General features: G+C 52.6%; 52 protein-coding genes and 1 pseudogene (2 of these 53 cut by a window edge). 44 read left to right on the forward strand and 9 right to left on the reverse strand.

The genetic code is table 11. The features are described from left to right. From ibpA to A9B99_RS10535, 6 genes are all read left to right on the forward strand, one after another. A protein-coding gene (gene ibpA, locus A9B99_RS10510; protein ID WP_064597272.1) for a small heat shock chaperone IbpA crosses the window boundary here: on the forward strand, positions 1 to 3 show its 3' portion. It extends 411 nt beyond the left edge of the window; the window shows 3 of its 414 coding nt (coding positions 412-414); its start codon lies beyond the left edge, outside the window; its stop codon occupies positions 1 to 3. A gap of 119 nt (positions 4 to 122) precedes the next feature. After that, a complete protein-coding gene (gene ibpB / locus A9B99_RS10515; RefSeq protein WP_064597274.1) occupies positions 123 to 551 on the forward strand; it encodes a small heat shock chaperone IbpB in 429 nt (142 codons plus the stop codon). Positions 552 to 740: 189 nt separating this feature from the next. Continuing rightward, a complete protein-coding gene (locus A9B99_RS10520; protein WP_064597276.1) occupies positions 741 to 2,399 on the forward strand; it encodes a putative transporter in 1,659 nt (552 codons plus the stop codon). 112 nt (positions 2,400 to 2,511) lie between these two features. Then, a complete protein-coding gene (locus A9B99_RS10525; protein ID WP_064597278.1) occupies positions 2,512 to 2,856 on the forward strand; it encodes a YidH family protein in 345 nt (114 codons plus the stop codon). Further along, the gene (locus A9B99_RS10530; RefSeq protein ID WP_064597280.1) at positions 2,849 to 3,214 is read left to right on the forward strand and encodes a DUF202 domain-containing protein; all 366 of its coding nucleotides are present in this window, start codon (positions 2,849 to 2,851) and stop codon (positions 3,212 to 3,214) included. Before A9B99_RS10525 ends, A9B99_RS10530 begins: the two co-directional genes overlap by 8 nt. 272 nt (positions 3,215 to 3,486) lie before the next feature. After that, positions 3,487 to 4,386: a cellulase family glycosylhydrolase gene (locus A9B99_RS10535; RefSeq protein ID WP_231889177.1), complete on the forward strand. Its 900-nt coding sequence runs from the start codon at positions 3,487 to 3,489 to the stop codon at positions 4,384 to 4,386. A 2-nt stretch (positions 4,387 to 4,388) separates the two neighbouring features. Here the strand turns inward: A9B99_RS10535 and emrD are convergent, their stop codons facing one another. Continuing rightward, positions 4,389 to 5,576, reverse strand: coding sequence for a multidrug efflux MFS transporter EmrD (emrD, locus tag A9B99_RS10540; protein WP_064597284.1), 1,188 nt, complete (start codon positions 5,574 to 5,576; stop codon positions 4,389 to 4,391). Between the two features lie 155 nt (positions 5,577 to 5,731). Then, a complete protein-coding gene (locus A9B99_RS10545; protein WP_064597286.1) occupies positions 5,732 to 6,202 on the reverse strand; it encodes a GNAT family N-acetyltransferase in 471 nt (156 codons plus the stop codon). A gap of 1,048 nt (positions 6,203 to 7,250) precedes the next feature. Between A9B99_RS10545 and A9B99_RS10550 the strand changes: the two genes are divergently transcribed. The 37 genes and pseudogenes from A9B99_RS10550 (at position 7,251) to A9B99_RS10730 (ending at position 48,289) form a co-directional block, all read left to right on the forward strand. Further along, positions 7,251 to 7,745 (forward strand): hypothetical protein, encoded by a 495-nt coding sequence (locus tag A9B99_RS10550; RefSeq protein WP_064597288.1) that lies wholly within the window; start codon positions 7,251 to 7,253, stop codon positions 7,743 to 7,745. A gap of 26 nt (positions 7,746 to 7,771) precedes the next feature. Continuing rightward, the gene (gene tssJ, locus A9B99_RS10555; protein WP_082917870.1) at positions 7,772 to 8,275 is read left to right on the forward strand and encodes a type VI secretion system lipoprotein TssJ; all 504 of its coding nucleotides are present in this window, start codon (positions 7,772 to 7,774) and stop codon (positions 8,273 to 8,275) included. Positions 8,276 to 8,299: 24 nt separating this feature from the next. Continuing rightward, positions 8,300 to 9,643 (forward strand): type VI secretion system baseplate subunit TssK, encoded by a 1,344-nt coding sequence (tssK, locus tag A9B99_RS10560; RefSeq protein WP_064597290.1) that lies wholly within the window; start codon positions 8,300 to 8,302, stop codon positions 9,641 to 9,643. A gap of 20 nt (positions 9,644 to 9,663) precedes the next feature. Then, complete coding sequence (locus A9B99_RS10565; RefSeq protein WP_064597292.1) at positions 9,664 to 10,902, forward strand: DotU family type VI secretion system protein; 1,239 nt, start codon at positions 9,664 to 9,666, stop codon at positions 10,900 to 10,902. Positions 10,903 to 10,905: 3 nt separating this feature from the next. Further along, positions 10,906 to 14,535 carry a type VI secretion system membrane subunit TssM gene (gene tssM / locus A9B99_RS10570; protein WP_064597294.1) on the forward strand — a complete coding sequence of 1,210 codons (3,630 nt, stop codon included), beginning with the start codon at positions 10,906 to 10,908 and terminating at the stop codon, positions 14,533 to 14,535. A gap of 16 nt (positions 14,536 to 14,551) precedes the next feature. Then, entirely contained in the window at positions 14,552 to 15,271 is a 720-nt protein-coding gene (gene tagF, locus A9B99_RS10575) for a type VI secretion system-associated protein TagF (RefSeq protein WP_064597296.1), read from the forward strand. Between the two features lie 10 nt (positions 15,272 to 15,281). Then, on the forward strand, positions 15,282 to 16,310 hold the full coding sequence (tssA, locus tag A9B99_RS10580; protein WP_064597298.1) for a type VI secretion system protein TssA: 1,029 nt from the start codon (positions 15,282 to 15,284) through the stop codon (positions 16,308 to 16,310). Between the two features lie 74 nt (positions 16,311 to 16,384). Next, entirely contained in the window at positions 16,385 to 16,909 is a 525-nt protein-coding gene (tssB, locus tag A9B99_RS10585) for a type VI secretion system contractile sheath small subunit (protein WP_064597300.1), read from the forward strand. A 3-nt stretch (positions 16,910 to 16,912) separates the two neighbouring features. Next, on the forward strand, positions 16,913 to 18,409 hold the full coding sequence (gene tssC / locus A9B99_RS10590; RefSeq protein ID WP_036113868.1) for a type VI secretion system contractile sheath large subunit: 1,497 nt from the start codon (positions 16,913 to 16,915) through the stop codon (positions 18,407 to 18,409). 185 nt (positions 18,410 to 18,594) lie between these two features. Next, a complete protein-coding gene (locus A9B99_RS10595) occupies positions 18,595 to 19,077 on the forward strand; it encodes an Hcp family type VI secretion system effector (protein ID WP_064597302.1) in 483 nt (160 codons plus the stop codon). Positions 19,078 to 19,146: 69 nt separating this feature from the next. Further along, on the forward strand, positions 19,147 to 20,163 hold the full coding sequence (locus tag A9B99_RS10600) for a hypothetical protein (protein ID WP_064597303.1): 1,017 nt from the start codon (positions 19,147 to 19,149) through the stop codon (positions 20,161 to 20,163). A gap of 1 nt (position 20,164) precedes the next feature. Continuing rightward, positions 20,165 to 20,557: a hypothetical protein gene (locus tag A9B99_RS10605; protein ID WP_156519038.1), complete on the forward strand. Its 393-nt coding sequence runs from the start codon at positions 20,165 to 20,167 to the stop codon at positions 20,555 to 20,557. A 333-nt stretch (positions 20,558 to 20,890) separates the two neighbouring features. Further along, entirely contained in the window at positions 20,891 to 22,861 is a 1,971-nt protein-coding gene (tagH, locus tag A9B99_RS10610; RefSeq protein ID WP_064597307.1) for a type VI secretion system-associated FHA domain protein TagH, read from the forward strand. Then, entirely contained in the window at positions 22,858 to 23,652 is a 795-nt protein-coding gene (locus tag A9B99_RS10615; protein ID WP_064597309.1) for a PP2C family protein-serine/threonine phosphatase, read from the forward strand. The genes tagH and A9B99_RS10615 overlap by 4 nt, the downstream gene beginning before the upstream one ends. Positions 23,653 to 23,673: 21 nt before the next feature. Further along, positions 23,674 to 24,651: a hypothetical protein gene (locus tag A9B99_RS10620; RefSeq protein WP_064597311.1), complete on the forward strand. Its 978-nt coding sequence runs from the start codon at positions 23,674 to 23,676 to the stop codon at positions 24,649 to 24,651. Between the two features lie 23 nt (positions 24,652 to 24,674). Beyond that, positions 24,675 to 25,499, forward strand: a complete 825-nt coding sequence (locus A9B99_RS10625) for a type VI secretion system accessory protein TagJ (protein ID WP_064597312.1) — start codon at positions 24,675 to 24,677, stop codon at positions 25,497 to 25,499. Continuing rightward, positions 25,492 to 26,064 (forward strand): type VI secretion system baseplate subunit TssE, encoded by a 573-nt coding sequence (gene tssE, locus A9B99_RS10630; RefSeq protein WP_064597315.1) that lies wholly within the window; start codon positions 25,492 to 25,494, stop codon positions 26,062 to 26,064. Before A9B99_RS10625 ends, tssE begins: the two co-directional genes overlap by 8 nt. A gap of 2 nt (positions 26,065 to 26,066) precedes the next feature. Further along, positions 26,067 to 27,938 (forward strand): type VI secretion system baseplate subunit TssF, encoded by a 1,872-nt coding sequence (gene tssF, locus A9B99_RS10635; protein WP_064597317.1) that lies wholly within the window; start codon positions 26,067 to 26,069, stop codon positions 27,936 to 27,938. Next, positions 27,935 to 28,999: a type VI secretion system baseplate subunit TssG gene (gene tssG, locus A9B99_RS10640; RefSeq protein WP_064597318.1), complete on the forward strand. Its 1,065-nt coding sequence runs from the start codon at positions 27,935 to 27,937 to the stop codon at positions 28,997 to 28,999. Before tssF ends, tssG begins: the two co-directional genes overlap by 4 nt. 74 nt (positions 29,000 to 29,073) lie before the next feature. Further along, positions 29,074 to 31,707 (forward strand): type VI secretion system ATPase TssH, encoded by a 2,634-nt coding sequence (gene tssH, locus A9B99_RS10645; protein WP_064597320.1) that lies wholly within the window; start codon positions 29,074 to 29,076, stop codon positions 31,705 to 31,707. Positions 31,708 to 31,739: 32 nt separating this feature from the next. Beyond that, positions 31,740 to 33,167: a serine/threonine protein kinase gene (locus A9B99_RS10650; protein WP_064597322.1), complete on the forward strand. Its 1,428-nt coding sequence runs from the start codon at positions 31,740 to 31,742 to the stop codon at positions 33,165 to 33,167. Between the two features lie 413 nt (positions 33,168 to 33,580). Further along, on the forward strand, positions 33,581 to 35,506 hold the full coding sequence (locus A9B99_RS10655; RefSeq protein WP_064597324.1) for a type VI secretion system Vgr family protein: 1,926 nt from the start codon (positions 33,581 to 33,583) through the stop codon (positions 35,504 to 35,506). A gap of 156 nt (positions 35,507 to 35,662) precedes the next feature. Further along, a complete protein-coding gene (locus A9B99_RS10660; protein WP_064597326.1) occupies positions 35,663 to 36,043 on the forward strand; it encodes a DcrB-related protein in 381 nt (126 codons plus the stop codon). A gap of 56 nt (positions 36,044 to 36,099) precedes the next feature. Beyond that, positions 36,100 to 36,942 carry an N-acetylmuramidase domain-containing protein gene (locus tag A9B99_RS10665; protein ID WP_064597328.1) on the forward strand — a complete coding sequence of 281 codons (843 nt, stop codon included), beginning with the start codon at positions 36,100 to 36,102 and terminating at the stop codon, positions 36,940 to 36,942. Then, positions 36,939 to 37,505: a hypothetical protein gene (locus A9B99_RS10670; RefSeq protein ID WP_064597329.1), complete on the forward strand. Its 567-nt coding sequence runs from the start codon at positions 36,939 to 36,941 to the stop codon at positions 37,503 to 37,505. Before A9B99_RS10665 ends, A9B99_RS10670 begins: the two co-directional genes overlap by 4 nt. 63 nt (positions 37,506 to 37,568) lie before the next feature. Beyond that, entirely contained in the window at positions 37,569 to 38,012 is a 444-nt protein-coding gene (locus tag A9B99_RS10675) for a DcrB-related protein (RefSeq protein ID WP_064597331.1), read from the forward strand. A gap of 1 nt (position 38,013) precedes the next feature. After that, complete coding sequence (locus A9B99_RS10680; RefSeq protein ID WP_064597332.1) at positions 38,014 to 42,405, forward strand: RHS repeat-associated core domain-containing protein; 4,392 nt, start codon at positions 38,014 to 38,016, stop codon at positions 42,403 to 42,405. An 8-nt stretch (positions 42,406 to 42,413) separates the two neighbouring features. After that, positions 42,414 to 42,884: an SMI1/KNR4 family protein gene (locus tag A9B99_RS10685; protein WP_064597333.1), complete on the forward strand. Its 471-nt coding sequence runs from the start codon at positions 42,414 to 42,416 to the stop codon at positions 42,882 to 42,884. 240 nt (positions 42,885 to 43,124) lie between these two features. After that, positions 43,125 to 43,592 carry a hypothetical protein gene (locus tag A9B99_RS10690; RefSeq protein ID WP_156519039.1) on the forward strand — a complete coding sequence of 156 codons (468 nt, stop codon included), beginning with the start codon at positions 43,125 to 43,127 and terminating at the stop codon, positions 43,590 to 43,592. Positions 43,593 to 43,646: 54 nt separating this feature from the next. Further along, positions 43,647 to 44,744 carry an ADP-ribosylarginine hydrolase Tri1 gene (tri1, locus tag A9B99_RS10695; RefSeq protein WP_064597335.1) on the forward strand — a complete coding sequence of 366 codons (1,098 nt, stop codon included), beginning with the start codon at positions 43,647 to 43,649 and terminating at the stop codon, positions 44,742 to 44,744. A 248-nt stretch (positions 44,745 to 44,992) separates the two neighbouring features. Then, a complete protein-coding gene (locus A9B99_RS10700) occupies positions 44,993 to 45,517 on the forward strand; it encodes an Sdh5/SDHAF2/SdhE family assembly factor (RefSeq protein ID WP_064597336.1) in 525 nt (174 codons plus the stop codon). A gap of 85 nt (positions 45,518 to 45,602) precedes the next feature. Next, positions 45,603 to 45,908, forward strand: a pseudogene (locus tag A9B99_RS10705) (ADP-ribosylglycohydrolase family protein); the annotation flags it as partial. A gap of 101 nt (positions 45,909 to 46,009) precedes the next feature. Next, a complete protein-coding gene (locus tag A9B99_RS10710; protein WP_064597340.1) occupies positions 46,010 to 46,321 on the forward strand; it encodes a DUF805 domain-containing protein in 312 nt (103 codons plus the stop codon). Positions 46,322 to 46,421: 100 nt separating this feature from the next. Further along, positions 46,422 to 46,685: a helix-turn-helix domain-containing protein gene (locus A9B99_RS10715; RefSeq protein WP_064597342.1), complete on the forward strand. Its 264-nt coding sequence runs from the start codon at positions 46,422 to 46,424 to the stop codon at positions 46,683 to 46,685. A gap of 191 nt (positions 46,686 to 46,876) precedes the next feature. Next, complete coding sequence (locus A9B99_RS10720) at positions 46,877 to 47,845, forward strand: Rpn family recombination-promoting nuclease/putative transposase (protein WP_064598017.1); 969 nt, start codon at positions 46,877 to 46,879, stop codon at positions 47,843 to 47,845. A gap of 23 nt (positions 47,846 to 47,868) precedes the next feature. Beyond that, positions 47,869 to 48,069 carry an RpnC/YadD family protein gene (locus tag A9B99_RS10725; RefSeq protein WP_064597344.1) on the forward strand — a complete coding sequence of 67 codons (201 nt, stop codon included), beginning with the start codon at positions 47,869 to 47,871 and terminating at the stop codon, positions 48,067 to 48,069. Between the two features lie 22 nt (positions 48,070 to 48,091). Then, entirely contained in the window at positions 48,092 to 48,289 is a 198-nt protein-coding gene (locus A9B99_RS10730) for an RpnC/YadD family protein (RefSeq protein ID WP_064597346.1), read from the forward strand. Between the two features lie 166 nt (positions 48,290 to 48,455). Here A9B99_RS10730 and A9B99_RS10735 read toward each other — a convergent pair whose 3' ends face one another. From A9B99_RS10735 to A9B99_RS10750, 4 genes are all read right to left on the reverse strand, one after another. Further along, positions 48,456 to 49,754, reverse strand: coding sequence for a histidine-type phosphatase (locus tag A9B99_RS10735; RefSeq protein ID WP_064597348.1), 1,299 nt, complete (start codon positions 49,752 to 49,754; stop codon positions 48,456 to 48,458). 240 nt (positions 49,755 to 49,994) lie between these two features. Beyond that, positions 49,995 to 51,188: an amino acid aminotransferase gene (locus A9B99_RS10740; RefSeq protein WP_064598018.1), complete on the reverse strand. Its 1,194-nt coding sequence runs from the start codon at positions 51,186 to 51,188 to the stop codon at positions 49,995 to 49,997. A gap of 27 nt (positions 51,189 to 51,215) precedes the next feature. Further along, positions 51,216 to 51,830 carry a YitT family protein gene (locus tag A9B99_RS10745; RefSeq protein WP_036113768.1) on the reverse strand — a complete coding sequence of 205 codons (615 nt, stop codon included), beginning with the start codon at positions 51,828 to 51,830 and terminating at the stop codon, positions 51,216 to 51,218. 250 nt (positions 51,831 to 52,080) lie between these two features. Further along, a complete protein-coding gene (locus tag A9B99_RS10750) occupies positions 52,081 to 52,560 on the reverse strand; it encodes an Lrp/AsnC family transcriptional regulator (protein WP_036113765.1) in 480 nt (159 codons plus the stop codon). 1,223 nt (positions 52,561 to 53,783) lie between these two features. On the opposite strand from A9B99_RS10750, the gene A9B99_RS10755 reads away from it, so the two are divergent. Continuing rightward, on the forward strand, positions 53,784 to 53,996 hold the full coding sequence (locus A9B99_RS10755) for a YdgH/BhsA/McbA family protein (protein ID WP_064597349.1): 213 nt from the start codon (positions 53,784 to 53,786) through the stop codon (positions 53,994 to 53,996). Positions 53,997 to 54,227: 231 nt separating this feature from the next. On the opposite strand, the gene A9B99_RS10760 is transcribed toward A9B99_RS10755, so the two are convergent. The 3 genes in view from A9B99_RS10760 to A9B99_RS10770 are tightly spaced (each overlapping or abutting the next) and all read right to left on the reverse strand, a layout consistent with a single transcriptional unit that may run on beyond the window. Further along, positions 54,228 to 56,324, reverse strand: coding sequence for a flagellar biosynthesis protein FlhA (locus A9B99_RS10760; RefSeq protein WP_064597350.1), 2,097 nt, complete (start codon positions 56,322 to 56,324; stop codon positions 54,228 to 54,230). Continuing rightward, entirely contained in the window at positions 56,311 to 57,444 is a 1,134-nt protein-coding gene (flhB, locus tag A9B99_RS10765) for a flagellar biosynthesis protein FlhB (protein WP_064597352.1), read from the reverse strand. Before flhB ends, A9B99_RS10760 begins: the two co-directional genes overlap by 14 nt. After that, positions 57,444 to 57,671, reverse strand: the 3' end of a protein-coding gene (locus A9B99_RS10770) for a flagellar biosynthetic protein FliR (protein WP_064597354.1). The gene runs 549 nt beyond the window's last position; 228 of the gene's 777 nt are visible here — the last part of the coding sequence; the start codon falls outside the window, past its right edge; its stop codon occupies positions 57,444 to 57,446. Before A9B99_RS10770 ends, flhB begins: the two co-directional genes overlap by 1 nt.

Consider the following 57,671-nt stretch of genomic DNA (forward strand, 5'->3'; position numbering starts at 1 on the left):
TAATTCTGTTTGCGCTGCACTGCCTGTGGGGTGGTGCAGCCTGTTACGTGCTTGCCGTCAGGGAGCACAGGCCGGTTACGTATACCGGCGGTATTAACTCGCTTCAAAGAAGGAGACTATTTATGCGTAATTATGATTTTTCCCCCTTATTCCGTCAGTGGATTGGTTTTGACAAACTGGCTAACGCCATGCTGAACAGCAGCGAAGCGCAGTCGTTCCCTCCCTATAACATTGAAAAAGCGGACGATAACCATTACCGCATCACACTGGCACTGGCCGGTTTCCGCCAGGAAGATCTGGATATTCAGCTTGAAGGGCCACGGCTTTCCATTAAAGGTACGCCGGTAAAACCTGAACAGGAAACCACCTGGTTACACCGTGGTCTGACAACCGAGCCGTTCAGCCTAAGTTTTACCCTGGCTGACCACATGGAGGTGTCTGGCGCAACCTTCAATAACGGGTTATTGCATATTGATTTAACCCGTGAAGTACCTGAAGCCCTGGCACCGCAGCGTATCGCCATTAGCGAACGTCCGGCACTCAACAGCTAATTTTGGCACTTGCATCTCCTGCCGCACCGGTAACCCGGTGCGGCTTTTTTTTGCCTGTTTTTTGCCTGTTTTTTGCCAGTAAGTAATGTGTTTAACCATGGTTAATACATGGTCTTTTGTGCGCTATCAGGCAGTTATCTTTGCAACGCTCTGCCACAATCAAACCAATGCAGAAACAGGAGCTGAATGATGAGTGACATCGCGCTGACGGTCAGCATACTGGCACTGGTTGCCATCGTTGGTCTGTGGATTGGCAATATTCGCATCCGTGGCATTGGTTTTGGCATTGGTGGTGTGCTGTTCGGCGGGATTATTGTCGGGCATTTTCTCGATATGGCCGGTGTACATATCAACAGCGATATCCTGCACTTTGTTCAGGAGTTTGGCCTGATTCTGTTTGTCTACACCATCGGTATTCAGGTAGGCCCCGGTTTCTTCTCTTCTCTGCGGGTTTCCGGCTTAAGGCTGAACCTGTTTGCTATGTTAATTGTGGTGCTTGGTGGGCTGGTGACTGCATTAGTGTACTGGCTGTTTGATATTCCTCTGCCTGTGGTGCTGGGGATTTTCTCGGGTGCGGTGACCAACACACCGGCACTGGGTGCCGGGCAGCAAATTCTTACAGACCTGGGGGTTCCGGCGGCACTGCGTAACGAAATGGGGATGAGCTATGCCATGGCATACCCTTTTGGTATCTGTGGCATTCTGTTCAGTATGTGGTTGTTACGGGTAGTACTGCGCATTAACGTCAATCGTGAAGCTGAACGCTTTCAAAAAGTTAACGGCCAGGCTCAGCAGTTGAGCGCCATTAACGTTCAGGTGGAGAACCCTAACCTCCATAATCTGGCACTTCAGGATATCCCACTGCTTAATAGTGACAGCATAGTGTGTTCCCGGTTAAAGCGCGGCGAAACGCTAATGGTTCCCTCCTCTTCTACATTAATTGAACGGGGAGACTTGTTGTATCTGGTGGGCAACCAGGAAGATCTGCACAGCGCACAACTGGTGATAGGCCAGCAAGTTGATGCCGGGCTTTCCACCACAGGTACAGACTTGCGGGTTGAACGGGTTGTAGTGACCAATGAAAAAGTATTAGGTAAAAAAATCCGCGACCTGGGCATTAAAACGAAGTATGACGTAGTGATTTCCCGCCTGAATCGTGCCGGGGTTGAGCTGGTCGCCAGTAGTCATGCCAGTCTGCAATTTGGCGATATTCTCAACCTGGTCGGGCGGCAGGTGGATATTGACGCTGCTGCTGCGTTACTGGGCAATGCGCAACAAAAACTCCAGCAGGTACAAATGCTGCCTGTGTTTATTGGTATTGGCCTTGGTGTATTGTTAGGGTCTGTCCCACTGTTCATTCCCGGTTTCCCTGTCGCCCTGCGCCTTGGGCTGGCTGGTGGCCCGCTGATTATGGCGCTGATCCTTGGCCGAATAGGCAGTATTGGCACGCTCTACTGGTTTATGCCGCCCAGTGCCAACCAGGCGCTGCGGGAACTGGGTATCGTACTGTTTCTGGCCGTTGTCGGGCTAAAATCCGGTAGTGGCTTTGTCACCACCCTGACTCAGGGAGATGGCGTGTTATGGATGGGATACGGAATCTTAATCACTGCTATTCCGTTACTGGTTGTGGGTTTTACTGCACGTTTGCTGGCAAAAATGAATTACCTGACAATTTGCGGGATGCTGGCCGGATCCATGACAGACCCGCCAGCTCTGGCATTTGCCAATAATCTTCACACTTCCAGTGGGGCCGCCGCGCTCTCGTATGCCACGGTTTACCCACTGGTGATGTTCTTGCGTATTATTACGCCACAATTACTGGCTATTCTCCTGTGGGGCGTTTCCTGATGATTCCCGGCCATCCGTAGCATTTGCCTGGTGATTTCCCGTCCATAACATGTTGATATAAGAGGATGGCCGGGCCTCACTTTGCAAATGCAGCAGGAGCACGAGAAGCACAATGAAAATCACCCAACTGGGCGAAGCGCCTGACTACCGTTTCTCTCTGGCGAATGAGCGCACCTTTCTTGCCTGGATCCGCACCGCCTTAGGTTTCCTGGCCGCTGGTGTGGGGCTGGACCAACTGGCACCCGACCTGGCTACCCCACTGGTTCGTGAAATACTGTCGCTGTTTTTGTGCCTGTTTGCCGGTGGACTGGCGGTCTACAGCTATATACGTTGGTTACGCAATGAAAAAGCGATGCGCCTGAAGCAAGATTTGCCCTATACCGGAAGCCTGAAGCTGATAAGCCTGGTCATGCTCGCGGTGGTGGTCATCGCGATGGTGATGGTGGTTTATGCCTGAATCATCGCGCCGCCTGCGCCGTGAACAGGATCCCGGACTGCAACCGGAGCGTACCGCGCTTGCCTGGTACCGCACATTACTGGGATACGGCGCTCTGCTGGCACTGGCATTACGCCACAGCTGGCACCGGGCTGGCCCGTTATTTTGGTTGTCGTTATTGGTGTTGGCTGTCCTGGTGGGAGTGGTTTATGCCTGGGCACGGCAACGCCAGCTTATGGACATCGCCCGCCAGGATTTACTTGGCGCACAAACTGTTCGAGGCAAATGTATGATTGCGCTGGGGGTTCTTGGGCTGGCATTATTATTTGCCGCTGTGCATATTCACCAAATTTGGTTACATCTCTGGTCACCAGAGTAACGATTTTATTTATGCACATACTTCGCCAAAGCATGCTAAATAAATACATATTTTCTGATATCAATTGCCGGAAGGTCAGTGCCTTGAAGACTTTCATCGCGTTTATAACAGTGTCAGTCAGCGCAATGGCTTGTGCCACACCATTGCCCGCCGCCGCGCCAGCAACGGAGGCATTGCCTTCTGTTGTGCCAGCACAGTCTGCAACACCGGCACCTTCGCACTTGCCTGAAGGGTTTACTGCCCGGCAATATGCGGCGGCATTGGGTACGGGTATGGATGTTGACTGGGCGAGAACTGAACGAGGCATTCGTGAGTTTGACCCACTGGTGGTGCGCGACTACCAGCAGCGCGGGTTGGGGCATGTGCGTATACGGGTGGCAGATGACGCAACCGAACAACACCTGCTTCATCTGCGAAAAATTGTTGAAGCCTGCGAACAATATGGCGTGATACCCATTATTTCTTACCAGGCCGATGAGTTTAAAAGCGATCCCACCAAAACGAATGAAGCCAAAGTGGTTGCCTGGTGGGATACAGTCAGCCGTTATTTTGCCAGTACACACCCTGAACTGGGGTTCGATATCATCTACGAGCCTGGTGAAAAACTGAATCATGACCAGCAGGCGCTGAATCGTCTTTATGAAAAAGTGGTGCGGGATATCCACCATACAGACCCGCAGCGCATGGTGTTTATTGCGCCCCGCCAGCGCGCCACGCCGGAAGACCTGGTTAACCTCAAGTGGCCATCCCAAAGTAACGGCCATGTGCTGGCTGAATGGCATATTTTCCCCTGGGGGCCAGTCAAAGTAGGTAATAAATACCCCTGGACGACCGGAACGGTAGCGGAAAAAAACGCAATTCGTAATCGTATTAACGTTGCGCTGCGCTGGCAGCAAAAAACCGGGCATGTCTCCTGGGTTGGCGGCTGGTCGGCAGGAGCAACGTTGAAAAACCCGGTTCAGCCTTCCCAAATTGCCTTCGCGACCTTTATGGCATGTGGGCTTCAGCAGGCACACATTCCCTATGCACTCAATATTGATAACCTGTTTTACGATGGGGAAGAAGGCGCATGGCGGCCAGCTACTGCCGCATTACTCCAGGCGATGATAAAACCCGATTGCCCGCCCGCTGAAGCGAAAACACCCGGGAAAACCAAAGCGCACCACCACTGAACTTAAACTGGTTGCTGGTGGTGATGTTGCTGGCGTAACGCCAGGGGTAACCAGCAACCCAGCATCACCAGGCCCATCGCAGTCATTAACATGCCTGCACTGCTCTGGCTGGTTTGCGGTAACAGCGCAGAGAGCCAGGCCATCGACCCCGCACCCATATTTTGTAACCCGCCTACCAGCGCACCGGCAGTACCCGCTAAAAACGGAAAAGGCTCCATGGCACCACTGGTTGCTAACGGGAAAACCATTCCTGCGCCGAAGAAGAACAGCGCGGCAGGCACCAGCAGTGTCCAGATATTCATGACGCCTGCCCAACCGGGGATCCACATCAGCAAGCCTGCTCCCAGGCAACTGAGCACAGCCTGCCACATCAACGTGGCAAACCGCTTTCCTGCCCGCCCTGCATACCAGGCGCCAAAAAAGGCAGCGGGAATGGGCAGAATAAACAGAATACTCACGGTAACACTGTTCAGCCCAAGTACGGCACCCATCAACACGCCTGCACAGGCTTCAAATACAGCAATACCGGCCAGGCCACCGACCAGCATCAGCAGATAACAACAAAATGCGCGCTGGCTGAATAAGGTCCGATAATTACGCAGCAGTGAAGTGGGGTGAGCCGCCAGAGGGCGGGTTTCTGGCATAAAACGCGCAATACACAGCGTTACCGCCAGGCACAATAGCAACAGGAAAAGAAAACAGGCTCGCCACCCGGCAAAAGTATTAAGCACACCACCCAGTAAAGGTGCTAATAACGGGCTAACCAGAATACCCATATTTAACAGGCTGTTGGCTTTACGTAACGACAACCCCTCATATAAATCCCGCGGCATGGTTCGGGCCATCACACCTGCCACGCCGGTACCCATTCCCTGTAAACCGCTCGCCAGCACCAGAACAAAAAAGTGTGGTGTTGTTGCCGCAAGGAGCGTTGCCAGCATAAACACGCTCATTCCCACCAGAATAACCGGGCGGCGCCCTGTCCGGTCTGATATTGGGCCATAAAATAGTTGAGAAAGGCCGTAGGTCAGCAGATATGCGGCCATGACGCTTTGAATTGCGCCCTCCCGAACCTGGAAACTGGCCGCCATACTACTCATTGCCGGAATATAAATAGTTTGCGCCATCTGGCCGACACCTGTCAGCAAAATAAGCAGTATTAACTGCGGTTTATGCGTAAGCGTTTTCATGGAGATTGATTAGATAATTATTCTGTTAATGCAGGTTATGATTCTGCGTGATTCTTAATTTGCCGAGGAATCTACCATGAAAATATTCATGCCTCTATCCGGCCCCGATAATTCTTAACATTCCGGCGTATTTGGCTGAAAACAGATACTGGCAACTATTGTTGCCAGTTGCGGTGTGCGGCTGGATAGAGGTATTTCTGGTGCGTCAGCCGTTCCTGCCCGGCTACGGGAATAAACCCCAGCTGCTGGTAAAAAGCAAAAGCCGTTTCTGGTGCGTGGGTATTGAGGTGGTGAAATCCGGCGAGCCTGGCGTGGGCTTCCAGCGCATTGACCAGAGCAAAGCCCATTTTCTGGCGGCGAAACGCCGGGCTGATATAAAGATGGCGTAATCGCGCAGCCTGTGGGTGCGTGTCGAACGGGCACTGGTTGAGGCCGCCAATACCTGCCAGCTCATCGCCTGACCAGGCGGCCAGCAGAATTTCACCTGTTTTATTAAAACGGTTACTCCCGTCCTGCCAGTGTTGTTCAAGACGCGTGAGCATGGCAAAGCCTTCTGCCTGACTGGTTGCACAGAGTTCGGCAAAACCTCGTAGCGGCAGGGTAACAGGGGAAATCATCTTTAGCATCACTGTCGTTCAGGCCTTTATGTGGTGGTATTGGCTGGAATACCGTGCATGCGGATTGTCTGAATTGCGTACATATTCCAGCCAGGCAAGACTGTCTGACAGGTAAACGTGATTTGTATCACGTAAGAGATGTTCTGCAGGTCAACCCTGTTATCCGAACATTATTAATTTCATTTTACCTTTCAACAAGAAAGATATATTCGGATAAAACGCATGCGAAATATATCCGCAATATTTCTATCATAGTAGAAAAGTTACTAAAAAAGCCTACCAAATATTGTAGGTATGGGCTTGTGGGGCCTCATTCCTTCGTACTATTAGGACTATTCCTGGTTATTTTTGTAGGCATGATAAAATATGGTATGACCTATAAAATTAATACCAGATTATACACTCTTTTATGTGTGTTTTTTGTACATGTAAATGTACTTCATACTTATAGATATTAAATATCAGTATGTTGCATAACTTTTCTGATGCATAAGCGTGTCAAAATTCCCTTGTGGACATATGTAGAGCACACAGCAGTGCCTCCAGCAAACAGCGCCTCAGTTTGTAATTACATACAAGGGATTTTGGCTCCTTAAGTAAAATATATCCATGCTAAAACCGGTGGGATGAATATATCCATCTGGTTGTTGTGTTGCCTTTGTGGCAGTGAAAATAAAAAATAATGCTGTGCCCGGTCCTTATTGAGTAAGGTTCGTGCGGTAGCTTTGCCTTTACGCTTGTGAGTGCAGATTATTTCGTCAGTTGATTATTTCACCCCAGGGCATCACAGCACTGTGTAATAATGTTGCAAAGGTATAGTGCCAGATACGCTGGTCGATTAATCTTATACGCGTTATACCTTCAGATTGCTTACTGGCAGAGAGACCTTTAGTAGGGTTGCTCGTGGTGATGTCCCGCAATCTGTATGAAGTTTTTTATGGTTGGTTTGCCGTTATGCGCGACGGTGAAGGCAATCACTATCGTCCATGCCTGTGCATACAACGCCCCGGGTACGGCATCAAACTTTTGTCACTCCCTCTTTCAATGGAAGAATACGATGAAATTACGAATCGTCCTTGCTCTGTTATTTGTGTTCGGTGTGTCTGGTTGTGTGAAGCATCCACCGGCTGTGAATGATGACACTATCGTCAGCAGCACTGTTGATGGTGTGAAACTGACTTACCGTCATGCGATTACGCCACCGACAGAATTCCACCCGATTAATGAAGAGTACCGTGCGCTGTACAAAGCCTCTGTAATGAGCCGCCCTGATTTTGGCGGTAACGTCGTGCGCTATCTGGATAACGGTGGCACTTATCAGGTCCTCGGGCGTGTTCAGGATTACTGGATGGCTGTTGCTGAACAAGGTAAAGATGAGCTGATTGGCTATGTTCCTCTGCGTGCCGTCGTGAAAAGCGATTTGTACGAATCTACCTTGCGTAAAGATCGCCCGCGTAAACGCCGTGCAGCGAAGAAAGCCAACTGTGTGTCTGTTGATAGCAACAGCCAGGCATGCAAAAACACCAACAGCGGAACCTGGATTATTCAGTAACCCGCTTTCATGTGTGAATCCTTATGATGAAAACTCGTCTGATGCGCCAGGGACTCCTGGCGTTTTTCATGGTGGCGCTGGCACTGTTATCAGGTTGTGTTTCTTCATCGCGCACTGTGCCTGCCAAATACAACCTGGTGTTTATGGCGCACCCGCAGATAAACCAGTCTGCACCGCTTAAAATCCGGGTTTTTTTGCTCAAATCAGATGCTGACTTTATGTCAGCTGACTTTTATTCATTACAAAACAATCCTCAGGGCGTTCTGGGGGCCAATCTGCTTAACAGCGATCAGTTCTTCCTGATGCCAGGCCAGCAGAATAAACAGCTGACAGGCCAGAGCACTCCGGATGCCCGTTTTATCGGCATCATGGCGGAATACCAGTCCCTTGACGGTAAAAAATGGCGTGTCTCCTTGCCGTTACCCGCGCCCAGCGAAGACAGCTTCTACAAGTTCTGGAAATGGTCGTCAGACACCCTTGAGGCGCACCTGTTCCTGGATATCAATGGCATACGCGTTGTTAACGAATAACCCGTATTACAACAGGAAAGCAGTATGAACAAAGCAGAAAAGGTCGTGTGGACAGAAGGTATGTTCCTGCGTCCCCATCATTTTCAACGTGCGGAAAGCTACCTGAAAAGTCAGTTACGCGACTGGGGTATGCAAACCCGTCCGTACATGTGGGGTTTTCAGCACATTGAATTTGACGAAGCTTTACTGCGCCAGGGCTGTGTGGCGCTGAGCAGCGCAACAGGCCTGTTGCCCGACGGTACGCCCTTTTCTTTTACCCGGGCGGAAGATGGCCCGGCTCCGCTGGCTATTGGCGATAACGTGAATAACGCCCGTGTCGTTCTGGCTTTACCTGTGAGCCGTTCAGGCCGGGAAGCGGTGATTTTCAATGAAGCATCTGACTCTCTGGCGCGTTACATTGCCTGGGAAGCCGATGTTGACGATGACAATGACATGGCTGTGGGCAGCGCCACAGTCCAGTTTGGCAAATTACGCCTGCGCCTGATGCTGGAAAGTGACCTGACAGCGGAATGGACAGCGGTTGGTGTGGCGCAGGTTATCGAAAAGCGCAATGACAACCAGGTCCGCCTGGAAAACAGCTACATTCCCCCAATGCTCAATGCCATTAACAATGAGCACTTGTTTGCTTACCTGACAGATATGCACGGCCTGCTGGCACAACGCAGCCAGCAAATCGGCCAGCGCCTGAGTAAACCTGGCCGGTTTAATACCTCAGAAATGATTGAGTTCAGCCTGCTGGCGTTAGTGAACCGCCACCTTGGGTTATCTGAACACCTGCGCAGCCTGCCATTACTCCACCCGGAGCAATTGTGGCGTGAGTGGATTGGTTTCGCGACTGAACTTGCCTCCTGGATGCCACAACGTGCCCCTGCCGCCGGCCTGCCGGTTTATGACCATGACGACCTGGCATGGTGCTTTAGCAAACTGATTCTGCTGTTACGCCAGGGGCTGTCGCAGGTTATGGAAGAAAGCGCGATTCAGTTGCCACTTAATGAGCGCTCTCATGGCCTGAATGTTGCCACCGTGCCGGAAACCAGCATGGTGAAAGAATTTGGTTTTGTGCTGGCAGTGCGGGCCAATGTTCCCGGCGATGCCTTGCAAACCCATTTCCCCGCACAAATGAAAATCGCGCCGGTTACCAAAATTCGCGATCTGGTACAGCTCCAGTTACCAGGCATGGTGTTGCGTGCCATGCCCGTTGCTCCACCACAAATCCCCTGGCACGCTGGTTACAGCTACTTCCAACTGGAAAAAGGCGGGGAGTTATGGAAAGAGATGGAAAAATCAGGCGCATTTGCGCTGCATCTGGCCGGTGAATTCCCCGGGCTGGATATGGAATTTTGGGCTATTCGTAGCCACGCAGAATAATTCAAGGATACGCGCTAATTATGCAGGAATCTCAAGCCACAGGCGGTGATGCCATGTTTGCAGGCGCCAGCAGCGCTAATCCGCTGGTGGCGGCAGCTAATCCTTTACTGAATGCCATTGTTCAAATTCGCCACTCTGTTTCACACAACGACCCGGCAGGATTACGCCAACGTCTGATAGACGAAATGCGCCGCTTCGAAGTCCGTTGCCAGCAATCAGGCCTGGCATATGAAGTGATTGTCGGTGCGCGCTATTGCTTGTGCACCGCACTGGATGAAGCCGCCTCGCTCACGCCCTGGGGTAGCCGCAGTGTCTGGGCGGGCAGCGGTTTGCTGGTCACCTTCCATAATGAAACCTGGGGTGGTGAGAAGTTCTTCCAGTTACTGGCACGGCTTTCACAAAACCCGCGTGAGCACATCAACTTACTGGAAATGATCAACACCTGCCTGTTGCTTGGGTTCGAAGGGCGCTACCGCGTACTGGATAACGGGCGCACGCAACTGGAAACTATTAAACAACGTTTATGGCAGATGATCCGCGGTGTGCGTGGCCAGTATGCACCAGCGCTTTCTGTCCACCCGGAAGACCAGCCGGTGATGCGCAAATTGTGGCGCCCGGTTGTGCCATTATGGGCCTGCACCGCCCTTGCCGGGTTTATTGCCTGCCTGTTTTATATCGGCCTGAACTGGCGTCTCGGCGATTACACCAGCCCGGTGCTTGCGGCGGTGTATCAAACCACCTTGCCCGATGTCACCATTAAAAATCCGGCACCGCGCCACCCGCCTGTCCTTAACCTGCGGGCATTCCTTAGCCCGGAAATCAAAGCTGGCCTGGTTGCAGTGCGCGATGAATCAGACCGTAGCGTGGTTATCCTCAAAGGTGATGGTTTGTTTGCTTCCGCTTCAACCGTTGTCCGCGACCGCTACAAACCGGTGATTGACCGGGTGGCAAAAGCGATGGACAGCGTCAGCGGTAAAATCCTGGTTGTTGGTTACACCGATAACGTACCCATTCGCAGTGCGCGTTTTGCCTCGAACTACGAACTGTCTCTTGCCCGTGCCCAGTCAGTCACGGACATGCTGGAAAAACAGCTTTCCCGCCCGGAACGGGTGAAAGCGGAAGGGCGTGGCGACACCAACCCGGTGGCGCCTAATAACACAGCAGAAAACCGCGCCCGTAACCGCCGGGTTGAAATCACTTTACTTGTCTCGCCGGAAAATACTCAGGCTGAGCTGAACGGCCTTGCGCAAGGAAACTAAAGGATGTTGAGAGTTCTCCTTTCCATACTTACAAACCGCATTTTATGGGGGTTTGTTGGGGTCACTGCATTTGCAGCGGTTATCTGGATGATTGGTCCCCTGTTCTCCATTGTGGATACCCGCCCGCTGGAATCGGTACAAAACCGGGTTATCAGCATTGGTCTTATCTATCTTGTGTGGATCCACAGCCATATCATTCCGCGGATTTATAATGCCTGGCTTAACCGCAAGATGATGGAGAACATCAACAAGAATGCGGCAGGTGAAGATACAACAGCACCGGAAAACCGCCAGCGCCTGACCAACGAAGAACAGGTTCTGGCAGAGCGTTTTAACGATGCTTCACAGTTCCTGAAAAAAGCGCATTTCAGCCGCAGCCAGCACGGCCACCCGTGGTTACAGCGTTTCAGCCAGCAGTACCTGTACCAACTGCCCTGGTATGTCATGATTGGCGCACCGGGTGCCGGGAAAACCACAGCGCTGATTAACTCCGGTCTGCAATTTCCACTGGCGGACAAATTCGGGAAAACGGCGCTGCGCGGCATAGGCGGCACCCGTAACTGTGACTGGTGGTTTACCAACGAAGCCGTCCTGCTGGATACCGCCGGGCGCTATTCAACCCATGAAAGCCAGCAAGCGCTGGATGCCAGCGAGTGGCAGCGTTTTATGGGGCTGTTACGTAAATACCGTGGCCGCCAGCCCATCAACGGCGTCATCATGACTATCAGCATTTCCGACTTGCTGACACTGTCGCCGGAAGCAATGCAACAGCAGGCAACCAATCTGCGTCAGCGCCTGGCAGAGCTTCATGAGCAACTGGGTATTCGCTTCCCGGTGTATGTGATGGTCACCAAAGCCGATTTGCTTAAAGGGTTCAGCGCGTATTTTGCCGGGCTGGATAAAGCCCAGCGTGAACAAATCTGGGGCTTTACCTTCCCCTGGTCGCAATCCAGCCTCGCCAGTTTCGACCTGATGGGCGCGTTTACTCAGGAATATGCGTTATTGCAACAACGCCTGGATGCCGGGCTACCCGATATCATGTTACAGGAAAGCGACCCGCAAACCCGTGCGGAAAGCTACCTGTTCCCACAGGAATTTGCCGCACTGCGCCCCTTGCTGGCCGATTACCTCAGCACTGTTTTTGCCCGCTCTAACTTTGAAACCGAATTCTCTCCACGCGGCATCTACTTTGCCAGTGGTACCCAGGAAGGCCTGCCTTTCGACCGCGTAATGGGCGACCTGGCGCGCGCCCTGAACTTACCGCAGGATAACGGCGGCGACAACAAGAAACAAACCAATGATGCCTGGGACAGTGTCAGCAAAGAAGCGCCAATACCTGGCAACAAAGGCCAGAGTTACTTTATTAAAAACCTGCTGCAACGGGTGATTTTCCAGGAAGCCGGAATTGCCGGGCAAAACCGCTGGTGGGCTATTCGTAACCGGGCGGTTATCTGGTCGGGCTATGCTGCACTGGCAGCGGTGTTGGTGGTGCTGGCAGGTTTATGGCTTACCAGCTACGGCAACAACAAAGGCTATTTAGCTGAAGTGCAGGCGAAAGTGCCGGGTGTTCAGGCGCAGAGTAAAGCATTACAGACTAACGACAACAGTGATTTGTTCGATCTCCTGCCATTCCTTAACAGCCTGCAAAATCTGCCCAAAAGCGATGCTGTGGATATTAACTCTCCGGGGATAACCTGGCGAATGGGCTTGTATCGCGGTAACGAAGTCAGCGATGCCACCCAGTCGTTATACCAAAAAGCGTTACAGGAAATGGTATTGCCAGCCGTCGCACAGCGGATTACCACCTGGCTACGTAACGACAACGGCAGCGATGTGGAATACAGCTATGAAGCGCTGAAAGCCTACCAGATGCTGTACCAACCGAAGCATTACGATGGCAAATTCCTCCATGCCTGGGTGATGTTCAACCTGTCACGTAATTTGCCGCGCAATGTTACGCAGAATGAACTGCATCAAATGGAGTGGCACCTGACCCAACTGCTGGAAAACCAGATTCAGTCTTCGCCTTACGCCAAAGATGACGAACTTATCCAGCGCGAACAGCAATTGATTAACCAAAACCCGCTGTCTGTCAGGGTTTATGGCCGCCTGAAACGCTTGCTGGAGCACGATGATTCTCTCCAGCCCGTTTCGCTGGCAACGCTGGGCGGGCCACAAAGTGAACTGGTGTTCTCACGCAAAACAGGCAAGCCAATCACCGAAGGTGTACCAGGCCTGTATACGCCGGATGGTTACTGGAATCACTTTGAGAAACAAATCGCCAGTGTGACTGCCTCGTTACACGAAGACGATGCCTGGGTGCTTGGTGCGCCACAAAAAGAAGACCCAAAAGCCATTAATGAAGCTGTGCGCCAGCTTTATGCGCGTGATTTTATGGCTGCCTGGGATAACTACCTGGCGGATATCCAGCTGAATAACAGCGCAGACCTGACTCACCGCATTAATACGGCCCGCGTGTTATCCAGCAACAATTCACCGTTACGCCAGTTAGTCATGAACCTGAGTAAAGTGCTCACGCTTTCCCGGGCCAGTAATAATGCGCCAGAAGATAAAAAAGCCGCCGCGGATGACAACAGCAGCGCATTGACCAATTTATTTGGCGCAACCAGCAATGGTGCTATTGCCGCAGCACAAACACCGGAACAACAAGTTACCGATCATTACGCGCCAATCATCGAACTGGCTCAGCCACTGGAAAAAGGCGGCAAAGCCATCGTGTTTGATGATTTCCTCAAACAAATTGATGACCTGTACCGTTACCTGACCGCAGTGCAGGACGCTGCAAATAGCGGCATGCCCGCACCTGGTGGCGATGCCATCAGCCGCCTGCAGGCCAGCGCAGGGCGCTTACCTGGTGGCCTCAACAATATGTTTACCAGCATGGCGGTGGGCGCAAGCTCAGATACCCAGCGCCGCGATATGGACAATATTCGCAAACGCCTGAATGTGGAAATTGGCAGTTTCTGCCGCCAGGCTATTGCCGGGCGTTACCCATTAGTGCGCAGTGCTCACGCAGATGTCACTCCGGATGATCTGGCGCGCATGTTTGCGCCGGGAACGGGCTTAATGGATGCCTTCTTCCGTGACAACCTGACAAACCGGGTCGATACCACTCAGGCGCGCTGGCGGTTTACCCCAGGCATTGATGGCAAAACCCTGCCAGGCGGTGAAGCTATTCTGCGGCCTTTCCAACAGGCGCAATACATTCGCGATGCCTTCTTCTCAAATGGTGCAACCACACCGGGTTACAAAGTGACGATACGCACCATTCGTATGGATAACGATATTTTGACACTTTCGCTGGATGTAGACGGGCAACTGCTGCGTTACAGCCATGGGCCGCAGGCGGTAAAACTGGTGAGCTGGCCAGGTACCGGCGGCACCAACCAGGTGCGGATGCAACTGGGGCTCGCCAATGGCACGACATCCACGCTGGTAAGCAGCGGCCCGTGGGCGCTTAACCGGTTCTTTGACCGGGCGAAACAGTCTCCTGGCAGCAACAGCCTGAGCCGCCAGGCAACCTTTACTGTTGACGGGCACAGCGTGACGCTTGAGTTCACCCCCAACAGCATTCGTAACCCGTTCCAGCTTTCTGGCTTTTCATGCCCTTAACCGCAAGGAATGTTGAATGAGCAACTACCCTGTACCGTGCTGGTTTGGGAAATTGCCCAGCACCGGTGACTTTTTGCAGCGCCGCTTTCCCGATGCGCTGCAACGCCAGTGGTCGCACTGGTTCCAGGTCGGCCTGCATAACTGGCAAAACCAGCAAAACCAGAATGATCCGCTCCACGGCGCAAAACGCGAATTCCATAAAGCGCCAGTGTGGAATTTTGCGGTACCGCCCATGCTGGGCAGCCAGGTTATCCAGCTCGGTTGCCTGCTTCCCGGGCGAGACAGTGTCGGGCGGCAGTATCCGGTATGCGCCCTGAGCGCATTCAGCCCGGCTGAATGGTCGCCCCAGTGCCTGGCACTGGCGGAACCCTGGTACCAACAGCTGGGCCGCACCCTGATGACCGCTGTCAGAAACGGTTTCGCCGGTGAGCAACTTGACCAGGCTCTCTTAAGCATTCCGTCGCCAGTGGTGCCGGAAGGGGATGCCCAGTCAGACATTCTGGATGTCATTGGTTATGACGATGCACCCGCAGCACTGAGCTGGCGCCAGGCGGCGGAATGTTTTGAACCACAACGGCAAACCAGCTTTTGGTGGACAAACCGCTGTGATGGCTACCCGCTATACACCCATGTACACAGTGGCAACTTCACCAGCCAGTTATTCTCCATGCTGTTTGACCCCGCAGGTGGTGCTCAACCTGGCCGCCACGGGTTGTATCCTCCCATGTTTGACTGACAGGTAATTCATGAACATAGACGCGTTTCTGGCCCCGGTCAGCGCCGACAAACCTTGTGGCGATAACCTGGAGTACGATGCCGATTTCCAGGCAATGGAACAGGCAAGCCAGGGGAAAGCAGAGCAACAGTTTGGCGACACCATTATCCCGGCAGAGCCGGCGGACTGGACCAAAGTCGAGAAACTGGCCACCAGCCTGCTGGAACGCAGTAAAGACCTGCGGGTAATGATGGCGCTTATCCATGCATGGACCCGGCGACGGGGTCTGCAAGGTTATGCTGATGGCCTGCTGCTGATTCAACAGGCGCTGGTGCTCTACTGGGAGCCACTGTATCCCCTGCTGGAAGAATATGGCGAGCGGGATCCGTTTTACCGTTTAAACGCGCTGGCCGCACTGGGTGATGGTTCCGAACTCACCACGGCTGTACGCCAGGCCGCATTACTGCGCAGCGCAGCCGACACACTTTCGCTACGCGATGCCTGTAGTTTACTGGATGGCAGTAAAACCGAGTGCCCGGATTACCCCGGCGGGCGTCCCCGCCTGGTAGATGAACTGGCACGCGGTGGGCAGCCTGGCATTGAAGCCTTGCTGCATATTCGTGAACGCCTGCTCACTATTCGTGAAGTGCTCAGCGAACAACTGGGCGAAAGCGCACTGCCGGAAATGGAAGTGTTGCTGAAAACAGTCAATACGGTGGCTCAGGCCTGCGATGCAACGGATTTATCCACCCTGATCCCCGGCCTGACAGGCGAAAGCCAGGCGGAGGGCAACACAGTGGCTGAATCTGATGAACAACAACCCGCTGCGGCAGCACGGAATGTGGACTGGCGCAGCATTCAACCGGCAACGCGTGAAGATGCACAACTGATGCTGGAAAAAGCGCGCCAGTATTTCCTGCTGTATGAACCGAGCCACCCGGCACCGCTGCTGATTGAACGTGTACAGCGGCTGATTGAAATGAACTTTATGGACATCATTCGCGACCTCGCGCCCGATGGTGTCCACCAACTGGAAAATATTTTCGGGCGCCGTGATTAACTGGCGCACCCTCTTGTGGCGAAGGCACAGCGCCGTCGCCTCACCTTCACCGCGCATATTCGATGGAGAACACCATGGCAATGAGTAACAGTGGGCAGAAATTTATTGCCCGTAACCGCGCACCCCGCGTACAGATTGAGTACGACGTAGAAATCTACGGTGCGGAGCGCAAAATTCAGCTTCCTTTCGTTATGGGCGTGATGGCGGATTTGGTGGGTAAACCTGTCGAGCCTTTAGCCCCGGTAGATGAACGTAAGTTCCTTGAAATTGATATTGATAATTTTGATGAACGGATGAAGGCGTTGAAACCGCGTGTAGCGTTCCAGGTTGACAACACGCTGACCGGCGACGGCAAACTGAATGTCGAACTGACCTTCGACAGCATGGATGACTTCCTGCCAGACGCCGTTGCCCGCAAAGTGGAACCGCTGAACAAATTACTGGAAGCCCGCACCCAACTGTCCAACCTGCTGACCTACATGGATGGCAAAAATGGCGCGGAAGCCCTGATAGCGAAAGTGCTGCAGGACCCGACATTACTGCAATCCCTGAGCCAGGCACCCAAAGCGGCAGACACCGCCAAAGGTGGCGAGGAGTAATCGATGAGTAACCAAACTGAACAACAGCAAAACAGCGCTCAGACGTTTACCCAGGATGAATTCAGCGCGCTGCTGAGCAAAGAATTCCGCCCGAAAACAGACCAGGCGCGTGAAGCAGTAGAAAGCGCGGTAAAAACCCTGGCACAACAGGCGCTGGAAAATACCGTCACCATCTCCAGCGATACCTACCGCACCATTCAGGCGCTGATCGCGGAAATTGATGAAAAACTTTCCGAACAGGTTAACCAGATTATTCACCACGACGAATTCCAGAAACTGGAAAGCGCCTGGCGTGGCCTGAGCTACCTGGTGAACAACACCGAAACCGACGAGATGCTGAAAATCCGCTTTATGAGTGTCTCCAAACAGGAACTGGGCCGTACCCTGAAACGCTTCAAAGGCGTGGGTTGGGACCAGAGCCCGGTGTTCAAAAAAATCTACGAAGAAGAATATGGCCAGTTCGGTGGCGAACCTTTTGGTTGCCTGGTGGGCGATTACTACTTCGACCACAGCCCGCAGGATGTTGAACTGCTGAGCGAAATGGCGCGCATTGGCGCCGCAGCACACTGCCCGTTCATTACCGGCTCTGCGCCGAGCGTCATGCAAATGGAATCCTGGCAGGAACTGGCTAACCCGCGCGACCTGACCAAAATCTTCCAGAACACGGAATATGCGGCATGGCGCAGCCTGCGTGAATCTGAAGATGCCCGCTACCTGGGCCTGGTAATGCCGCGCTTCCTGTCCCGCCTGCCTTACGGTGTGCGCACTAACCCGGTAGACAGCTTCGATTTCGAAGAACAGGTGGATGGCGCTAACCACGACAGCTACACCTGGAGCAACGCAGCTTACGCAATGGCGGCCAACATCAACCGTTCATTTAAAGAATTTGGCTGGTGTACTTCTATTCGCGGCGTGGAATCTGGTGGTGCAGTAGAAAACCTGCCTTGCCATACCTTCCCAAGTGATGATGGCGGTGTGGATATGAAATGCCCCACTGAAATCGCCATCAGCGACCGCCGCGAAGCAGAACTGGCGAAAAACGGTTTTATGCCGCTGGTTCACCGCAAAAACTCTGACTTTGCTGCCTTTATTGGTGCTCAGTCACTGCAAAAACCAGCGGAATACCACGATGCCGATGCCACTGCGAACGCCCGTCTGGCCGCCCGCCTGCCGTATCTGTTCGCCTGCTGCCGTTTTGCGCATTACCTGAAATGTATTGTGCGCGACAAAATTGGTTCATTCCGCGAACGCGACGATATGGAACGCTGGCTGAACAGCTGGGTGATGAACTATGTGGATGGTGACCCGGCGAACTCCTCGCAGGAAACCAAATCCCGCAAACCGCTGGCCGCGGCAGAAGTGCAGGTGGAAGAAATTGAAGATAACCCGGGCTACTACGCCGCGAAATTCTTCCTGCGCCCGCATTACCAACTGGAAGGCCTGACTGTTTCACTGCGTCTGGTTTCCAAACTGCCATCACTGAAAACCAATGATGCGTAATGCACAGGTAAAAATTCGGCCGTGTATTTTTGGCGAAATACACGGCCGCCAGGTCTGAACCTTATTCAGGGGGTTCAGGCTTAAGGCAGAGGATACAGGGACTGTGTAGACGCACCTCTGATTTCCATTTGCCATATTAGCGCTTTTTACAAGCAAAACTAACCAATCAAAGAGTAGAGATTATTATGGCTATTGATATGTTTTTGAAAGTCGACGGTGTGACGGGTGAGTCCAAAGACTCTAATCACTCTGGCTGGACTGATATCACTTCTTTCTCCTGGGGTGCTTCTCAGCCGGGTAACATGAGTGTTGGCGGTGGCGGCGGTGCCGGTAAAGTAAACTTTAACGACCTGCACGTTAATGCCCTGATCGACAAATCAGCAACCGCTATCATGAAATACTGTGCGAACGGTAAACACCTGACCAAAGTTGAACTGTCAGTATGTAAAGCAGGTGGTCAGCAGGTGGAATACGCCCGCATCACTCTGGAAGAAGTTCTGGTAACTTCTGTTCAGTACACTGGCGCTGATAACGGCGACACCGTTGGTGTTACCTATGCATTCCAGGCTGCTAAAGTGAAACAGCAGTACTGGGAACAAACTTCTTCCGGTAGCAAAGGCGCTGAAAGCTCCGTTGGCTGGAATATCAAAGAAAACAGCGAAGCGTAAGCGGGTTGTTGATGGCGATCCCGGAAGGGATCGCTTTTTAGTAAGTTGACGAAGAGATTAGGGGGGAAGATGTCATCAAGAAATCCTGTATCACCTGGTTATTGTGTCGTTCAACAACCTGGAACATTAGAATATCAAACAACACTTTTATTTAATGATCCAAGAAGTGATGATGCACAGTACTTTATGCGATTGAATTCAGATACGAAATGGTTGAAACCTGGGCAGATTCTCATCATCGCAGAGAATACTAATTTGCCATATGAAACTCCAGCCCTTCTCTATCTTAGAGAGGCGAAAAGAAAAGTTAACAATGCTTTATCTACAATTGGTCTTGAAACAGCTGATTTTTTGAATAGAAATTATTCAACAATAGCGTCATTAGTGTCTTGGGGGGATACAATAGCAGGAAATACTGGGGATGCGGGAGAAAAATTATTTAGACAAGTGGAGTCCATTCTTAGAAAAATAGAACTAACTTACCAAAATCAATATATAACCCAAGGCTCTCTGATTAGTGAGCAGTTTTTTCAGGATAGAAGGGTCCTTTTTGGTCAACTAAGTCCATTGTTGAATAAATTTACCAGAAAAATTATTGGATTAAGAGATTACTCGGATATTAAAAAGGCACTTGGTCTTTCATCAAAATCGATAGTGCATGAATGGAGTACAGTTGGAGTAGGTAGTATTATTGGTTACTCTACATATATTGATCGTGCTGCCCGAGCTGCACAGTATATGAAAATAGGTGGGTGGATAGCTTTAGGTTTTTCTTTTTTGGGAACATCTAACGATGTCTATCATGCGTGTAGTGTTGGAAGAGAAAATGATTGCGCCAAGATAGCACTTAGGAAGTATAGTAGTTTTGGTGGAGGCGTGGCAGGTGCAACAGTTGGCGGTATGGCCGCAACGGCATTAGCCGGTCCAGTATGTCTTGCTCTGGGTGTTCCTACTATGGGAATAGGAACGGCGGTGTGTGGTGTGGCGGTTGGTTTAGTAATGACTTCAATTGGGACTTGGGCCGGAAGTGCTCTAGGCGAGCATGCGGCTGATGGTGCTAATTATTTGATATATGGTGGAGAGTAAATTGAAATACTCCTTATTATATATAATTTCAGTGGTGGTTTTTTTCATTTTTATGATGCTGATCTCTTTGGCGGTATATGTGTTATATAAAAAAGAAAATGAAAAAGTTAATGAAGCATATGATAAGTTAAAAAAACATGGTTTTTTGCCGAATGACTTTTTTTCATTGCAGGAGAATATTGGTTTTCTAGGGTTTGGATCACGAGTTTTTATTCTCTCAAAAATTCTGGATGGGAAAAACTTTCCACTTAATAAAAATATTGTTTTTGACTCAAGGTCTGCGAGAGAGTTTCTGAACCAAAGTAATTTTAAATGGATTGGTTATTATAAGATCCTTGTATTTCTTTTAATTTCTGGATTTTTTGTGTTAATTGTCGCGGCACTTGCTACATGATTTTTTTCTTATTCTAAATAAGTGGTTTTATTAATTTATCATGGTTAAGCTAATTTAATTTTAGGCGATGGAAAAGACGTTAACTAATAGTTAAACTTTAAAATAATATCCTTCACTGCATTAAATTTGTCTTTAGATACTGAACTTTTGTGTCATTTCATTTGTACTTTGTTAGCAACTAATCGTATGCCACACCGGTTGCTGTTTTATCTTACAAAGTGAGACAAATCTCAACTTCATTTTGATATTCTACCTTTGCTCCCCAAACGCTGCAGGCCTTACCAAAAGACCTGCAACGTTTGAGCGCTCATTATACCCAGGCAGGAATACGTTATGCGATTCACGATAATCACCAACAAACCGGGTCAACAACCGCCACAAACCAGTTGCGATTTCTATCCGCCAGGCGGCACCATTGGGCGCGGTTCCGATAACAACCTGGTGCTGCCAGATGAAACGCGCACCATTTCTCGCCTGCAGGCGATAGTGCATATCACAGCAGAAGGCACCTGCCGCATCACTAACCGTGGCAACATCACCCGCGTGCTGCTGAATGATATTCCGCTGGATCGTGGCCGCCAGGTTGAGCTCGAAGACGGCGATATTCTGGGTATTGATGAATACCGCCTGCAAGTTACGGCACTGGGGGCGCAGCCGACTGCGCCTCAACAACCTGCTGCACACCATGCCGCCAGTGCCGTTCCTCATAAAGCGGCACCTGCGCCGGTTCGCCCGGTGTCAGCTGCTCCAGCACAACCATCTGCTGTAAACGCCGATGGTACAGCGGCTATCCCCAGTGAAATCTGGGACAGCCTGATGCAGGAATTCTCTATTTCCGACAACATTTCCAGTAGCCCGGTGAGTGGGAAAGGCGAGCACACCACGGTGGAACCTGGCCACAACCCCTTTGCCGAGCCTGAAAGTGTTGAGCGTAACCCGGAAGACCCACTCGCCCAGTTCAATACCAGCGAGCCGCTGTTTAACGAGAAAAAACCGCAGACTGATAACTTATTCGCCGAGTCTTCACTGTTTAGCGGTGACAGTATCTTTGAAGACAATACCCCGTCTTCACTGGTTCAGCCGGAAACCGCGGAAAATAAACCAACTGTTGGTAGCAGTGAACTGGATCCACTGGCTTTATTCGGTGCCAGCGAAGCCGCTCCCGCGGCACGTAATCACGATGACCCACTGGGCCTGATGATGGGTAATGCTGTGCCATTAACGGTACCAGGCAGCACCACTAAGCCGCAGGAAACAGTAACACCGACAGAGCGGCATCATGCAGCAGAACAGCCACATGCCACAAAACCCTCTGTGGCAGAACAACCTGCTCATGAACCAGAGCCTGCGGCCACACACCACGAAAACCCGGTTTCTGCACTGTTTGAAACGGCATCACTGGCCTCTTCACCGTTGTTTGATGATGACGAGACAGCCACGACTGTCACACCAGCCGATATACTGGTAACACCGCCGCCAGTGCAGGAAAACGCAGAAGAAACCATACCTGCCAGCACAACACAAGCCGCCAACGGCTACGAAGGTATCACCCTGCCCACTCCGCAGGCTGTGCAACGTGCCCATGTGCAGACACCTAAAGGCCGCCTGCGAATTGACCCGGTCGCCTCGCCGTCGTCTGCCGACAAATCTGCGCAGGTCACCAGCCAGCAAGGCGAAGGCGATGTATTACAGGGCGAGTTACTGGCTGCATTACTGGAAGGTATGGGCCTTGGCGACATGCAGCCCGTCCCTCAGTTTGATAAAGAAAACATGCGCCAGTTTGGGCAAATGCTGAGTATGTTTTCGCAGGGTACAGTAGCACTGCTCTCTTCCCGCTCCATTCTCAAACGCGGTGTCAAAGCCGATATGACTATGGTGCTGGACGACGCCAACAACCCGTTCAAACTGCTGCCTTCCGGGAAAACGGTGCTCATGCAAATGTTTGGCACACGTATGCCTGGCTTTATGCCACCGCGTAAGTCAGTGCGTGATGCCCTGATAGACTTGCAGGCTCACCAGTTGGGTATGATTTCCGGTATCCGGGCGATTATTGCCGCTATGCTGCAGTCGTTTAACCCGGAACAGCTCGAAGAGCAGGCCCGGGAAGATGGCGTGGTGTCGCGCATTGGTTTACCCGGCAGCCGTAAAGCCGCCTTGTGGGATTACTTTGTGAAAACCTACGGCGAAACCGCCGGAGAAATTGAAGATGACTTCCACACCTTGTTTGGTGAAGCATTCCTGCACGCTTACGACATGGAAGTGAACCAGTACAAAGACTCACAAAGTGGATCAGAAGAAGAATGAATATCACCATGGCATCGCTCTCCCAACAAGGAGAGCGGACAAGCAACCAGGATCAAACCGGTGAGGTGATTGGCGAGCGCGCGGCATGCTTTCTGGTGTGTGATGGTGTTGCGGGTAACGCAGGCGGCGAGGTTGCCGCGCGTATCGCCCGTAATGCCATCCTGACCGAGTTCGATGGCGAACAACACCTCAACCCACAGTTCATTCGCCAGTATGTGAATAACGCCAACCAGGCGATTCGCAGCGAACAGAAAAACGACCAGGACAACAGTAAAATGGGTACCACGCTGGTCAGCCTGTTTATTGACCGGGATTACCACCTGGCGTACTGGGTCCATGCAGGCGACAGCCGCCTGTATTTATTCCGGCGCGGTTTTTTATACCAGGTTACCACCGATCACAGCCTGATCCAGCAGTTAAAAGATGCCGGGCACCAGACCGAAGGTGTCAGCAGCAACCTGCTCTATTTTGCTCTGGGCATGGGTGATGAACGCCGGGAAGCCAGCTACAGCGATGTGGTTCCCGTAGAAGACGGCGATGCGTTTTTGCTGTGTACTGATGGTTTTTGGCATGGGGTAACACAAGAACAGATGCAGCAGTCCTTGCAGATGGTAAACACGCCACAAGAGTGGCTGACCCTGATGCACCAGAGCCTGCGTAAACATGGCGAAACCAGTGACGATACACAGGATAATTACAGTGCGATAGCCGTATGGGTTGGTCAGCCACAAGAAACCACGCTGATCCACTCGCTGGCGGAGGCCGCACAATTCTTTCCCCTTCGTGATTGATTGAAACGAACAAGGATTTATATGAAATATTGGCTTTCGGGTTTACTGGCGTTGTTGGCGGCATCGTCCAGCGCGTGGGCAGAAAATTACCGGATTGTTCAGTCACCGTCTCTGAAGCTGGATGTCTGGATAGACAACATCCAGGACAACACAGCAAAAAGTTGGTGTACCAGTGAATTACCGCTGCGAATTGTCGCGAACGGCGAGAAAAAACCGGAAATCCTGCAGGCTTTCCTGCCGCAGGTTGGCAAATTGCTACAAAGCCAGTGCGGCACACTGAACACCCTGCGCTGGGAAATGACGGCACCGGATGGCAAGAAACTGGCTACCGGTACCGCAGAGAAAAAGCATGACTGGCGTGTTGATATCGCACCCGCTGCTCAGGTTATTACCGCTGCCATTCCTCCTGCGAATAACCAACGTGCAGAGGATCTCTCACCGCCAGCAGATCGCACGCCCTGGTTTGAATTCAACCTGAAAGATGGCTGCCGCCTGCGCACTTTCTGGCAGGGTGGCAGTGCCTCTCAGGCCCTGTTTATTCCGGCAAAAGACGACGGGAAATGTGAAAAAGGTGGCTGGCTGAATGGCCGGGGTAAAGTTACCCAGCAGGGCCAGAATGGTAGCCAGACTATCACTATGACCTTTGTTCACGGCTTCCCGGTGGCCGGGTTTAACCCAACAGCTAACACCAACACGTTGCTGATTGCCTCCGTGAATAACGAACGCATGGTGGTGAGTGACGAACGTTCCCCGCAAAGCTGGCTGATTATGCAGTATGTCCCGCGCATTAACGGCTGGCAGGTGGATGGCACCGTTGCGGTAGAAATGCCGCGCGACCAGGCCAGTGACGGCGATAAACTAAAAGCGCGTCTGGATGAAGTACGCAAAGTATGGGGACCCTATCTGGAGCCGAATACCGCGCTGACTATCCAACTGGTGGATGCCGTGCATCTGCAACTTAAAGACCCGGCAGCAGGCGCATACCATACGCTGAAGTAACCTAACCACCACAAGGAATGATTATGCACACCCTCTACCAACAGATGGCCGGAGATTCGCTGGCAGAAACCCTGACGCGCCTGGAAAGTAATATTAAATCCCGGCCTGCGGATGCGGACCTGCGCGCAGCGTTTGTTCAGTTGCTCTGTCTGGCGGGCAACTGGCAGCGAGCCCGCACCCAACTGAAAAGCTGGGCGGCGCTAAAACCTCAGGCACAACCCACAGTGACCTTGCTGGAACAGGCTATTGAAGGTGAGTTAACGCGCGCGCGGGTTTTTGCCGGTGAAACGGCACCCAGAATGCCTGAACAGGCCTGGCCCTGGGTTCACCATCTGGTTGACGCACTGGCACGGGAAAATGCCGGTGATAGCGCCGCAGCCCTGGCGCTGCGAGAACAGGCGCTGGAAGCCGCTGAACCCAATCCAGGTTCTTTACAGGTTAACGAGGAAAGTGTGGCGTTTGGCTGGCTGATGGATGGCGATGCCCGCCTGGGGCCGGTGTGCGAATTTATCGTCAACGGGCATTACTTCTGGGCGCCATTTTGCGCCATTCGGGAAATCATTTTTCAGGCACCGGCGAGCGTCACCGACCTGGTGTGGCGCCATGCCCGGATAACGCTGGTGGATGGCAGTGAACAAGTTTGCCAAATTCCTGCGCGCTACCCGGTAGATGCCAGCACGGAAGACCGTTTTCTACTGGGGCGCGAAACTCACTGGGCAGCACTGGACGAAGAGGGTGCGTTTTGTCTCGGACAGGGGCAGAAAGTGCTGCTCAATGCTGATGATGCTTATTCCTTGCTGACACTGGACACGCTGGCATTCGCTGGCTCCGAATCTGACCATGAGTAATCACGACCAGAACGCTAACCCTTCTGATCTGCTGCGAGCCGGCTACCGCCAAAGGGTCGGCAAGCAGACGGTGGGCGCGCGCGACAAAATGCAGCCATCATTGCTGGACCGGCTGACAGATGACGCGCCCGACCAGCAAAAAGAACCGGCCAGCCATAATCTGATTTCCCACAGCACACTGCGGCGCAACGTGCTGCGTGACTTACAGTGGCTGTTCAACACCATCAACAATGAAGCGCAGAATGATCTGCGCGATTTTGCCCATATTCGCCGTTCGGTCGTGAATTTCGGTATCGCTCCACTGGCCGGGAAACGGATGTCGGAAATTGAATGGCAGGATATTCAGCGCAAGCTCACCGAAGCTATTCTGGCTTTTGAGCCCCGCATTATTCCGCAGGGGCTGCAAGTGCGCTGTTTGTCTGACCCGCAATCGCTGGATGCGCACAACGTTTTGTCCATTGAGATAAAAGGCCGGTTGTGGTGTGTCCCCTGGCCGCTGGAATTTCTGTTCCGCACTGATGTGGATCTGGAAAACGGGCATTTTGAGTTAAAAGACGCAGGCTGATTATGGACAGTAAACTTCTCGACTATTACAACCGCGAGCTGGCGTATCTGCGCGAAATGGGCGCAGAATTTGCCAGTCGCTATCCCAAAGTGGCCGGTCGGCTCGGGATGCGGGGTATCGAAGTCGCAGACCCTTACGTCGAACGCCTGATGGAAGGCTTTGCCTTTCTGACCTCGCGTGTCCAGCTAAAAATGGATGCGGAATTTCCGCGCTTCTCCCAGCGCTTGCTGGAAATGTTCGCGCCAAACTACCTTGCCCCCACGCCCTCTATGGCGATTGCCCAGCTCCAGCCAGATATGCAAAAAGGCGACTTGAGTGATGGCTTCACCGTGCCGCGTGGCACCATGATGGACAGCCTGACGCTGAAAAAAAATGGCGTCACCTGTGCCTGGACTACCGCCCATGATGTCACGTTGTTGCCATTGCATATCAGCAACGTGGAACTGGGGGGCGTCCCGGCCGATGCACCACTGATGGCGATGGGGCTGAGCCAACGAGGCGCAGCCAGCGCACTGCGCATTCGTATTGCCTGTAATGGCAAGAATACGCTGGAAAATCTCAACTTCGACCGGCTGGATTTTTTCCTCAGCGGCCCGGACATTGAAGCACAGAAATTACTTGAACTGGTGATGCAGCACTCCGTGGGGCTGTTTTGCCAGACGGTGGCGCCATCGCCGCAACGTATTGTACTGGGCGATGACGCCCTGACCCAGGAAGGGTTCGCGCCGGAACAGGCGATGTTGCCCGATGACCTGCGAAACTTCGATGGTTACCGCCTGCTACAGGAATATTTCGCATTCCCGGCGCGTTGCCAGTTTATTGCTGTCAGCCAGTTACACAACTTGCTGGCGAAAAGCGCCGGTGCCAGTGCGTTTGATATCGTTATTTTGCTGGATAAAGCCGACAGTGCGCTGGAGCGCATAATTGATAAAGCGCACTTCTCGCTACACTGCACCCCGGTTATCAACCTGTTCCCTAAATATGCCGAACGGCAAAAAATTCAGGACAGCCAGGGCGAATACCACCTGGTTGTCGATAATGTCCGCCCGCTGGATTACGAAATCTATGCGGTGAAAAATATCTATGGTTCGCGTACAGATCGCCGTGAAGAGCAGGTATTCCGCCCGTTCTGGCAATCATTCAGTAGTGACCACGGCAACTATGGCACCTATTTTTCGTTACGCCGTGAACAACGCGCCCTGTCTGAGCATGCATTACGTTATGGCACCCGCACTGGCTATGTCGGTTCCGAAGTGTTTGTTTCACTGGTAGATGAAAACCATGCGCCCTGGTCCGACAGCCTGAGCCACCTGACAGCAGAAGTGCTGTGCACCAGCCGGGATTTACCGCTGATGCTGCAACAAGATTTGGGTGAGTTTGTGATGCCGGATTCGTTGCCCGTTGCCGGTATCACTTTGCTTAAAGGCCCCACTCCGCCGCGCCCGGCGCTGGCCGAAGGGGTTGCCACCTGGCGGCTTATCAGCCACCTGCAAATGAATTACCTCAGCCTGATGGACAGCGAAAACGGTGAGGGCGCTGAAGCCCTGCGCCAGTTGCTCGGGCTGTATGGCAACCTGGCGGAAGTGCCAGTCGCCCGCCAGATAGACGGCCTGCGCCGTTGCCAGTTGCGCCCGGTACACCGCCGGGTACCCGAGCCAGGGCCAATTGTCTTCGCCCGGGGTATTGCCATTGACCTGCAAGTGGACGAACAGGATTTCTCCGGGTTCAGCCCCTGGCTGCTCGGCAGTGTGCTCGAGCGCGTGTTCTCACGCCTGGTGGCAATCAACAGCTTTACGGAAGTGACACTGACCAGCCAGCAACGCGGTGAAATTGGCTGGTGGGGGCCACGCATGGGGAAACGGGCACTGATATGAGTGAGACCTCAACACCTGAAACCCGGCTACCCACGGTTAAGCGGGTAACCCGCCTGGCAGATAACTTCTGGCCTGCTGTCATGGCTGCGCCCTGGCGTTATGACCTGTTTCAATTGTTGCGCCGGGTTGATGCCCAGGGCGGTGGGCGTTATCCCCTGGGGCGTGCGCCGTTACCCCGTTTTGATGCCTTACGGGTTGCCCAGCAGCCTTCGATGGCGTTTGCGCCTTCCACTCTGGCAACGGTAAAAGAACTCGACGGCCGCGATTTACACGAGGTTTCGATTTTCAGCTTCGGGTTATTTGGCCCCAACGGCCCGTTACCGGTGCACATGACAGAATACGTGCGTGAACGTATCTATCACCACCAGGACGACTCACTGAGCGCGTTTGCCGACTTGTTTCACCACCGCCTGAGCTTGTTGTTTTACCGCGCCTGGGCCGATGCGCAACCCACCGTTTCGCTGGACAGGCCGGATAACCGCCGTTTTGAAGATTACCTGGCCTGCCTCACAGGTATGGGGTTGCCCGGGCAGCGCCACCGGGGAAGCCTGAGTGAACATGCCCGGTTTGGGCTGGCCGGCCACCTGACACGCAGTGGTCGCGATGCTGAAGGGCTGGAAAAAATGCTGCGCCACTATTTCCAGGTACCGGTGCGGGTACGGGGCAATATTCCGCACTGGATGCCGATAGCCCAGCGTGACCAAACCCGGCTGGGCGGCCACGGGCGACGCGCTCCGCGCCTGGGTGAATCCACGTTTGTGGGCATTGCAGTACGCGATGTGCAGCATAAATTCCGTCTCGAAATTGGCCCGTTAAGTTTGCAGGACTACCAGCGGTTCCTGCCCGGCGAGCGCGAAGTGACCGAATTACGTGACTGGGTACGCCAGTACCTGGGCACGGACTATGCCTGGGATGTGCGCCTTATCCTTAAAGGTGCCGAGGCAACCGGCGCAACACTGGGTGGCAACAACCGCCTGGGGTACAGCGCCTGGCTGGGCGAGCGCCCGGAAAAACCCGACCGCCATGATCTGGTGTTTATGCCTGAGCCAGAACACAGCTAACACATGCGTTGGGTTTACAACAATAACAACACTGTATTTCAGGCACCAGGTGCCAACTGTCAACAGGAATAATCATGTCAGAGATCAGCCGTGCCGTTTTGTTCGGCAAACTGGATACGCTGTTATTTACTGCGCTGGAGAGCGCAACCGCCTTTTGTAAGTTGCGCGGCAACCCCTACGTTGAACTTGCACACTGGCTGCATCAGTTAATGCAGCAGCAGGACGGCGACTTACAACAGTTGGTTCGCCATTTCGACCTCGACGAAGCCGTTCTGGCGCGTGACATTGTGGCTGCACTGGACAGCCTGCCGCGTGGCGCGACCGCAATTTCTGATTTGTCGGAACATGTGGACACGGCAGTTGAGCGCGCCTGGGTATACGCTTCCCTGACGTTTGGTGCCGGGCGTATTCGCGGCGGGCATCTCCTGATTGGCCTGTTGAAAACCTGGAACCTCGCCAATGTACTCAAAGGGATTTCCGGCCAGTTTACCCGCCTGAACGCCGACCAGCTTATTGACCAGTTCGATACCATTTTTGCCAACAGCAAAGAAGCCCAGCAGGTTGCCAGCGCGCCACAAAGCGAACAGGCAGCCCCGGGTAGCCAGCAAAGCGCCCTGGCGCAATACGGCCAGAACCTCACGGAAAAAGCCCGTGACGGCAAAATCGACCCGGTGGTGGGCCGCGATGAAGAAATTCGCCAGATGGTGGATATCCTGATGCGTCGCCGCCAGAACAACCCACTGCTCACCGGTGAAGCCGGGGTTGGCAAAACCGCGGTTGTCGAAGGCCTGGCCTGCCGTATTGCACAAGGTGATGTCCCGGTACCTTTACAGGCGGTACAGCTCTGGCTGCTGGATATTGGTTTATTGCAGGCCGGTGCGGGTATGAAAGGTGAATTTGAAGCCCGCCTGCAAAGCCTGATTAACGAAGTCCAGTCCAGCCCGGAACCCATCATCCTGTTTATTGATGAAATCCACACTCTGATTGGCGCTGGCGGGCAGCAGGGCACCGGCGATGCCGCCAACCTGATGAAACCAGCGCTGGCGCGCGGGCAACTGCGCACCATTGGCGCCACCACCTGGGCAGAATACAAAAAATACATTGAGAAAGACCCGGCGCTTACCCGCCGTTTCCAGACGGTACAGGTGCACGAACCGGATGAAGACAAAGCGCTGTTAATGCTGCGCAGCACGGTTTCCCCACTGGAAAAACACCACCACGTATTACTGCTGGATGAAGCGGTAGCCGCCGCAGTGAAACTCTCTCACCGGTACATCCCGGCACGCCAGTTGCCCGATAAAGCGGTTGCCCTGCTGGATACCGCCTGTGCCCGTGTGGCGGTAAGCCAGAGTGCGCCACCACCGCAACTGGAAGACTGCCTGCATCGCCTGGAATCCATTGAAGTGGCTCTGGAGATTGCCCACCGTGAAGGGCGCATTGGCCTGGGCGACAGTTCACGGGTGGCAACCCTGGAAGCAGATAAAGCCCGTGAAGAAGCCCTGCGTGAAAGCCTGACTGCGCGTTGGGAGCAGGAACGCACACTGGTGGACGACATTATTGCCTTGCGTGCCGAGCGCCACGCGTTGCCAGAAAACCTGGAAGCCGATGATGACCGGGCATCAACCATTAATCAGCAACTCAGCGAACGCCAGCAACAACTGCGTGAATTACAGGGTGATGCCCCATTACTGTTTGCCGCTGTGGATGCCAATGTGGTGGCCGCTGTCGTTTCCGACTGGACTGGCATCCCGCTGGGACGCATGGTGAAAAACGAAATCGACGCAGTGCTGCAACTGGCCGATACACTCAACCAGCGTGTGATTGGCCAGCGTCATGGCCTGGACATGATTGCCCGCCGGGTACGCACCACGCGGGCCAGGCTGGACGACCCGAACAAACCCGTTGGCGTCTTTATGCTGTGTGGCCCGTCTGGTGTCGGGAAAACCGAAACCGCGCTGGCACTGGCTGAATCCCTGTACGGCGGTGAACAGAACATCATTACCATCAATATGAGTGAATTCCAGGAAGCCCACACTGTTTCCACCCTGAAAGGTGCGCCTCCGGGGTATGTTGGTTATGGTGAAGGTGGTGTGCTGACAGAAGCTGTACGCCGCCGCCCATACAGTGTGGTATTACTGGATGAAATTGAAAAAGCACACCCGGATGTACACGAAATTTTCTTCCAGGTATTTGATAAAGGGTGGATGGAAGATGGCGAAGGGCGGCATATCGATTTCCGTAACACCATTATTATTCTGACCTCCAACGTGGGGACGGATTTAATCAGCGCTATGTGTGCTGACCCGGATTTAATGCCAGACCCGGAAGCGCTGAGCGGTGCGTTGCGCCAGCCATTACTGCAGGTTTTCCCGCCTGCTTTACTGGGGCGCTTACTGGTCGTACCTTATTACCCGCTGAGTGATACTATGCTGGCGGAAATTGTCCGTCTGCAATTGCGCCGTATTCAGCGCCGCCTGGAAGAAAACCATGGCATTATTTCAGACGTGGACGATAGCGTTATCACCCAAATTGTTCAACGCTGTACGGAGGTGGAGTCTGGCGGGCGCATGGTCGATGCCATTCTCACTAACACGCTGCTGCCACAAATGAGTACCCTCTTACTGAGTGCCAGTGCGCGGGATGAACAATTCCGGCGGTTGCGTATCACGGTTGAACAGGGCGAATTTCAGTGTCAGTTTGAGGCGTAACGCCATTACCACAGGAAGCGAGTTTTCCCATTATGTCGGAATACGAAAACAATCGGACCGTATCTAACGCACTCCCCGTTGGATACCGTTTCAATGAGTTTGAAATTAAGGAAGTCATTGGTGGTGGCGGGTTTGGCATTGTCTATCGCGCCTGGGATCATCAACTGGAACGCACTATCGCCATTAAAGAGTTCATGCCATCGTCGCTGGCGGTGCGTAACGACGATATGCGCCTGGTACTGCGAAGCGAGCGCTTCGGCAAAGCTTTTACTGCCGGGCTGAACAGCTTTATTCAGGAAGCGCGCCTGCTTGCCCGCTTTAACCACCCGAACCTGCTGCATGTGCTGCGTTTCTGGGTGCATAACGACACGGCGTATATGGGCACCGCATTTTACAGCGGCACCACCTTGTCCCGCCTGCGCGAACAGCATCCGGAGCGTATCGATGAAACCTGGATCCGCCGCATGCTGCCCATGCTGCTGGGCGCGGTGAAAACCATTCATCAGGAAGGTTACCTGCACCGGGATATTTCCCTGGATAACATCCAGATTCAGGACAACGGCCTGCCGGTATTGCTGGATTTCGGCTCTGCCCGGCGCAGTATCGGCAATATTTCCGATGAAACCGAAACCATGTTGCGCCCCGGGTTTGCGCCCATCGAACAATACACCGACGACAACGACAGCGAGCAAGGCCCGTGGACGGATATCTACGCGCTGGGTGCTGTGTTGCATACCCTGGTTGTGGGGTCGCCGCCGCCAGTCAGTGTGGTGCGCAGCATTGAAGATAACTACCAGCCATTAATGAAACGCCGTCCACAGGGTTACTCACCAGCGTTACTGAACGCGATTGACCAGGCGCTGGCACTGAAAATGGAAGACCGCCCGCAATCCATTGATGCCTTTGCTACGCTGGTGGAAACCCCGGTGGCTGGTATTGATGATGTCGCGCAAGCTAACCGCCCCGGCACTATGCTGGTGCCGGTGGAACCCGAAGAAGAAACCCCGAAACCTGCCGGGCTGAAACGCTTTATGGTGCCGGGCCTGGTTGCCGCCGGGGTGCTGGTTGGGGTTGCGCTGGGTGGCGTGTTATTCCATGGCGGCGGTTCTGAATCAGTGCCAACCGCCAGCGAAGCTCCCACACCGGTAACCCCGGCAGGCAACGCAAGTGATAATACAGTGGCGGTTGCGGCTAACTCATCTTCAGCCCCGGCAACAGCAACAGCGCCGGTTGCCACCAACGCAGAGCCTGTTGCCCTGGTTTATGTGCGCATGCGCGAAGGTGACCAACTGACGCTGAATGGCAAGCAACAGGCGGTTGTCCCTGCCAGCAATGGTTTCGCTTCACTGCAATTGCCTGCGGGGCAGTACGAACTGAAAGTAACCGGGCACGGTGACACGCGTAATGAAAACATTACCGTTGACCGCCCCGGCACCTGGTTTGTTAACCCGCAATCCTGAGTACCTGAAACGGGCAGCCCGTTAACTGCCCGCCTGATTCTTACCAGCAAACTTACCGGGTTCATGCCCGGTTCAGATTGATGAAAAAGAAGGAAAACGCGTGGTTTTTCCTTCTTTTTAGTTAGCAGCCGAAAATCAATAAATTGATTTTCCTGGTTTGTTATTGGGCGACATCCTCTCGTTCTGTGCGGGCGTGAGGTTTGTCATCAGACTCTGCCGGGCTTCTTGCCCGGTTTTGCTGTGTTTCACTCATCTTTACTCCAATAATTCGCGTGACAGGCTCCGTAAGCGCGGCCTGCCTGCAATGTGAAATATAACGAGTATGTCCTCTGATTCGCCAGTAGACAGCGGTATCGCCAACAGGTGTGCTGCTGTGTTCTCTGTTGCAAACAACACATCCTGGGAATGAATTTATGTTGAACCGAATTACCGTCCAGCTCCCGGTTGAAGGGCTGTTATTCTGGAAACTTTCCGGGCGTGAAGCGTTATCGGAATCCTTCGCGCTGACGGTGACTGTGCTGGGCACAGATGCCCGTATCGACCGTAGCAGCTTGTTGGGTAAAGCCATTACCGTCACCATTCCAACAGAAAACCTGCTCACTTCCCGTTATATCAACGGCAAAATCACCCGGGTAGGTGTCAGTGCGACGGAAATCAGTGGCACCCGCTACGCGGTTTACGCGCTCACAGTGGAACCCGATTTGTGGCCCATGAAACGCGACCACAACCTGCGTATTTTCCAGAACCAGACTGTACCGCAGATTGTGAAAACGCTGCTGGGCGAATATCAGGTTAACATCGAAGATAAACTGACCGGCAGTTACCGGGTGTGGGAATACTGCGTTCAGTACCAGGAAAGCAGTTTCGCGTTTATCAGCCGCCTGATGGAACTGGAAGGTATCAGCTATCACTTCCGCCACGAGGCAGACAAACACACAATGGTGCTGACCGACGCAGTAGAGCAGCATGTACCGTTCACCGGGTATGAAACCATTCCGTACCATGTAACCGGCTCTGGCGGCAGTACCGATGAAGAAGGTATCAGCCAGTGGGCGATGGAAGACAGCGTCACACCGGGGATTTACAGCCTGGATGATTACGACTTCCGCAAACCCAACGCCTGGCTTTACCAGGCACGGCAGAACCCGGTTTCACCTGTACCGGGCAGCATTGATGTTTACGACTGGCCGGGGCGTTTTGTAGAACACGGGCACGGTGAATTTTACGCCCGTATTCGCCAGGAACGCTGGCAGGTAGAACACCAGCAGGTTTACGGCACCGGTACGGCAATCGGTATTGCGCCTGGTTATACCTTTACGCTGCTTAATGCGCCGTTTTTCAGCGATAACGGTGAATACCTGACCATCAGCGCAGACTACATGTACGAAGAAAACCGCTACGCCAGCGGCAGTGAAAGCAACACTATTCACCGTACTGATTTTAGCGTTATCCCGTCTTCCATTCCGTTTCGCCCGGCATTCAGCGCCCAGTGGCCACGAACTGGCGGGCCGCAGACGGCAAAAGTGGTGGGGCCGCAAGGTGAATCCATCTGGACCGATAAATACGGCCGGGTAAAAGTGAAATTCCACTGGGACCGCCTGGCAAAAGGCGATGACACCAGCTCCTGTTGGGTGCGAGTTTCCAGCGCCTGGGCAGGCCAGGGTTACGGTGGCGTTCAAATTCCCCGTGTGGGTGATGAAGTGGTGGTGGACTTTATCAACGGCGATCCGGATCGCCCCATCATTACCGGACGCGTATATAACGATGCCAGCATGCCGCCCTGGGCACTGCCTGCTGCCGCAACCCAAATGGGGTTCCTGAGCCGCTCCAAAGACGGCACAGCCAGTACCGCTAACGCCCTGCGTTTTGAAGATAAAGCCGGTTCAGAACAGGTGTGGCTCCACGCCGAACGCAACCTGGATGTGGATGTGGAAAACGATGAAAACCATAATATCGACAAAAACCACACCCATTTTGTAGGCGAAAATGAAGAACAGCGTGTGGTTAAAAACCAGACCGTGGGTGTGAAGGGGGAAGCGAAAACACTGACTGGCGGCAATATGACGGAAAGTGTGGTGAACACATATACGCTGAGAGCAGGCCAGGAGATTTGTCTGCAATGTGGCGACAGTTCAATTCGACTCACCCAGGCCGGGAATATTGACATTGTTGGTAAGACATTGAATATCACCATTTCTGGCCAGGGAGATATCAATGCTGAACCATTGAATCTGAATTCTGGTAACGCCTCTACGTTGTCGGCACCGGGAACGGGTGATGCCAGCGCCATCCAGCAAGATCTGGACAGTTTCTTTGTTTTTAATGCCAACAAAGAATAACCAGCGCCAACAATTTGCCTGAATCGCCCGGAAACGGGCGATGCCTGATACGACAGGGCAGCACGTTTATTTTATTCATCGACACGGGGTGGGGGCAGCAGTTATACGGCTGCCTGTGGCCCGACTTTAGTCGCCAGCAACCGTTAAGACCGTACTATGAAGAAATCCACGCGTAGTGAGCAAGCCACCGAAGCCTTTACCTTCAGCGTCTCACGCAGCGCCGCCAGTATTGACGACAAACTGCATGATGTTGCGGCCAGTATGATCCGCGAACTGGAAGAAAGCCTGGCAGATTTCAGGCTGAATTCTTTTGAAATCATTGATGTGGATGGCCTTCCTGCCGCCGAACTGTTCTACGAATTTAAAAGCGACAACACACCCGTTCACCAAAAACAAACCGTTTTATTGCTGGATGACCCGGTTATGGGCAAAAAGAAAGTCTGTTATATCGGCACCTGCGTGGGCGGTTACAGCGAAAGCGATATCGAACAGTACCGTAAAATGATCCGCGGAATTCGTTTTCAGCATGGGAAGTGACTATTTTTATTTAATTCATTAAGACAATAATACTTATTAAATATTTTGAGGGCTTTATGGCAAGGATAAATTCTCCGGTTGGCGAGGGTCAGCGTAATTTATATGGTGATGTTCGCACAATTCAAACTTTATTGAATAAAAATAGTGTTGTTACAACCCCGGGGCATTTATTAGCAGAAGATGGGAAGATTGGCCCCAATACCATCGCCAGAATTCGGTTATTTCAGGAAAAAGTGGTGCGGATGCGTAACCCCGATGGCGTGATTGACCCGAACGGCGTCACGATGCGTAACCTGACTCTGCATGCCAATTTCCATACTACGGTTAATCGCACAACGCGGGTACCTGGCATTACTCAGGAACAGTTTGTTCAGGCTGCAGCGACTTTAGGCTGTGAAGTGGCTGCCATCAAAGCGGTGGTGTACACCGAGTCTCCCCGTGGGGCATTTGATGAAAAAGGCCGCCCGTCAATTTTATATGAACGCCATTACTTCCATAAGTTAACTGGTGGAAAGTATGACAGCAATCCGGTGCTGTCTAACCCTAATGCGGGCGGGTATGGAAAATACAGTGCCCAGTATGGCAAGCTTGAAGAAGCCATGAAACTCGATAAAAATGCTGCACTACGGTCGGCATCCTGGGGCGCTTTTCAAATTATGGGTAACAACTTCAGGGAAGCCGGTTTTTCTTCGGTTGATGATTTTGTGAAAGCGATGGGAACACTCCAGGGGCAACTGGATGCCTTTGTCAGATTTATCGCGAATAATGCGCATCGTAAAAACGCCCTGATTAATAAAAACTGGGCTTCATTTGCTTATAATTATAATGGACCAGCGTATCGTAAAAATAATTATGATAATAAACTGGCTCATAACTACCAAAAGGCGTTATCTGAATGAATCAAACACGCATAAGTGTATGTGCCTTAGCGCTGTCACTACTTTTCCCTGTTTCTGCTTTGGCGGGCGTTACTCTCAAAGCAATAAATACCCACAGCTATGAAAAAAGCCTTTATGAGGCCGCAGCAAAACAGCAAATTGAAAATGGTGCGCCGGTTGATAAACAGGCCTTCTCCGTAAAGAGCGATAATAAGGTTCTGGGGAATATTCTTGCAGGCCAGGGCTTTAATGCTAACGACGACAATGTTTGTTTTGTTTCATGGGCAGCCCCTGACGGAAAAATTCAGAATCTGGTGCCAACCATTGGTTTCGATAACTGGGAAGCTGAAGTGTGTGCCGGAACCCGTGCTGTGGGCGTGCTGGCTGATGATAAACACAGTATCAAGCTTGCCGTTATTTATGATGCACAATCGCCCAACGCCAGTGCGGTTGAATCCGTTATCTTCTCTGTCGACACAGCAACTGGCACTTTCACTCCAGACAATGCCCTGACAGCTAAACTGGGTTCGCAGGGCGCGGCAACGCTCCAGGCACTGAAAACCCTTTACCGCGCTTCACATTAACACCGCCGCCGGGCTGGTTACTGCGCGCCCGGCGCAACAGATAATGCCATTCCAGAGACTCCTATGAATTACACCTTTAACGAAGGGCAGATAGCCCTGTTCCCCGGCCAGTGGGTGGATGCCTCAACACATATCCTGCGGGATGCCGACAGCGGGCTTTCCGTGGTGATCACCCGCGGGCCGGTGCCGGAAGACAGCGACTTCGAAAAAGAATTTCACCGCCAGTGGGATGGCATGCGCCCGCAAATGACTTCCCTGCAACAGGGCGAGTTCACCCGGGTGAGCGTAGGCCCGGACAACCTGACCCGGGGCGTGGAAGTGGAAAGCCACTTTGCCCGCAACGGTGTGGATTTGTGGCAAAAACAACTGGCGGTACCGGTGACAGATAAGCCGCAAATGCTGCTGTTTACCTTTTCAGCCCTGCGGCCGTTCAGCGAACAGGATGAACAACACTGGAGCCAGTTAAAAGCCAGCATTACGTTTACCCCAACGGAGCAGGACGCCTGAAATGAGTGACAACCACGCAGCCCGCCTGGGCGATGACATTATTCACACCACGCTGCTGGCAGATATCATCAGTACCGTGGCTGAAGTAGGCACCTATGCGCTAATGGGCGCGGTTGTTGGTGTTGCTGTTACGGCAGCGGCACCGCTGCTCGGTGGTGGTGCGTTGAGTGCGGCAGTGGCCAGCGTGGGGGCGGCAGCTTCGGGAGCAGCAGGTGCTGGCGCGTTGGGTTGTGTGTTATCCGGCGTAATGGGTGGGGTGCTGGCGAATGTAACCGGTCTGGCCGATGAAATTAGTTCATCCGCCACTGCACTGGGCAACCTGATTTCACCGCCCTCCCCGGCCGGGAAAATCAGCTCCGGCTCCGGTAATGTGAATATCAATGGCAAGCCAGCCGCCCGTGCGGCGGGAAAAGCCACACAATCAGCGAAGCAGGAAGAGCCGGATTCGGGTATCAACTTCCTTGATATGGCGGCGGGTGTACTGGGGTTTGCCAGCTCAGTGGCAGCGAATATGTGGCAGCCCACAGTCGCAGGCGCAGATGCCAACACCAGCTCTTTACCCCTGGACACCATTAACTGTGAAAAACACTCCCCGCAGGAGTACCTGGCGGAAGGCTCCAGCAATGTGTTTATCAACGGGCAGCCAGCCGTGCGGGCCAGTGACCGCACAACCTGTGACGCCACCATTTCCACCAGTGTGTCGCCCGATGTCACCATCGGCGGCGGCACACTGACGGTGCGCCCAATCCACAGCGGGAAATTACCGGGTTTTGACCTGGCCGTAATGGGCATAATGCTGCTGATGGGGCGCCCCAGTAAAGTCCTGCGTAACCTGCCCTGTATTGTGATGTCTGGTGTGTCAGGTATGGGTATCAGTATGCTCACCAGCGCGGTCATGGCGGCAATTAACCCGGTCCATGCCGCCAGCGGCGTGAAAGTGCTGAATGACGATAACGAACTGGATGTGGTGCTGCCGGGGCGTTTCCCGTTCCGCATGCAGCGCGCCTACAACAGCCTGAACCCCCGCGACGGCCTGTTCGGCACTGGCTGGAGCACCGCCTTCGACAGCTACCTGCACATCGACGGTGACCAGGCCACCTGGTATGAAGAAACCGGGCGCGAAGTGCAGTTTACCCTGCCAAAACCGGACAGCATGCTGCTCAGCCCGGCCGAAGGCGTTCTGGTGCGCCGCAATGAACACGGCGATGTGGTGATAGGCGACCAGGACAGCAGCCAGTGGCGGCTGTTCAAACCCACCCGTGAGAACCCGTCGTGCCTGAAACTGGCCATGCTGTGTGATGACTACGGCAACAGCCTGGAAATGAGCTACGACGAGCAGGGCCGCCTGGTGCGCATTCATGATGCCGCTGGTGCGGTGGACGTCACGCTGGCCTATACACACCCGGATTTCCCGCAGCGTGTCACCGCCCTGAGCCATTTCGACGGCAACCAGCACTGGCCCCTGATGCAGTGGGGCTATGACAGCCGCGGCCTGCTGGCTTCTGCCACTGATGCCAGTGGCGTCACCCGCCGTGAATACCGTTACAATGATGACCGGTTAATGGTATGGCACCGCCTGCCCGGCGGGCTGGAAAGTGAATACCGCTGGGAAAAACAGGACCACTGGCGCGTGGTGGAAAACCGCACCAGTACCGGGGAACACAGCAAAATCGAATACGACCTGGTGGCGCGCATCACTACCGTCACCCGGGAAAATGGCGCAGTTCGCCGCCACCACTGGAACGCTAACCAAATGGTCACCCGCCTGGAAGATGAACGCGGTGAAAACTGGCTGTTTGAGTGGGATGAGAACGACCAGTTGCTCAGCGAAACCGACCCGCTGGGCAACACCTGGAAATATGTGTACGACATCAATGGCAACCAGGTGCGCGTGACTGACCCGCAGGGCAACGTGCAGTCCACCGAATGGCTGGCGCACCGTGCCCTGCCGGTTCAGGTGACGGACCCGGAAGGCAACAGCACTCGCTACACCTATGATGCACACCACGGCCTGAAAAGCATTACCGACGCACAGGGTGGCACCACCACCGTGCAGCGCGATGAATACGGCCAGGTTATTAGCGAGACGGACCCGAAAGGCGGCCGCCGCCATACCGATTATAACCGTGCCGGGTTGGTGAGCGCGGCAACGGACTGCTCCGGGCGCACCACCCGTTACCGTTACCACCCGCTGGGCTGGCTGCTGGAAGAAACCGCGGCAGACGGCACGGTGACTGGCTACCAGTACGATGCGGCAGGGCGCCCCACCGGGCTGACCCGGCCAGAAGGCTGGCAGGAGAGCCTGAAATGGAGTGCGCGCGGCCTGCCGGAATGGCACCAGACGGCAGACGGCCGCCGTCATGGCTTCCGCTACGATAACGCCGGCCGGCTGACAGCCACACAGGACCCGGAAGGGAACACGGTTCAGCGCGAATACGATGCCCGCAGCCGCCTGGTGGCTCTGCGCAATGAAAACGGCGAGGCATACCGCTTCACCTGGGGCGATGACAACCTGCTGCTGGCAGAAACCGGGCTGGACGGTGTGGCCACCCGCTATGAATACGATGCCTGCGGGCGCACACTCCGGCGCACCTTCGCTGCAGGCCATGCGGGCGCCATCGTCCACGGCTTTAGTTATGATGAACGGGGCCTGCTGACGGCCCGCACCAGCCCGGATGCGCGCACCTGCTACCGGTGGTCAAAACGCGGCCAGATGGTGTCTGTCTCCCGCCACCCGGCACTGGGTGACGGGGCTTACAGCGATGCAGCCGAACAGGTGCTGCACTTCGGCTATAACGCGCTGGGGCAACTGGTGAGTGAAGACGGCGACAACGCCACTCTCGCCTGGGAATACGATGAACTGGGTAACCGCACGCAGACCACGCTGCCAGACGGGCGGCAGTTAAAACAGCTCTATTACGGCAGCGGGCACCTGCTGAGCATTGCGCTGGACAGCCTGCCGGTGACCGACTTCACCCGTGATGTACTGCACCGTGAAATCAGCCGTACCCAGGGCGTGCTGGGCAGCCACACCCGCTACGATGCGCTGGGCCGCCTGCAGGCCCGTGATGTGTTCAGCGGTCACCCGCAACGCCCGGGGGACATGCGCTGGCGGCAGCGCTGGGAATACGATTTCCGCAACAACCTGGTACGTGAAGAGCGCAACCGCGACCCGTTCGATGCCAGCCGCTGGTCCTACGACAGCACGGGCAAACTGCAGCAACAGGAAGACAGCCGCAGTGGCACAGTGAACTGGCCGCAGGACGGCGCGGGCAACCCGCTGGCACAGAGCGGCGGCGGTCAGGTGCTGCACAACCGGGTGACGGAACTGAACGGCATTCGCTGGCGTTACGACATTCACGGGCGCACGGTGGAGAAAATCAGCGGCCAGCAGCGCTGGCGCTACCGTTACGACACGGAACACCGTCTGACAGACGTGGTGAGCGAAACCCGGCACCGCCCGGCGGTGCATGTGAGCTTCCAGTACGACCCGCTGGGCAGGCGCATCAGCAAAACGCGCTGGCAGGTGCGGGAAGACGGCAGCGAAAGCCCCCGGGTGACGACACGGTTTGTGTGGGAAGGGCTGCGCCTGCTGCAGGAAGTGCACGGCGACATTCCGCTGACCTATGTGTATGCAGACCAGGGGAGCTATGAACCGCTGGCGCGTATCGACGGCATCACCGACCCGGAAATATACTGGTTCCACTGCCAGCCCAACGGCACGCCGGAGCGGCTGACGGACAACGAAGGGCGGGTGCGCTGGGAAGGGCTGACGGGTGCCTGGGGCAAACTGTTACGCGAAGCGCCGGTGCATGCGGCAGGCTTTGCACAGAACCTGCGGATGCAGGGGCAGTACCTGGACAGAGAGACCGGTTTGCATTATAACCTGTTCAGGTATTACGACCCGGACAGCGGGCGGTTCACGCAGCAGGACCCGATAGGGCTGGCGGGTGGGCTGAACCTGTACCAGTATGCGCCAAATGCGCAGGGCTGGGTGGATCCGTGGGGGTTGAGTTGTTGGAAATCTAAGGACGTAGCGGGTAGGAAAGTTTATCAAAGAGATGATTTATTTGACCCGCATCGCATAGACTCATTTGGAAAAACTAATGTTGAGCGAATGAGGAAGGGAGATGCTCCGATTGGATATGATGACCTGGAAGTTAATCTACATCACTTAACTCAAGATGAGCCGGGCTCTATGGCTGAAATTCTAAGTAGTTATCATAGCCAAAATGATCGTGTTCTTCATATGTACTCCAATCAGTGGGATAAGTCTTGGGTTGGGAGTGATGGTATAAGAAGGCCATATAATAGTGCACCTTCTTCTATGGATAGAAGACCATTTAATAAATGGAAGAAAATTTACTGGAAATCAAGATCTGAGGATTTTTAGGAGGTTATATGGATTACATTCTAAAAGCTGAAAAAGAAATGGTTGATAGTGGTGAAGAGATCCTTTCTACTGGTCCCGTTAGCCAGTCAATTATTAGTGAATTTGAAAAAAAACTTGGGGTTTTTTTTCCAGCGTCGTATAAATGTTTTTTAAATAAATATGGTGCACTCTCTTTTTGTGGTGATACTTATTATGGTATTACTCAGAATGGCTTGTATGAAAATCAAGTTCCTTGTGTGCTTTTTGCAACTAATAGTGCCCGTTCTCTCGGTGATATTAGTAATAAGATGATAAAGATTAAGAGCTCAGGTTATGGTCCATCATATTCAATTGATACGGAGATAATAGGTGATTCTGGGGAGCCAGTGATTGTAGAAACTGAATTATCTTTTAAAAGAACAGGTGATAAAGTTATCATAGCTCAAAGTTATGGTGAGTTTATTTTCAATCAAATAAGAGAGGCGATAGAAGATATTTAATTTACAGTTGCATAAATAACATGTTGATGGTGACTTTTTGGGATTGCGCAACATGTTATTTATTATTTTGTAAATGATTGAGGTTTTATAATAAGGTTAATTTTAAGGTGGAAGTCTGGGAGTGTGTTATGCTTGGAGGAATTTTTGATATGTATTAAAGATGGTGTGTGAAAGGTTGTTTTAGTTTTTAATAATAGCCCGCAAAGCATGGGGAGTATTAGTCTATCAAAAGACAATATTGTGATTAATTATGAAGAGTTAAGTTTGGCAGGAGATTTGTTATATTTCTATGAACATGTTGAGTTAAGTGATACTCCCATTTTTGGAGGTGATTTTTATCTACAGATAATTGATCTTTCACTTATCGAGTCTATTAATAATGATTGGCGCTCTGGGGGGGACTGGAATGAGGATTATGTCATTTTTGCTGAGCGAAACAGTGATGTCTTGTATTGTGTTACTTCGATAGAAGGATGTCCAGTATTTGGCAGTATCCAAAAAAACAATTTCATTGTATCTTCTTCTCTGGCAAGTTTTTTTGATGTCTATTGTGATATGGTAAAAATTGAAGAGAGAGATTTTAATTGTGATACAGTAGATGATGATTTTAATCTTAAGGATGAGTATGTTGAGAAAATCAGAAATAAATTATCTCAATCGCTGAATAATGATTGCTCCCTGGGCTTTGAGAAGTTTTTTCTTCTTTAAATATAAAGATAATATTTTAGTGATGGTTTCTTAGGTTCACATTCGGTATCTATTATGACTGATTTACACCATGACCTTTCCGTTCTTAATAAAATAGTCAAAGAGAAGTATCTTCATACTATCCCAGAAGCATGGTGGCATGATTTTAATAACGGTTGCGAATTAACTGTTGATTATTCCCCGTGGCTGAAGTGTCAAAATCCCCTGCCACAATGGCTTGCGTCTGCTGCGCCGGAATGCAGCAGTGCCCTGCTTCTGGATAAAGCCAGAGGCGCACTGGTTGGCCTGGCGGTGGCAGATGCGGTCGGTACCACGCTGGAATTTTTACCCCGGGATCAGAAAAATATCAGTGACATGGTTGGCGGTGGCCCCTTTGGGTTAAACCCCGGGGAATGGACGGATGATACGTCGATGGCACTTTGCCTGGCAGAAACCTGCCTGCACTATGGCAAAGTGGATCTGACCGATTTTCGCAATCGCATGGTTAACTGGTACCACTATGGTGTGAACAGTGTGAATGGCATTTGCTTTGATATTGGTAATGCCACCCGCTATGCACTGGACAGCTATCTGCAACATGGCCCGGAATGGTTTGGTAACACAGATGCCAATACAGCGGGCAATGCGGCCATTATCCGGCAGGCCCCCGTTGCTGTCGCGAATCGCCACTCGCTGCTTAACACACTTGTCTGGTCTGAACTGCAGGGTAAAGCAACACACTGTGCGACGGAATCAGTAGACTGCTCCCGCCTGTTTGGTGTGATACTGCACCATTTGCTGAATGGCAAAAGTAAAGCAGAGGCACTGAGTACGAAGGTGTGCCCACTGAACGCCAGAAGTGCGCTGATTAATGCCGGAAGTTACCGGCATAAAACCCGTGATGAAATCCGTTCCAGTGGCTATGTAATTGATACCCTGGAAGCCGCGCTCTGGGCTGTCTGGCACACCGATAATTTTCGGGATGCCGTGTTGCTCGCCGCCAACCTGGCTGATGACGCAGACAGTGTGGCAGCCACTGCCGGGCAACTGGCTGGTGCACTTTATGGCTGGCAGGGCATTCCGGCAGAGTGGAGAACGAAACTGGCGCAGCATGAGCATATTGTGTCGCTTGCTGACAGGCTGTTTCAGCTGTCATCTCATTCTGATGCGTAATAATGGCTGGCTGCGTATCCAGAGGTGACTGTTATCTCTCCCTTTCCTGCTTTCTGACCAGCTCAATAATACCGACATCTTTTTAACTAAGTTAGGTCCTGGGTGTTCTATTATAACACAAGCTAGAGCATGCTATGACTCAGAATATATTAATGTTGCTTATGGGCGAGCTGATCCGAATGTGAGTTGAAATTCTTTATTCCAGAAGAATTAAGGTATTTATCGATTCCTGGCAGGGTAGTAGATATATGATTGATTTTAATATTGATATTTCTTCAGGTGAGCTGTTTTTTAATGGTGAGCGTTTGGAGGCTAAAGACCACAGTGGGTGGGTCGCTTCGCCGATTTATGATAAATTTAAAAATGTAAATGAAGCCGATCAAATAATTCCATATCATTATTTAGTTAATAATGTTTTATGGATGGGAAGAGTTTTTGAATTGACGATTAGGCCTGCATGTTTTGAAAATACTCCATTCATGTTATATTTTGTTAATAAGGGCGGGGGATATTATCGTTCACTATCTAACTGGGAGAAAAGGAGTGATATTAATATGTTGGAATGTGAGGTTGGTGAGCTTTTTAACTGGCTTCTCAATGAGCTTCGCTTATCGGATGATTATGTAAAAATAGGTCATGGTTATAGATGGGAGTTTTCTTGGGGCGTATCTCAGCCTCTTTCGAAACGAAATCATTTAATTGTGGAATTTATATTAGTTATTATTAATGATGCCCATTTTTACTGTGTTGTTTATCTGGTTTTGAATAAGTGATTCTTTAAATGAATTAAATAGGCGCGCCTGATATTGAATGCAATAGCTGAGGTATCACCCCCTCTTTTCACAATGAGTTTGATCCCTTTCAGCCGGAACTTACCGGCATAAAACCCGTGATGAAATCCGTTCCAGTGGCTATGTGATTGATACCCTGGAAGCCGCGCTCTGGGCTGTCTGGCACACCGATAACTTCCGTGATGCCGTGTTGCTCGCCGCCAACCTGGCGGATGACGCAGACAGTGTGGCAGCCACTGCCGGGCAACTGGCTGGTGCACTTTATGGCTGGCAGGGCATTCCGGCAGAGTGGAGAGCAAAGCTGGCACAGCATGAGCATATTGTGTCGCTTGCTGACAGGTTGTTTCAGCTGTCATCTCATTCTGATGCGTAATAATGGCTGCCTGCGTACCCAGGCGTGACGGTTATCTCGCCCTTTCCTGCTTTCTGGCCTGCACAATAATACAACCATCTTTTTAATACTGCGGACATGCAATGCGTATACTCAGAGTCCTGAAAAAAGGTATTTTCTCCACGTTCAGTTACGAAGGGAGGGATACCCGGCTTGAATATGGTGTCGTGTTCATTTTTCAGTGCCTGTGGTACTTCGGCTGGCTGAGATTATCCTCTGCGGAGGATACCAGCATTATTCTGTTACTGTGTTTTATCCTGCCGTTACTGGCCTCTGCGGTTCGCAGAATAAATGACGCCGGTTATTCGCGGTTTGTGATTATTCTGTTGGTATTTTTTCCTTATATCCTTTTCCCCTTCCTGTTGTTGCCTGCCTCAGTGAATACCAGCAAGTGAATTTTTGATCTTTCTCCCCACTACGTTCCTCGTAGTATCCCTGCATAAAAAACCTTCGTAATATCTTCGTGTACCTCTCATTGCTTACGTTAATAAGGAAATCACCATGCAAAAAGAGAACTGGCACCCGGCAGATATCATTGCAGCACTGCGCAAGAAAGACACCTCAATGGCGGCAGTATCGCGCCGAGCAGGGTTAAGATCCTCAACGTTGTCGAATGCGCTAACCCGCCCCTGGCCGAAAGGCGAATACCTGATAGCTCAGGCAATTGGTGTGCATCCTTCTGAAATCTGGCCGGAGCGTTATTACAAAGATGGCAAGATAATCGACAGAAGCCAGCTAATGCGCCGCCAGGGTGAATAACACCGGAAAAATATTGCCTGCGTGCCTGTGCAGGCAATCAACAAAGCTGGTGCATATTTCACAGGGTATGCACCAGGGCTGCGTACAGGTTCGCAAAAATCCACGAAAGTACGGGTTGTGTAACGAAAAACCATGAACCGGGCAAACAGGCAGTGCTAGCCTGCGCAGGAAACAGACCAGGGATGGAGCAAATGAACAAGGAAACCACCGGGGCGATGCCGCATGATGCCGCATTTCGCCAGTTTCTTACCCAGCCAGAAATCGCACGGGATTTTATGGCGCTTCACCTCCCGCCACCGTTACGGGATGTTTGTGATTTCAGTACGCTGAAACTGGAATCTGGCTCTTTTGTGGAAGATAACCTGAGCCAGTATTTCAGCGATATCCTTTACAGCCTGAAGACGACGACGGGTGATGAAGGCTATCTCTATGTGTTGATTGAGCACCAGTCCACACCAGATAAACAGATGGCGTTCAGGTTATTGCGTTATTCCGTAGCAGCCATGAAACGCCACCTGGATGCCGGGCATACCACATTGCCGCTGGTGATCCCGGTGCTCTTTTATGCCGGGAAACGCAGCCCTTACCCCTACTCCAGCCGCTGGCTGGATGCATTTGCAGACCCAGAGCAGGCGGGCAGGTTGTACAGCCAGCCTTTCCCTTTGGTGGATGTTACGGTAATTCCTGATGATGAAATTGCGCACCACCGCAGTATGGCCGGGCTAACGTTGTTACAGAAACATATTCACCAGCGTGATCTGGCAAAACTGGTGGATAAACTTGCACCAATTTTACTTACTGGCTATCTTTCGTCATCACAGGTAGTTACCCTGGTAAACTATATTTTAAGGGCGGGTGAAGCAGCAGATGCCAGAGCGTTTATTAAGACACTGGCACAACGTGTACCACAACATGGAGAGGCACTAATGACCATTGCACAACAACTGGAACAACTCGGGCGTGAGGATGGGTGGAAGCAGGGTATACGTGAGGGGGAGCAAATTGGGATAAGGAAAGGCGAGCAAATCGGGATAAGAAAGGGCCAGAAGCTGGCTGTGCACACTTTCGCCAAAACTCTTTTGCAACGTGGCTCGGACCGAAATTTTATTATGGAACTAACCGGCCTCTCGGAAGAGGAACTGGCGCAAATTGACTTCTGATTATTCACCCCTGGAGCAAGACGATGGCAACCATTGCACAACAACTGGAACAACTCGGGCGTGAACAGGGTATACGTGAGGGTGAGCAAATTGGGATAAGAAAGGGCCAGAAGCTGGCTGTGCGCAATTTCGCCAGGACTCTTCTGCAACGTGGCTCGGACCGGGATTTTATTATGGAACTAACCGGCCTCTCGGAAGAGGAACTGGCGCAAATTCACTTCTGATTATTCACCCCTGGAGCAAGACATGGCAACCATTGCACAACAACTGGAACAACTCGGGCGTGAGGATGGGTGGAAGCAGGGTGTACGGGAAGGTGAGCGGCAAGTTGCACTAAAAATTGCCCGGGGTCTGCTTCAGCGTGGCGCTGAGTATCAATTTATTACCGAAGTAACGGGTGTGACACAAGATGATTTAGCGCAAATCGCCCGCACTGGTGATTAACCTGAAGCCTGTTGTGCTGCGCATTCACAAGTAAATGCATAGCTGTGAACCTGCTGATGTTGATGTTGACGCGGCATGTTACCCACCTCAGCGCCTGCGTTTTGGTAAACCGCCTCAGCCCATGAACAGCCCCACCGGCAGGCTGTTCATGGAGAGCAAACGGTTATTACTTAAACACTGCCACATCTTTGCCATCGTCGACCAGTTGCTGGCGCACATGGCTGACAAATTCAGCAAGTGGGCACAAGGTGCCGACATCCGTTTTTTTGCACCATGCGGCCTGGAATTCTGCTTCGGGTAAAGGGTGTTGTGCATTCAGTGGTGAAAGCTGGCGCCACTGGTCCAGAGTACGGGCACTGAATGTAATGCGCACCAGTTGCTCGCCGGTCTGGGTATTTTTGTAGCGGGCCAGGTTAAGGCTGCCGCCGGGGGGAATGTCGTTGCGTGGGTAAACCGGTAACTGCCAGTTAAACCCGAGCATGGTTTGAATTTGGGCAATATTGGTGTCATGGCCAACCAGCATCACCAGTGGGCGTTGCAGTGCCGGGTGAATGGTTTGGCTGGTTGGGTTTTGTGTTCCGGCGGTGAGCGCATTAAGTAGCTGGCGCATCAGAATGGAACCCCCGTGGCGGGCATATTCTGGGGTATCACTCACCAGGTCATATTTCGCGGCATGCAAGGCCATCAAAGCGCTGACTTGCTCTGCGCTGGCGGCGTGGCCAAACGCCACCTGTTCAAGTGGCAGGTTTTCACTGTATTGCAGGCGAATGGTTTCCCCAATTGTTGCCCCTGCAGAAACCGGCCCGCCCAGTTTTACCTTCCCGTTATCACTGATTTTGATTTTCCAGGGTTTATCCAGAAACGTGCAACTGTCTTTATCTGGTGTGCACACCGCCTGGCGCAATAAATCAACGGCAGGCTGATAGCGTTTTGCTGCTTCTTCCGGGCTACCCATGCGTGCCATAACTTCTTGTTTCACCACCGCCATATCCGGGTGTGCCAGCCCCATCTCCAGCGTGTCGAACAGCGGGTCATGTGGGGTGGAAGCGGAATGCACGGCAATACCACAGCCTGGGAACATGCCATCGACCAGTGCCATGCCTGTCGCTTTGGTGCGCTGGTCTGGTGCCGCCCATACCCATACGCTGCCTGGAGTCGGGCAATGCTGTTGTTCTTTCAGGGGTAAACCTTGTGCCAGCCATTGCTTGAGCTGGTAAGCCCCTTGCTGTGCCACGCCCATATAGCCATGCCCGGTTAAAAAACCGTCCGGCACTGTCCATTCAGGCCACGCCTGGCCGGTGGCTTTCTGTAGTGAGGCGCTGTCGGTTTGTGGGCGCACGCCGTGGCGGCTAAGGGTAACCACTTTTTCGAGTACGTACTGGGGGGCTTGTGCGGCACTGGCAACAGGGATTTGGCTGGTTGATACCATCATCAGTAATAGGACATTGACTGTCAGTTTTTTCATAATGCGTTCCTGGTGATAAAAGTATGCAGACTATGCTCATTCCGGATACTGTCAGATAGTGTAGTGAGTCTGTTATCTTTGCATGAAACATAACAACATTTTTTAGTCAGTGAGTGACCCGGGGTTAGTGCATATTCATTCGCCGCAATAGCTAAAATTGTTTGCTGACAAACAAAAAACCCGCCGGGAACCAGCGGGTAAAAACAAGCCAGACCAATAGTTACATTTAAGAAATTGTTATTACTGCACTGCAGCAAATGCTGCGGCAACCGGCACTACATTATTATGGTTAAGCCCGGCCATACAGACACGCCCACTGGCAATCAAGTACACACCCAAATCGGTGCGCAGCTTATCCACTTGCTCCGGGCTGAAACCGGTATAACTGAACATACCGCGCTGTGTCAGCAAGTGATCAAAACTATGCCCGGGCAATGCCGTTTTCAGTGTATCAACCAGTACCTGGCGCATTTCACTGATACGGGTGCGCATGGCATCCACTTCTGCACGCCACAGTGTGTTCAGTTCCGGGGTGTTCAGCACCATGGAAACCAGTTTCGCGCCATAATTAGGCGGGCTGGAGTAGTTACGGCGCACGGTTGCTTTTAACTGGCCCAGTACGCGGCTGGCGGCAGCGGCATCTTCACACACCACAGATAACCCGCCCACACGTTCACCATACAGTGAGAAGATTTTTGAAAATGAGTTACTGACCAGTGCAGGCAGGCCAGCGCTGGCAATAGTGCGAATGGCGTAAGCGTCTTCTTCAATACCAGCCCCAAACCCCTGGTAGGCAATATCCAGGAACGGAATCAGCTCCCTTGCCTGCAGGACTTCAATCACTTCATCCCACTGTGAATGGGTTAAATCAGCACCGGTTGGGTTATGGCAGCACGGGTGCAGCAGCACAATGCTGTGTGCCGGCAACTGGCGCAGTGTATCCAGCATGGCCGTGAAGTTTACTCCGCGGGTTTCTTTATCGAAATACGGGTAAGTATGCACATTGAAACCTGCACCGGAGAAAATGGCGATATGGTTTTCCCAGGTGGGGTCGCTCACCCACACGTCTGAATCCGGGAAGTAGCATTTCAGGAAGTCAGCCCCAACTTTCAGTGCGCCTGAACCGCCCAGGGTTTGAATTGTGGCGATGCGCCCGGCTTTCAGTGCGACGTGTTGTTCGCCAAACACCAGGTGTTGCACCGCGCTGCGGTAGGCGTTCAGCCCTTCCATTGGTAAATATACACTGGCCCCGGCAGGGTACTGTTCTAACAGGCGACGTGCGCGCGCTACCGCTTCCAGTTCAGGAATAATGGCTTTCTCGTTGTAATAAAGACCAATGCTCAGGTTGACTTTGTTTGGCCGTGGGTCCTGGTGAAATTTTTCCATCAGCGACAAAATCGGGTCGCCTGCGTAGGCGTCAACATGCTGGAACAACATTTAATACTCCTGGTTAGTCAGAGGTTACACCGCGTAGCGTCCCGGGCGGTGATTCATGGCAATAATCAGATTCAGCAGTGTGGCGCCAACAATTGAGGCAACCAGCATCGGCAGGCTGACAACGAACAGAGAAGCCGTCACTATGCAGGCATCTACCGCCATCTGGAATTTTCCGGCGCGGATCCCGCTTTTGTCCTGCAAGTAAAGTGCGAGGATATTTACGCCGCCAAGGCTCGCTTTATGGCGGAACAGCACCACAAAACCAATCCCCATCATGACGTTGCCAAACAGCGTGGCATAAAACGGGTTGAGCTGGTCGATGTGAATAAAACGGCCATGCAAGTCAGAAAATAGTGAAACCAGTGCGACGGCACAGAACGTCTTCAGGGTGAATTGCATACCCATACGGCGGACAGACAGCCAGTAGAAAGGCAGGTTAATCACGAAAAATGCCGCGCCAAAGGAGATATGGGTGACATAGTGAATCAGGAAAGCCAGGCCTGCGGTCCCACCAGTGAGTGCGCCAGACTGGCGTAGCAAAACCACACCAAATGAGATCATCAGTGTGCCAAACAGCAAGGCCAGTGCATCTTCCAGCCAGGTGTGGGCGAGTTTATTGGGCGTTATAACGTTATCCATAAGAAATCATGATTTTTCAGTGGAGCAGGATAAGCATAACCAGCAAAAAACACGCCAGAATCACCATGCAAACAGGCTGAATGGTGAATTATTCACCGACATATTCGCTAACATACTGATACATCAGGCATGGTTTTTGCGTACTTTGTGCATATAAAGACTTTTTGTTGGTTGATATGTGCATTTAATTGCTTTTTGGTACACGAATCAGGCTTACGTGTTGCACCATAATAAAGCGTTATGCCCCGATTCAGGGCAACATGTCACTGCCGGGCATCATCAGGCCGTTTTCCTTCAGGCGGTTAAGTACCACGGACGTTTTCAGGTGGGCAACGCTCTTGTTACGCGAGAGGATCTTACTGATTAAATCGCTCAGGCCTTGCAGGTCCTGAACGGCGACTTTCAGCAGGTAATCGGCATCGCCGGTGGTTTTAAAGGCATCAATCACGGCATCGACATCACGCAGCATGGTGTGGAAGCTTTCCACGCAATCAGCGGTGTGGTTCAGCAGGCGGACTTCAATCAGCCCCAGCACTTCGCGGCCCACAGCATCTGGCGCCAGCCGGGCGTGGTAGCCAAGAATGAGTTGTGCCTGCTCCAGTGCGATGCGCCGCCGTGAACACTGGGAGGCCGACAGGCCAATCAGTTCGCTAAGTTCCTGGTTTGTCAGGCGGCCGTTGGACTGCAGCAGGTTGAGGATTTTCACATCAAAGTCGTCGATATTGTACATAAGCCCGGTATCAGCGCAGAAAAAGTGGCTTACAGACTAGCAGTTTTTTCCCTCCGGCGAAGCTTTGCTGTATGTGCATTTTTTGTTCTGCGCCAAAATGGAATTGCTTTGTGCATTTTGGATGGTGTTAGTGGGGATGTTTCTGTTCACCTGGACTGATGTGAAGGTTCCGTTCACTTGCAGTGTGGTTGTTTCCGTTCACTTGCAGTGTGTCAGTGTAGCGGGTTCCGTTCACCTGAAGTGATGCGCTCAATGTGGCTTCACAGCCAGTGAACGGGCTAAAGGGGGCTCGCCCCCTTTGCAATCCCCGTTTTCGCGGGCGACCGGTGCTGCGCACTGCGTTCACCTCCGGGCAGTCAGCCTGCGGCCGGCTCGACTCGGCGTCCTGCCTCGTTTCGCCTTATTCCGCCATCCGGGCGGAATAACCTTGTCTTCCTTTCTGCGGTTCACCGGTCTTACGCGAACTGTCCCCGCTGCAAGTGGCGGGGATTTTTGTGTTGTCTGGTGTGGCTGTTGGATTTGTGTCTGATATGTCTTTGTGTGTTTTTGCTGCGGCTTCTGGCTTACAAACGGGTAGGTTTGGGTGGCCTCTAAATCGTTGAGGCGTGCCTGGCGGGCCGGGGCTGCCTGCAGGACGCAGGCAGAGCGACGGGAGGCAGGAAGCCGACTCGGAGCGGTACCCGAACAGGCCGCCGGGGTAAGCCGAATGTCCGCGAAGCGGCGATTTTGCCGGCCACAAGAGGGGGTGCAGGGGGCCAGTGCCCCCTGCGGGCGCCGGGCGCAGTTGGTGAGAGAAAGCTGTGTGGCTGACACGGCGCGCAATTTGCTCAGTACTGGCAGATGACTGTTACTGCGGTGACTGTTCCGCTCACCTGAAGTGATGCGCTCAATGCGGCTTCACAGCCTGTGAACGGGCAAAGAGAATTCTTTTTGTTAACACCGGCGCAACAAGCGGTGCGCAATCGGTTTCGTTGTTTATACCGAAAAAACGTCACATAAGCAGTATAATACACTGCTATTTAGCGATTTGTGCTCGATCATATTCCATTTATCAGATAACACCTGTTTTTTTGTTATTTTTTCTTTTTTGTAATCAATGAGTAATAAAAACGTGATTTAGATCGCACTTTTTGTCACTTACAAAATAATTAGCAAGCTTATTATAAACCCCATCGGAGGCATGCAGCCTTCCACCTGAAAGACCAAATTTAAGGAATATGACCATGAAAAGTATTAAAACTCTTGCTGCTGTTGCCGCTCTTTCTATGATTTCTTTCGCAAGCTTTGCGCAGACAGTTAGCGTAACAGCTAACACCCTTGACGGCGCTGAAGCGAAAATTGCAGCTCAGGCTAAACAGCAGGGCGCTGATTCTTACAAAATCATCGAAGCCTTCAATGGCGACCATGTTCACATGACCGCTGAACTGAACAAGTAACCTATTGAAGTAGCGGAGTTATCCGCTACCTCATGTATTGCCAGATTATTGCCTTTATTGTTTGACCCATTACCCGCTGCCCACTGCGAACCGGCAGCAGATAATGTAAGGAAGTGAACTACTCTCTCATTCCTGTCCGTTTTATCCCTGATGTACCTTCAGAGCGACAACGATGTCGCTCTTTTTTTTGCCCGTAATACCACCAACTACCCGCACAATTCCCTTTTGTCATCAGGTCAGGTTACCCACAATCACCAGCTCACACTCATCGGGCACTTCGTTATAAGAAAGTACATGTAAACCAGAAGCAAATAACCGTGCGTAGCGTGCTATCACCGGGCGTAATTGTGGTGCCACCAGTAAAACAGGCGGCAGGCGTTTTGCTTTCATCTGCTCCTGCACCATCGGCAGGGTTTGCTGCAACTGAGACAAAATATTGGGGTCGACCGGGAAACTATCCAGTGCGACTGTACCCCCAAGCTGTGCCTGGTTCAGGGCATTCAGCAACATGGTTTCCAGCGCATTATCCAGCGTCCAGGCGGATAACCCCGGGCGCTCACCGTTAATCTGGCTTATCAGCGCACGGCGCAACGCATAACGCACATCGGATGTAAGCAACAGTGGGTCTTTTGTCAGGGCTGTGCTTTCCAGCAAGGTGGCGGCAATACTGACAATATCTTTCAGGGAAACCTGCTCAAGTAATAACTGGCGGTACACTCGTAACAGCAACGAATAATTAAGTGCCTGAGCCAGGTCCTCGGCCAGTTTAGGCGCGAGATTCGCAAGGCGTGAATTAAGGTGAGTGATGTCATCGTAATTGAACAGAGCAGGCAAATGCTCACGCGCCAGTTTGTTAACATGGGTTGCTACAACACTTGCGCAATCCACCACCTGGTAGCCTAACTGCAGCGCCTGTGCTTTTTGCTCCTGGGTAATCCACACTACTGCCATGCCATAGGCCGGGTCAGTATCCAGCACACCATCAATCTCACCATACAGGTCCGCGCCGGGTATCGCCATCAGCTTATCTGCGTGTACCTCACCCGTCCCGGCATGCACCCCATTGATATACACCGCATATTGCGCTGGTTTCAGGCGAAAGTTTTCCCGAATCCGAATTTCTGGCAACAACACCCCGCTCTGTTCTGAAACTACCTGGCGCACACCACGGATACGCTGGCTCAGCGGGCTGGTTCCACTGGAATCAATCAAAGAAACCAGCTTATACCCCAGGTTCAGGCCAATGGGTTCAACCACCGGAATCGTTTCCCAACTCACGTCTGGCGTGGTGTCGGGTGCCAGTGCTGACTGCACTTCTGCTATATCTGCTTCGCTGTCAGCAGGTGTGATGCGCCGCCCCTGACGCCAGGCAGCAAACAACAACAACGCGGTAAAACTCAGAAACGCGATGTGGGGCATACCTGGCACTACTGCCAGGATAAACATGACAAACGCCGCGGTGTAGAGCACCTTCGGGTTGGCCAGCAACTGGTTTTTCACTTCGTGGCTGACATCATTCCCTTCACTGACCCGGGTGACAATAATGGCGGCAGAAGTCGCCAGCAGTAACGAAGGGATTTGTGCGACCAGCCCGTCACCAATAGTCAGCAGTACATACTGGCGAAACGCCATGGAAGCACTGAGATCGTGCTGAAAAATCCCGATGCTCACCCCACCAATCACGTTGATGACCAGAACCATGATCCCGGCGATGGCATCCCCGCGCACGAATTTGGACGCGCCGTCCATTGCGCCGTAGAAGTCCGCTTCTTTGCCCACTTCCTGGCGGCGGGTACGGGCCTGTTGCTGGTCAATCAGCCCGGCGTTCAGGTCGGCGTCAATCGCCATCTGTTTACCGGGCAGAGCATCCAGTGTGAAGCGTGCAGAAACTTCAGATATACGCTCAGCCCCTTTGGTCACCACCACAAAGTTGATGATCATCAGGATCATAAAAACGACGAAACCCACAACAAAATCACCGCCGATCACCACCTGGCCAAAGGCTTCAATCACTTTACCGGCAGCCCCTTCACCTTCATGGCCTTTCAGCAAAACCACGCGCGTAGAAGCAACGTTCAGCGTCAGACGCATCAGAGTGGTAATCAGCAGCAGTGTCGGAAATATCGCGAAATCCAGCGGCCGCCGCATATTCACCGACACCAGCAGCACCATCACCGCCAGCACAATATTGAAGGTAAACAGGATATCCAGCACCATGGGCGATAAGGGCAGAATGACCATTGCCAGGATACTGAGCAGGAGAACGGGAACCCCGATTTGTGCCTGGCGTAACGCCGCCACAGCAGGTGTTAACTTACTGCTCGCCATAAGATTGTAATACCTCTTTGGGAAGGGAAATTTGACGGTTGAGATAAGGTTGTGTTGCCTGCCCGGCGCGCCAGGCTTTTATCTGCATGACATAGGTCAGTACATGAGCAATAGCCCGGTATAAGGTTGCCGGTATTTGTTGGTTTACTTTGGTGGTGTAATACACCGCACGCGCCAGAGGCGGAAACTCAACGATTTCCACCTGGTTTTCTTGCGCCAGCTCGCGAATCACCCGTGCGATGTCATCTGCGCCTTTGGCGACAATCCACGGTGCCTGCGCTTTTTCCGGGTCATATTTCAGGGCAACAGCAAAGTGTGTCGGGTTGGTTATCACCACATCGGCGGTGGGCACAGTGCGCCGCATTTGCCCCATTGCCATTTGCCGTTGCAACTGGCGGATACGGCCTTTGATTTGCGGGTTGCCATCATTGTTTTTGTGCTCTTCTTTTACTTCCTGTTTGGTCATTTTCATCTTTTTGGTAAACAGGAATTTGCTCAGCGGAATATCCAGCACGGCAAACACCACCATCACGGCGATAAACCACACCAGTACGCTATACAAAATGGCGAACCCGCGCTGAATACCCTGCAATAAATAGAGGCGTTGCAGGTGCAGCAGGTTGTCCATTTCGCTTAATACCATGGCGTAAATCACGCCCAGAATAATGGCGCATTTCAGGATCATCTTGCCCACGTCAGACAGATGGCTGGCGGCGAAAATACGTTTTATCCCACTCATTGGGCTGAGCTTTTTAAAATCTGGCTTGAGTTTGCTTAATGCCACATTCCACCCGCCTGGTACCAGGCTTGCCGCCATACACACCAGCGGGATGGGTAACAGAGAAAAAATCACCCGCAGCAATACCCAGATATTGACCTGAGCAAACTGTTTTAATGCTGCCGGGTCGTGGGTTTGCCCGGCCAGGCTTTCAATAGCGGCGAAAGATTCCCCCACCAGGCTCCGGTACCAGGGCAGGCAGGCACTGATAACAACAAATGACGCCACCAGCCCGGCGGCCGTAGTCATATCTTTTGAGCGGGGAAGATCCCCTTTTTCACGCGCCTTGCGCAGCTTGCCCGGGGTGGGTTTTTCGCTTTTATCGCCTGAGGAACTGCTCATCAGTACGTCCTTATCGCTTCCAGCTTTGCCAGAATTTCATTGGTGAGGTTGAGGTAGTGTTCCGGGATATTGCTCATCATCATGGCAACGCACAGCAGCCCGAAAAGCATGCTCACCGGAAAACCCAGCGAAAACAGGTTCAGTGTGGGTGAAACACGGTTCAGCAGGCCAAAACCCCCCTGCACAATCAGCATCACAAACGTGGTGGGCAGGGCAATCAGTGTGGC

The sequence above is a fragment of the Mangrovibacter phragmitis genome (assembly GCF_001655675.1).
In the GTDB taxonomy this organism is placed as follows: Bacteria; Pseudomonadota; Gammaproteobacteria; order Enterobacterales; family Enterobacteriaceae; genus Mangrovibacter; species Mangrovibacter phragmitis.

Bases quoted from the DNA above. Each gene is read 5' to 3' on its own strand.
- tagF (WP_064597296.1), top strand. From the start codon at position 14,552: ATGAGCAACTACCCTGTACCGTGCTGGTTTGGGAAATTGCCCAGCACC.
- A9B99_RS10680 (WP_064597332.1), top strand. From the start codon at position 38,014: ATGAGTGACAACCACGCAGCCCGCCTGGGCGATGACATTATTCACACC.
- A9B99_RS10760 (WP_064597350.1), bottom strand. From the start codon at position 56,324: ATGGCGAGCAGTAAGTTAACACCTGCTGTGGCGGCGTTACGCCAGGCA.
- tssM (WP_064597294.1), top strand. From the start codon at position 10,906: ATGTTGAGAGTTCTCCTTTCCATACTTACAAACCGCATTTTATGGGGG.
- A9B99_RS10565 (WP_064597292.1), top strand. From the start codon at position 9,664: ATGCAGGAATCTCAAGCCACAGGCGGTGATGCCATGTTTGCAGGCGCC.
- A9B99_RS10670 (WP_064597329.1), top strand. From the start codon at position 36,939: ATGAATCAAACACGCATAAGTGTATGTGCCTTAGCGCTGTCACTACTT.
- tssF (WP_064597317.1), top strand. From the start codon at position 26,067: ATGGACAGTAAACTTCTCGACTATTACAACCGCGAGCTGGCGTATCTG.
- A9B99_RS10655 (WP_064597324.1), top strand. From the start codon at position 33,581: ATGTTGAACCGAATTACCGTCCAGCTCCCGGTTGAAGGGCTGTTATTC.
- A9B99_RS10710 (WP_064597340.1), top strand. From the start codon at position 46,010: ATGCGTATACTCAGAGTCCTGAAAAAAGGTATTTTCTCCACGTTCAGT.
- tssG (WP_064597318.1), top strand. From the start codon at position 27,935: ATGAGTGAGACCTCAACACCTGAAACCCGGCTACCCACGGTTAAGCGG.
- A9B99_RS10745 (WP_036113768.1), bottom strand. From the start codon at position 51,830: ATGGATAACGTTATAACGCCCAATAAACTCGCCCACACCTGGCTGGAA.
- A9B99_RS10685 (WP_064597333.1), top strand. From the start codon at position 42,414: ATGGATTACATTCTAAAAGCTGAAAAAGAAATGGTTGATAGTGGTGAA.
- A9B99_RS10720 (WP_064598017.1), top strand. From the start codon at position 46,877: ATGAACAAGGAAACCACCGGGGCGATGCCGCATGATGCCGCATTTCGC.
- A9B99_RS10650 (WP_064597322.1), top strand. From the start codon at position 31,740: ATGTCGGAATACGAAAACAATCGGACCGTATCTAACGCACTCCCCGTT.
- A9B99_RS10520 (WP_064597276.1), top strand. From the start codon at position 741: ATGAGTGACATCGCGCTGACGGTCAGCATACTGGCACTGGTTGCCATC.
- A9B99_RS10755 (WP_064597349.1), top strand. From the start codon at position 53,784: ATGAAAAGTATTAAAACTCTTGCTGCTGTTGCCGCTCTTTCTATGATT.
- A9B99_RS10700 (WP_064597336.1), top strand. From the start codon at position 44,993: ATGATTGATTTTAATATTGATATTTCTTCAGGTGAGCTGTTTTTTAAT.
- tssE (WP_064597315.1), top strand. From the start codon at position 25,492: ATGAGTAATCACGACCAGAACGCTAACCCTTCTGATCTGCTGCGAGCC.
- flhB (WP_064597352.1), bottom strand. From the start codon at position 57,444: ATGAGCAGTTCCTCAGGCGATAAAAGCGAAAAACCCACCCCGGGCAAG.
- tssJ (WP_082917870.1), top strand. From the start codon at position 7,772: ATGAAAACTCGTCTGATGCGCCAGGGACTCCTGGCGTTTTTCATGGTG.
- A9B99_RS10730 (WP_064597346.1), top strand. From the start codon at position 48,092: ATGGCAACCATTGCACAACAACTGGAACAACTCGGGCGTGAGGATGGG.
- A9B99_RS10545 (WP_064597286.1), bottom strand. From the start codon at position 6,202: ATGCTAAAGATGATTTCCCCTGTTACCCTGCCGCTACGAGGTTTTGCC.
- A9B99_RS10675 (WP_064597331.1), top strand. From the start codon at position 37,569: ATGAATTACACCTTTAACGAAGGGCAGATAGCCCTGTTCCCCGGCCAG.
- A9B99_RS10625 (WP_064597312.1), top strand. From the start codon at position 24,675: ATGCACACCCTCTACCAACAGATGGCCGGAGATTCGCTGGCAGAAACC.
- tssH (WP_064597320.1), top strand. From the start codon at position 29,074: ATGTCAGAGATCAGCCGTGCCGTTTTGTTCGGCAAACTGGATACGCTG.
- A9B99_RS10530 (WP_064597280.1), top strand. From the start codon at position 2,849: ATGCCTGAATCATCGCGCCGCCTGCGCCGTGAACAGGATCCCGGACTG.
- A9B99_RS10550 (WP_064597288.1), top strand. From the start codon at position 7,251: ATGAAATTACGAATCGTCCTTGCTCTGTTATTTGTGTTCGGTGTGTCT.
- emrD (WP_064597284.1), bottom strand. From the start codon at position 5,576: ATGAAAACGCTTACGCATAAACCGCAGTTAATACTGCTTATTTTGCTG.
- A9B99_RS10600 (WP_064597303.1), top strand. From the start codon at position 19,147: ATGTCATCAAGAAATCCTGTATCACCTGGTTATTGTGTCGTTCAACAA.
- A9B99_RS10735 (WP_064597348.1), bottom strand. From the start codon at position 49,754: ATGAAAAAACTGACAGTCAATGTCCTATTACTGATGATGGTATCAACC.
- A9B99_RS10665 (WP_064597328.1), top strand. From the start codon at position 36,100: ATGGCAAGGATAAATTCTCCGGTTGGCGAGGGTCAGCGTAATTTATAT.
- A9B99_RS10595 (WP_064597302.1), top strand. From the start codon at position 18,595: ATGGCTATTGATATGTTTTTGAAAGTCGACGGTGTGACGGGTGAGTCC.
- A9B99_RS10615 (WP_064597309.1), top strand. From the start codon at position 22,858: ATGAATATCACCATGGCATCGCTCTCCCAACAAGGAGAGCGGACAAGC.
- tssA (WP_064597298.1), top strand. From the start codon at position 15,282: ATGAACATAGACGCGTTTCTGGCCCCGGTCAGCGCCGACAAACCTTGT.
- tagH (WP_064597307.1), top strand. From the start codon at position 20,891: ATGCGATTCACGATAATCACCAACAAACCGGGTCAACAACCGCCACAA.
- tri1 (WP_064597335.1), top strand. From the start codon at position 43,647: ATGACTGATTTACACCATGACCTTTCCGTTCTTAATAAAATAGTCAAA.
- A9B99_RS10750 (WP_036113765.1), bottom strand. From the start codon at position 52,560: ATGTACAATATCGACGACTTTGATGTGAAAATCCTCAACCTGCTGCAG.
- A9B99_RS10535 (WP_231889177.1), top strand. From the start codon at position 3,487: ATGGATGTTGACTGGGCGAGAACTGAACGAGGCATTCGTGAGTTTGAC.
- tssK (WP_064597290.1), top strand. From the start codon at position 8,300: ATGAACAAAGCAGAAAAGGTCGTGTGGACAGAAGGTATGTTCCTGCGT.
- A9B99_RS10620 (WP_064597311.1), top strand. From the start codon at position 23,674: ATGAAATATTGGCTTTCGGGTTTACTGGCGTTGTTGGCGGCATCGTCC.
- tssC (WP_036113868.1), top strand. From the start codon at position 16,913: ATGAGTAACCAAACTGAACAACAGCAAAACAGCGCTCAGACGTTTACC.
- A9B99_RS10525 (WP_064597278.1), top strand. From the start codon at position 2,512: ATGAAAATCACCCAACTGGGCGAAGCGCCTGACTACCGTTTCTCTCTG.
- ibpB (WP_064597274.1), top strand. From the start codon at position 123: ATGCGTAATTATGATTTTTCCCCCTTATTCCGTCAGTGGATTGGTTTT.
- tssB (WP_064597300.1), top strand. From the start codon at position 16,385: ATGGCAATGAGTAACAGTGGGCAGAAATTTATTGCCCGTAACCGCGCA.
- A9B99_RS10660 (WP_064597326.1), top strand. From the start codon at position 35,663: ATGAAGAAATCCACGCGTAGTGAGCAAGCCACCGAAGCCTTTACCTTC.
- A9B99_RS10725 (WP_064597344.1), top strand. From the start codon at position 47,869: ATGGCAACCATTGCACAACAACTGGAACAACTCGGGCGTGAACAGGGT.